At 69.2% G+C, this 56,373-nt stretch carries 50 protein-coding genes and 2 pseudogenes (2 of these 52 only partly in view); 20 read left to right on the top strand and 32 right to left on the bottom strand.

Annotation, left to right across the window (positions count from 1 at the left end):
- On the top strand, positions 1-1,218 hold the 3' portion of the coding sequence (locus ABT352_RS03795; protein ID WP_350942254.1) for a mannosyltransferase family protein. 69 nt of this gene lie to the left of the window's left edge; only the last 1,218 of its 1,287 coding nucleotides appear in the window; the start codon falls outside the window, past its left edge; its stop codon occupies positions 1,216-1,218.
- Between the two features lie 224 nt (positions 1,219-1,442).
- On the opposite strand, the gene ABT352_RS03800 is transcribed toward ABT352_RS03795, so the two are convergent.
- From ABT352_RS03800 to ABT352_RS03815, 4 genes are all read right to left on the bottom strand, one after another.
- Complete coding sequence (locus tag ABT352_RS03800) at positions 1,443-2,060, bottom strand: signal protein (RefSeq protein WP_350942255.1); 618 nt, start codon at positions 2,058-2,060, stop codon at positions 1,443-1,445.
- 217 nt (positions 2,061-2,277) lie between these two features.
- Positions 2,278-3,228 (bottom strand): endolytic transglycosylase MltG, encoded by a 951-nt coding sequence (gene mltG / locus ABT352_RS03805; RefSeq protein ID WP_350942256.1) that lies wholly within the window; start codon positions 3,226-3,228, stop codon positions 2,278-2,280.
- Positions 3,225-3,737: a SigE family RNA polymerase sigma factor gene (locus tag ABT352_RS03810; protein ID WP_350942257.1), complete on the bottom strand. Its 513-nt coding sequence runs from the start codon at positions 3,735-3,737 to the stop codon at positions 3,225-3,227. Before ABT352_RS03810 ends, mltG begins: the two co-directional genes overlap by 4 nt.
- Positions 3,738-3,854: 117 nt before the next feature.
- On the bottom strand, positions 3,855-4,625 hold the full coding sequence (locus ABT352_RS03815; protein WP_350942258.1) for a phosphotransferase: 771 nt from the start codon (positions 4,623-4,625) through the stop codon (positions 3,855-3,857).
- Between the two features lie 224 nt (positions 4,626-4,849).
- Between ABT352_RS03815 and ybiA the strand changes: the two genes are divergently transcribed.
- Entirely contained in the window at positions 4,850-5,416 is a 567-nt protein-coding gene (ybiA, locus tag ABT352_RS03820; RefSeq protein ID WP_502992770.1) for a riboflavin biosynthesis intermediates N-glycosidase, read from the top strand.
- Between the two features lie 60 nt (positions 5,417-5,476).
- Here the strand turns inward: ybiA and ABT352_RS03825 are convergent, their stop codons facing one another.
- Positions 5,477-6,040, bottom strand: coding sequence for a hypothetical protein (locus tag ABT352_RS03825; protein ID WP_350942259.1), 564 nt, complete (start codon positions 6,038-6,040; stop codon positions 5,477-5,479).
- A gap of 124 nt (positions 6,041-6,164) precedes the next feature.
- Here ABT352_RS03825 and ABT352_RS03830 point away from each other — a divergent pair, with 124 nt between their 5' ends.
- Entirely contained in the window at positions 6,165-6,296 is a 132-nt protein-coding gene (locus ABT352_RS03830; protein WP_350942260.1) for a hypothetical protein, read from the top strand.
- A 72-nt stretch (positions 6,297-6,368) separates the two neighbouring features.
- Positions 6,369-7,907, top strand: a complete 1,539-nt coding sequence (locus ABT352_RS03835) for an MDR family MFS transporter (RefSeq protein ID WP_350942262.1) — start codon at positions 6,369-6,371, stop codon at positions 7,905-7,907.
- A gap of 31 nt (positions 7,908-7,938) precedes the next feature.
- Here the strand turns inward: ABT352_RS03835 and abc-f are convergent, their stop codons facing one another.
- Positions 7,939-9,573, bottom strand: a complete 1,635-nt coding sequence (abc-f, locus tag ABT352_RS03840) for a ribosomal protection-like ABC-F family protein (RefSeq protein ID WP_350942263.1) — start codon at positions 9,571-9,573, stop codon at positions 7,939-7,941.
- A gap of 484 nt (positions 9,574-10,057) precedes the next feature.
- Between abc-f and ABT352_RS03845 the strand changes: the two genes are divergently transcribed.
- Positions 10,058-10,852, top strand: coding sequence for an IclR family transcriptional regulator domain-containing protein (locus tag ABT352_RS03845; RefSeq protein ID WP_350942265.1), 795 nt, complete (start codon positions 10,058-10,060; stop codon positions 10,850-10,852).
- Between the two features lie 143 nt (positions 10,853-10,995).
- On the opposite strand, the gene ABT352_RS03850 is transcribed toward ABT352_RS03845, so the two are convergent.
- The 5 genes from ABT352_RS03850 to ABT352_RS03870 all read right to left on the bottom strand — a co-directional run bounded on the left by ABT352_RS03850 (position 10,996) and on the right by ABT352_RS03870 (position 15,403).
- Positions 10,996-11,949, bottom strand: coding sequence for a quinone oxidoreductase family protein (locus ABT352_RS03850; RefSeq protein WP_350942266.1), 954 nt, complete (start codon positions 11,947-11,949; stop codon positions 10,996-10,998).
- A gap of 4 nt (positions 11,950-11,953) precedes the next feature.
- Entirely contained in the window at positions 11,954-12,316 is a 363-nt protein-coding gene (locus tag ABT352_RS03855; RefSeq protein WP_350942267.1) for a hypothetical protein, read from the bottom strand.
- A complete protein-coding gene (locus tag ABT352_RS03860; RefSeq protein ID WP_350942268.1) occupies positions 12,313-13,176 on the bottom strand; it encodes a DODA-type extradiol aromatic ring-opening family dioxygenase in 864 nt (287 codons plus the stop codon). The genes ABT352_RS03855 and ABT352_RS03860 overlap by 4 nt, the downstream gene beginning before the upstream one ends.
- Before the next feature lie 31 nt (positions 13,177-13,207).
- Positions 13,208-14,032 carry a citryl-CoA lyase gene (locus ABT352_RS03865; RefSeq protein WP_350942269.1) on the bottom strand — a complete coding sequence of 275 codons (825 nt, stop codon included), beginning with the start codon at positions 14,030-14,032 and terminating at the stop codon, positions 13,208-13,210.
- A 159-nt stretch (positions 14,033-14,191) separates the two neighbouring features.
- Positions 14,192-15,403 (bottom strand): CaiB/BaiF CoA transferase family protein, encoded by a 1,212-nt coding sequence (locus ABT352_RS03870; RefSeq protein WP_350942270.1) that lies wholly within the window; start codon positions 15,401-15,403, stop codon positions 14,192-14,194.
- 213 nt (positions 15,404-15,616) lie between these two features.
- Between ABT352_RS03870 and ABT352_RS03875 the strand changes: the two genes are divergently transcribed.
- Positions 15,617-17,077 carry an amidohydrolase family protein gene (locus ABT352_RS03875; protein ID WP_350942272.1) on the top strand — a complete coding sequence of 487 codons (1,461 nt, stop codon included), beginning with the start codon at positions 15,617-15,619 and terminating at the stop codon, positions 17,075-17,077.
- Between the two features lie 169 nt (positions 17,078-17,246).
- Here the strand turns inward: ABT352_RS03875 and ABT352_RS03880 are convergent, their stop codons facing one another.
- Positions 17,247-17,825 carry a YdeI/OmpD-associated family protein gene (locus tag ABT352_RS03880; RefSeq protein WP_350942273.1) on the bottom strand — a complete coding sequence of 193 codons (579 nt, stop codon included), beginning with the start codon at positions 17,823-17,825 and terminating at the stop codon, positions 17,247-17,249.
- A gap of 80 nt (positions 17,826-17,905) precedes the next feature.
- On the opposite strand from ABT352_RS03880, the gene ABT352_RS03885 reads away from it, so the two are divergent.
- Positions 17,906-18,787 carry a TIGR01777 family oxidoreductase gene (locus ABT352_RS03885; protein WP_350942274.1) on the top strand — a complete coding sequence of 294 codons (882 nt, stop codon included), beginning with the start codon at positions 17,906-17,908 and terminating at the stop codon, positions 18,785-18,787.
- 159 nt (positions 18,788-18,946) lie between these two features.
- Here the strand turns inward: ABT352_RS03885 and ABT352_RS03890 are convergent, their stop codons facing one another.
- On the bottom strand, positions 18,947-19,474 hold the full coding sequence (locus ABT352_RS03890) for a pyridoxamine 5'-phosphate oxidase family protein (protein ID WP_350942276.1): 528 nt from the start codon (positions 19,472-19,474) through the stop codon (positions 18,947-18,949).
- A gap of 422 nt (positions 19,475-19,896) precedes the next feature.
- On the opposite strand from ABT352_RS03890, the gene ABT352_RS03895 reads away from it, so the two are divergent.
- The gene (locus ABT352_RS03895) at positions 19,897-21,792 is read left to right on the top strand and encodes an NAD(P)-binding domain-containing protein (protein WP_350942278.1); all 1,896 of its coding nucleotides are present in this window, start codon (positions 19,897-19,899) and stop codon (positions 21,790-21,792) included.
- A complete protein-coding gene (locus ABT352_RS03900; RefSeq protein ID WP_350942279.1) occupies positions 21,789-22,379 on the top strand; it encodes a YdeI/OmpD-associated family protein in 591 nt (196 codons plus the stop codon). Before ABT352_RS03895 ends, ABT352_RS03900 begins: the two co-directional genes overlap by 4 nt.
- 121 nt (positions 22,380-22,500) lie before the next feature.
- Here ABT352_RS03900 and ABT352_RS03905 read toward each other — a convergent pair whose 3' ends face one another.
- The 4 genes from ABT352_RS03905 to ABT352_RS03925 all read right to left on the bottom strand — a co-directional run bounded on the left by ABT352_RS03905 (position 22,501) and on the right by ABT352_RS03925 (position 24,896).
- Positions 22,501-23,046, bottom strand: a complete 546-nt coding sequence (locus tag ABT352_RS03905; RefSeq protein WP_350942281.1) for an AAA family ATPase — start codon at positions 23,044-23,046, stop codon at positions 22,501-22,503.
- A gap of 73 nt (positions 23,047-23,119) precedes the next feature.
- Positions 23,120-23,317 (bottom strand): DUF397 domain-containing protein, encoded by a 198-nt coding sequence (locus ABT352_RS03910; RefSeq protein ID WP_350942283.1) that lies wholly within the window; start codon positions 23,315-23,317, stop codon positions 23,120-23,122.
- Positions 23,318-23,455: 138 nt separating this feature from the next.
- Complete coding sequence (locus ABT352_RS03920) at positions 23,456-24,118, bottom strand: YdcF family protein (RefSeq protein WP_350942285.1); 663 nt, start codon at positions 24,116-24,118, stop codon at positions 23,456-23,458.
- 7 nt (positions 24,119-24,125) lie between these two features.
- On the bottom strand, positions 24,126-24,896 hold the full coding sequence (locus ABT352_RS03925) for a GntR family transcriptional regulator (RefSeq protein ID WP_350942286.1): 771 nt from the start codon (positions 24,894-24,896) through the stop codon (positions 24,126-24,128).
- Between the two features lie 233 nt (positions 24,897-25,129).
- On the opposite strand from ABT352_RS03925, the gene ABT352_RS03930 reads away from it, so the two are divergent.
- Together ABT352_RS03930 and ABT352_RS03935 are read left to right on the top strand one after the other, a co-directional pair.
- Positions 25,130-25,357 carry a hypothetical protein gene (locus tag ABT352_RS03930; RefSeq protein ID WP_350942288.1) on the top strand — a complete coding sequence of 76 codons (228 nt, stop codon included), beginning with the start codon at positions 25,130-25,132 and terminating at the stop codon, positions 25,355-25,357.
- 106 nt (positions 25,358-25,463) lie between these two features.
- Positions 25,464-25,739 carry a hypothetical protein gene (locus tag ABT352_RS03935; RefSeq protein WP_350942290.1) on the top strand — a complete coding sequence of 92 codons (276 nt, stop codon included), beginning with the start codon at positions 25,464-25,466 and terminating at the stop codon, positions 25,737-25,739.
- A 29-nt stretch (positions 25,740-25,768) separates the two neighbouring features.
- Here ABT352_RS03935 and ABT352_RS03940 read toward each other — a convergent pair whose 3' ends face one another.
- Entirely contained in the window at positions 25,769-26,266 is a 498-nt protein-coding gene (locus ABT352_RS03940) for a recombinase family protein (protein WP_350943535.1), read from the bottom strand.
- Positions 26,260-26,391 carry a recombinase family protein gene (locus ABT352_RS03945; protein ID WP_350943576.1) on the bottom strand — a complete coding sequence of 44 codons (132 nt, stop codon included), beginning with the start codon at positions 26,389-26,391 and terminating at the stop codon, positions 26,260-26,262. The genes ABT352_RS03940 and ABT352_RS03945 overlap by 7 nt, the downstream gene beginning before the upstream one ends.
- A gap of 80 nt (positions 26,392-26,471) precedes the next feature.
- On the opposite strand from ABT352_RS03945, the pseudogene ABT352_RS03950 reads away from it, so the two are divergent.
- A pseudogene (locus tag ABT352_RS03950) lies at positions 26,472-27,650 on the top strand (IS3 family transposase).
- Here the strand turns inward: ABT352_RS03950 and ABT352_RS03955 are convergent.
- On the bottom strand, positions 27,635-28,120 hold the full coding sequence (locus ABT352_RS03955; RefSeq protein ID WP_350942291.1) for a polysaccharide deacetylase family protein: 486 nt from the start codon (positions 28,118-28,120) through the stop codon (positions 27,635-27,637). The pseudogene ABT352_RS03950 and the gene ABT352_RS03955 overlap by 16 nt on opposite strands.
- A gap of 52 nt (positions 28,121-28,172) precedes the next feature.
- Between ABT352_RS03955 and ABT352_RS03960 the strand changes: the two genes are divergently transcribed.
- The 3 genes from ABT352_RS03960 to ABT352_RS03970 all read left to right on the top strand — a co-directional run bounded on the left by ABT352_RS03960 (position 28,173) and on the right by ABT352_RS03970 (position 29,873).
- The gene (locus ABT352_RS03960) at positions 28,173-28,532 is read left to right on the top strand and encodes a MerR family transcriptional regulator (protein WP_350942293.1); all 360 of its coding nucleotides are present in this window, start codon (positions 28,173-28,175) and stop codon (positions 28,530-28,532) included.
- Entirely contained in the window at positions 28,525-28,956 is a 432-nt protein-coding gene (locus ABT352_RS03965; RefSeq protein ID WP_350942294.1) for an MmcQ/YjbR family DNA-binding protein, read from the top strand. The genes ABT352_RS03960 and ABT352_RS03965 overlap by 8 nt, the downstream gene beginning before the upstream one ends.
- Positions 28,957-29,147: 191 nt before the next feature.
- The gene (locus ABT352_RS03970) at positions 29,148-29,873 is read left to right on the top strand and encodes a DinB family protein (protein ID WP_350942295.1); all 726 of its coding nucleotides are present in this window, start codon (positions 29,148-29,150) and stop codon (positions 29,871-29,873) included.
- An 805-nt stretch (positions 29,874-30,678) separates the two neighbouring features.
- On the opposite strand, the pseudogene ABT352_RS03975 reads toward ABT352_RS03970, so the two are convergent.
- The 4 genes and pseudogenes from ABT352_RS03975 to ABT352_RS03990 form a co-directional block, all read right to left on the bottom strand.
- Positions 30,679-31,507 (bottom strand): annotated as a pseudogene (locus ABT352_RS03975) (transposase family protein).
- Positions 31,508-31,604: 97 nt separating this feature from the next.
- On the bottom strand, positions 31,605-31,739 hold the full coding sequence (locus ABT352_RS40750) for an IS3 family transposase (RefSeq protein ID WP_502992834.1): 135 nt from the start codon (positions 31,737-31,739) through the stop codon (positions 31,605-31,607).
- A 220-nt stretch (positions 31,740-31,959) separates the two neighbouring features.
- Complete coding sequence (locus ABT352_RS03985) at positions 31,960-32,253, bottom strand: hypothetical protein (RefSeq protein WP_350942297.1); 294 nt, start codon at positions 32,251-32,253, stop codon at positions 31,960-31,962.
- Positions 32,254-32,533: 280 nt separating this feature from the next.
- Positions 32,534-33,115, bottom strand: coding sequence for a putative glycolipid-binding domain-containing protein (locus tag ABT352_RS03990; protein WP_350942299.1), 582 nt, complete (start codon positions 33,113-33,115; stop codon positions 32,534-32,536).
- A gap of 159 nt (positions 33,116-33,274) precedes the next feature.
- On the opposite strand from ABT352_RS03990, the gene ABT352_RS03995 reads away from it, so the two are divergent.
- Positions 33,275-34,438 (top strand): acyltransferase family protein, encoded by a 1,164-nt coding sequence (locus tag ABT352_RS03995; RefSeq protein ID WP_350942300.1) that lies wholly within the window; start codon positions 33,275-33,277, stop codon positions 34,436-34,438.
- A gap of 1 nt (position 34,439) precedes the next feature.
- Here the strand turns inward: ABT352_RS03995 and ABT352_RS04000 are convergent, their stop codons facing one another.
- A complete protein-coding gene (locus ABT352_RS04000) occupies positions 34,440-34,856 on the bottom strand; it encodes a VOC family protein (protein ID WP_350943536.1) in 417 nt (138 codons plus the stop codon).
- Between the two features lie 80 nt (positions 34,857-34,936).
- On the opposite strand from ABT352_RS04000, the gene ABT352_RS04005 reads away from it, so the two are divergent.
- Positions 34,937-35,521: a TetR/AcrR family transcriptional regulator gene (locus tag ABT352_RS04005; protein WP_350942302.1), complete on the top strand. Its 585-nt coding sequence runs from the start codon at positions 34,937-34,939 to the stop codon at positions 35,519-35,521.
- Positions 35,522-35,693: 172 nt separating this feature from the next.
- On the opposite strand, the gene ABT352_RS04010 is transcribed toward ABT352_RS04005, so the two are convergent.
- The 4 genes from ABT352_RS04010 to ABT352_RS04025 all read right to left on the bottom strand — a co-directional run bounded on the left by ABT352_RS04010 (position 35,694) and on the right by ABT352_RS04025 (position 46,170).
- Positions 35,694-38,423, bottom strand: a complete 2,730-nt coding sequence (locus tag ABT352_RS04010; RefSeq protein ID WP_350942304.1) for a beta-L-arabinofuranosidase domain-containing protein — start codon at positions 38,421-38,423, stop codon at positions 35,694-35,696.
- Between the two features lie 411 nt (positions 38,424-38,834).
- Entirely contained in the window at positions 38,835-41,075 is a 2,241-nt protein-coding gene (locus tag ABT352_RS04015; RefSeq protein WP_350942306.1) for a DEAD/DEAH box helicase, read from the bottom strand.
- Between the two features lie 193 nt (positions 41,076-41,268).
- Entirely contained in the window at positions 41,269-44,652 is a 3,384-nt protein-coding gene (locus tag ABT352_RS04020; protein ID WP_350942308.1) for an AfsR/SARP family transcriptional regulator, read from the bottom strand.
- A 63-nt stretch (positions 44,653-44,715) separates the two neighbouring features.
- Positions 44,716-46,170 carry an MFS transporter gene (locus ABT352_RS04025; RefSeq protein ID WP_350942310.1) on the bottom strand — a complete coding sequence of 485 codons (1,455 nt, stop codon included), beginning with the start codon at positions 46,168-46,170 and terminating at the stop codon, positions 44,716-44,718.
- Between the two features lie 83 nt (positions 46,171-46,253).
- Here ABT352_RS04025 and ABT352_RS04030 point away from each other — a divergent pair, with 83 nt between their 5' ends.
- The 3 genes from ABT352_RS04030 (at position 46,254) to ABT352_RS04040 (ending at position 52,256) form a co-directional block, all read left to right on the top strand.
- On the top strand, positions 46,254-46,952 hold the full coding sequence (locus ABT352_RS04030; protein ID WP_350942312.1) for a winged helix-turn-helix transcriptional regulator: 699 nt from the start codon (positions 46,254-46,256) through the stop codon (positions 46,950-46,952).
- A gap of 246 nt (positions 46,953-47,198) precedes the next feature.
- Complete coding sequence (locus ABT352_RS04035) at positions 47,199-47,723, top strand: COG4315 family predicted lipoprotein (protein ID WP_350942314.1); 525 nt, start codon at positions 47,199-47,201, stop codon at positions 47,721-47,723.
- A 783-nt stretch (positions 47,724-48,506) separates the two neighbouring features.
- The gene (locus ABT352_RS04040) at positions 48,507-52,256 is read left to right on the top strand and encodes an nSTAND1 domain-containing NTPase (protein ID WP_350942316.1); all 3,750 of its coding nucleotides are present in this window, start codon (positions 48,507-48,509) and stop codon (positions 52,254-52,256) included.
- Positions 52,257-52,455: 199 nt separating this feature from the next.
- On the opposite strand, the gene ABT352_RS04045 is transcribed toward ABT352_RS04040, so the two are convergent.
- The 3 genes from ABT352_RS04045 to ABT352_RS04055 all read right to left on the bottom strand — a co-directional run.
- Positions 52,456-54,867 carry a GH1 family beta-glucosidase gene (locus ABT352_RS04045; RefSeq protein ID WP_350942318.1) on the bottom strand — a complete coding sequence of 804 codons (2,412 nt, stop codon included), beginning with the start codon at positions 54,865-54,867 and terminating at the stop codon, positions 52,456-52,458.
- Between the two features lie 355 nt (positions 54,868-55,222).
- The gene (locus ABT352_RS04050) at positions 55,223-56,026 is read right to left on the bottom strand and encodes a DUF4097 family beta strand repeat-containing protein (protein ID WP_350942320.1); all 804 of its coding nucleotides are present in this window, start codon (positions 56,024-56,026) and stop codon (positions 55,223-55,225) included.
- Between the two features lie 4 nt (positions 56,027-56,030).
- Positions 56,031-56,373 carry the 3' portion of a response regulator transcription factor gene (locus ABT352_RS04055; RefSeq protein ID WP_350942321.1) on the bottom strand. It continues 299 nt past the right edge of the window, so the window shows 343 of its 642 coding nt (coding positions 300-642); its start codon lies beyond the right edge, outside the window — the gene reads right to left on this strand; its stop codon occupies positions 56,031-56,033.

Here is a 56,373-nt window from a genome sequence, read left to right on the forward strand (position 1 = left end):
CCCGGCGCAGGTCCCGGCGAGACGACCGCCGAGACCTCCAGTGAGACGACCGCCGAGACTTCCGACGAGACGACCGGCGAGTCGACCGACGAGGTGGCCGGGCGGCGGTGGGTGCCCAGGTTCCTGACCGACCCCGGCGACCGGCTGGCCCTGCTCCTATGGGCGCTGTCGCACGTCGGTGTGCTGATCTACGCCTACCTGGCCGGCCCTGGCCGGACCACCGACCCCTTCCTCAACCGGTTCACCCGCTGGGACGCCGAGAACTTCATCGCCATCGCCCAGTTCGGCTACGACGGCCCCCCGGGCATGCAGGACGCCGAGAAGCTGCCGGCGTTCTTCCCCGGCATGGCGATACTGATCAGGATGATGCGGCCGGTCGTCGAGGACGGCCGGCTGGCCACGATGATCATCTCGCTGGTGGCCAGCGCGGTGCTCGCGGTGATGCTGTCGCGGCTCGCCGAGACGTACGCGGCAGGCAGCGGCCGGTACACGGTGGCGGCGCTGTTCCTCAGCCCGTTCGCCGTGTTCCTGTACTCCGGCTACTCGGAGGCGCTGTTCCTCGCCCTGGCCGTCTCGGCGTGGCTGTTCGCCAGGAACGGCCGCTGGGAGGACGCCGCGCTGTTGGCCACCGGAGCGGCCACGGTGCGCATCTCCGGCCTGTTCCTGGCCTTCGGTCTGCTCGTCATGTTCCTGGTGGCGGAGAACGGCCGCAAACGCCCGGGCGGGTGGCGCCTGCTGCCCTGGCTCGCGCTCCCCGGTGTGCCGCTCGCGCTGTACAGCTTTTACCAGTGGACCCGCACCGGCGACTGGCTGGCCTACAACTCGGTGCAGGACCGGTTCTGGGGCCGGCACGCCGTCTGGCCGTGGGAGGCGCTCGCCAACACCTGGAGCATGTCCGACGACGTCGCCTCGCTCACCACGTCCTACTACGAGGAGATCATCTCGGCCGCGGTGCTGCTGGTGCTGGCCGTCTGCCTCGCGGTACGGCGCAGGTGGCCGGAGCTCGCGTACATCGCCCCCCAGGTGCTGTCCTTCCTCACCCTGTCGTCGTTCTACATGTCGATCGGCCGGGGCTCGCTGACCTGGTTTCCCCTGTGGATCGCCATCGGCGTCGCGGGGGTGCGAAGGCCCTGGGTGTGGCTGGTGAGCATGGCCATCATGATCCCGGTCATGGCGATCAACACCGGGAACTTCACCACCGGCGCGTGGATCGGCTGACACCGCCCTCCGGGCCGGGACTTTTTCAAGTGCCGGCCACCATCGGAGAGCTGATCCGCATCTTGCGGCGCGGGTAGTGAGAACGCATCCCCTCCGTCGGCGGCCTCATCCAAGAATTCGGCATCGCCCTCCAGCCCGCACAATGCGGGCCGCGTTTCCTCGGTTGCGGACGAGGTGATGGTCGCTGGGCTTCATCGACCATTCGTTGAAATCTCAGAGTGCACTCATGCTCGTGGCTCGGTCTCGACGACGAGCGTGTAATCAACGCCTGTGTGGAAGTCGCCGGCGGATCCGCGAATGGTCAGTGTGTGACGACCGGGCCGCAGTGGCTGGAGCCGCGCCCAGATGCCGCAAGCGTAGGATCTGGTCTTTCCCTCCTCGCCCGTCAGAGGGTTGTCCGCCACCCCGGTCACGACAACGTCGTCGTCTTCCATCCGTTCAAGCGCGACCGGCTCGCCGTCGAGGGTGGCTCCGCCTTCCGCGATGGCCAGGAACTTTTTGCATTTCGCCTCGGAGCAGAGCCGATTCACCAGCGGGAACACCATCGGTCGTCCGGCGGGAACCCTGCATGTCCGCTGCGAGGTACCGCCGAAGGTTCCGGCGAGGAACCATACGTCCTCCGGCTGGTTCCGGTCGCAGAACTCCCCGGTCGTGTCCATCACGGGGTTCGTGCTCTCGCCTTCCGAGGCCGCCCAGGTCCACCAACGCCCCTGGATCGTTTCCGCCGACGAGGTCACCGGTTTCGGAGAGGCAATTCTGCCCGCGCCGCTCTCTTGAACCACCCCACAGCCGACGAGAAGACCAGCGGCCAGAAGAAACGGTAGGGCGGCTCTAAAAGACATCCGGGAATCATAGCCCCGAAGCCTTCATGGGATCAGGCGGAGAGCCGTCCCAGGATTCGTGGAAACCGATGGTGTTCGGGCAGAACTCGGCGTGTTCGGTGCCTTCAAAAGTCTCGAGACGAGACCGAGCAGCGACTCCGTCGTTGCGACCCGATGAAGGTACAAAGAGAGGCGGCTTGCCCGATCGGTGTGGCGAGGAGCGTGGCGCGCCGCTTCGTCACCCGGTCCCGAGGTTCTTGTTGTATTCCTCGACCAGCTTGAAGAACTCGGATTCGGTGGCGGCGAACTTCGTGATGCCCTTCTTCGGGTCGGTCGTCACGAAGAACAACCAGGGGCCGGCGGCCGGCTTCAGGGCGGCTTCGATGGCGTCGGCGCCCGGGTTGCCGATGGGGCCGGGCGGCAGGCCGCGGTGCGCGTAGGTGTTGTACGGCGACCGGCTCTTGAGATCCTCGTTCGAGGCCCTGATGCCGAGTTTGTCCAGGCCGTACAGGACCGTGCTGTCCAACTGCAGATTCATCTCGGGCGTGTGGTTCAGCCGGTTGTAGATGACCTGCGCGATCTTGGGCATGTCGCGCCTGCCGGCCGACTCGGCCTGGACGATGCTGGCGATGGTCAGGATCTCCAGTGGCGTACGGCCGACACGTCTGGCACCGTCCACCAGGTCGCCGTCCTCGGCGGCGCGATTGAAGCGTGTCACCATCGCGGCGAGGATCTCGTCGGCGCTCGACGTGGGCGAGATCTCATAGGTCGCGGGAAAGGCGAATCCTTCCAGCCTGCCCTTGGCGTAGGCGGGAAGGCCGAGCGCCTCACCGTCCTCGGCGGCCCGCTCGAACTCCTTCAGCGGCTTGCCGGTGGCGGTCGACAGATCCTTCAAGACACCGGAGAGCCGCTGTCCTTCGTTCACCGTCACGGTGATCCGGGTCTCCGCACGTGTCTCGCCGGAGCCCTGCCCGGTGAGAACCCCGGGGGTCGCCGTCCGTGAGGACAGACCCTGAACCGCGAGCGTGGATCCGATCGCCAGCACGGCGACGGCTGCTGCCGCCGCCGGCACGAGGCCGCGGCGACGGGATCGGCTCCCGTTGACGTGGAGGAACCGGCCAGGCGGGGGCGGCTGCTCCTCACGGGCCATGTCGGAAAGAGTCTCGCGCAGCAGATCCTCGATGTTCATCCGAACTCCCTTACGGTGCTCAGCTCAGGCGCCGCCTTCTTCAGGCGCTCCAACGACCGGTAAATCTGGCTGCGGACCGATCCCACCCTGAGGCCGAGCAGCCGGGCGATCTCGGTCTCGGACAGGTCCTCGAAGTAACGGAGCACGAGAATGGTCCGCTGCCGGGGTGTCAGCCGGGCGAGAGCCGTACGCATCACCAGGCGAAGGTTCACCATCTCGGCGTGCTCCTCGCCGATCTGGTCGGGCAGCCATCCGGTGGGCACTTCCGCGACACGGGAACGGCGCCGCCACCAGCTCACCTGCTCGTGGTACATGACGCGACGGACGTAGCCCTCGATGGCCGCGGTGTCGCGCAGGCCGCGCCACTTCGCGGCGGTCTTCGCCAGCGCCGACTGCACCAGGTCCTCGGCGGCGTGCCGGTCACCGGTCAGCAGATACGCGGTACGGAACAGCGCCCCTGAGCGATCGATGACGAACTTCCGGAAGTCCGCCTCAAATCCTGGATCCACCTGTCCTCCTCGCGATGTCACCAAGCAAGGACGAGGACAGGGCGTGGATCTATGCCGGCATGACCGAACCGATTCACATCAGAACCGCGACGTTCGGTGGCAGGGCATGCGGCGCCGTCACTCGTCGTCGAAGGCACCGAGCAGGGTGTCGCGGTTCACGTCGAGATAGCGGATGTCGGCCTCGTACAGGTCGGCGTGACCGTCTTCGATGTGGGACAGGAACGCCTCGTGGCCTTGTTCCGCCTGATCGTGCATGAGGTCGATGAGGGCGCGCAACCGGTCGGCGACGGCATCGAGGAGTGTCGTGTCGGCGGGAATGCCGTAGACGCGGCAGAAGCGGGCGGCGCGACGCCCCTGCTCCATGGGGCCGCCGTAGCCGTCGGGGTTGCCCGGTGCGTGCAGGGGGGCGAACCGGTAGGCCGCGTACGCCACGTCCCAGAGGCGCGGGCCCGGGTGCGCGGCGTCGAAGTCGATGAAGCCCACGGCCAGGCCGTCGCGCACCACGCAGTTGTAGGGTGCGACGTCGCCGTGGCAGACGACCTCGACGGGAGAGCGGGCGGGGAGCCACCACCGGTCGCCGGGAGCGGTCGCGAACGTGGCGCTGGCGTCGTGATAGCGGCGCAGCAGCGTGGCCGCCGAGTCGAGGAGTTCGAGGGTACGCAGTTCGGGCGGGAGCGCCTCGTGTACCTCCCCGTGCAGGAAGGTCAGCATCTCCGCGCCGTCGGCGTCGAAGCCCAGCGGCTGGGGGGCGCCGTCGAAGCCCTGCGCGCGTACGTGCCGCAGCAGCCGGTGGATCGTCGGTGATGCCGCCGAGGCCGGTCGGTGGACGACATCGCCGTGCCGGCGCACCACGTTCACGCCGCCGCGCAACTCTTTTCTCTCGGTCATCTCGCACGACCTATGACGAACACGTGGCCTTCCCGGCGCGTCCGGAGGCTGCTGCTCGACGTTTCAACGCCAGGTACGCAGACATTTGGGCAGGCTAGCACTCGTTATCACTTCCCATGGGCCGCGTCGGATCAGGGCGGCGCGCATCCCTGCCGCGGTCACCGGAGGGCTTCACTTTGGAAAGTGGTTGGCGCGGGACACGGGGGGTTTGGGAGGGTGCGTGCATGGCGAAGGCGGTGGAGGCGCGTGATGTGGCGGGGTTGGCCGAGGCGACCCGGGGCGGTGAGCGGATCAAGTATCTGATGTTCTGGGGGCATCGGCCGCCGCGTTCCGGAGGGGTAGGGGCCGGGTGCCTATCGCAGTGGTGGCCGGCGGACTTCGTGGTGGACGGCGTGGTCTACCGTACGGCGGAGCACTTCATGATGGCGGGCAAGGCGCGGCTGTTCGGTGACGAGGAGAGCGCGGCGGCGATCGTGGCGGCCGATCACCCCGGGCAGGTCAAGGATCTCGGACGACGTGTACGGGGCTTCGACGAGGAGAAGTGGACGGCGGCTCGCTTTGACCTGGTGGTTCGCGGCAACTTCGCGAAGTTCGGCCAGAACGCCGATCTGCGGGAGTTCCTGCTGGGCACCGGTGAGCGGGTGCTGGTGGAGGCGAGCCCCGTCGATCGTGTCTGGGGGATCGGACTGGCGGCCGACGACGAACGAGCCGATAAACCGGAGCTGTGGCCGGGGCTGAACCTGCTGGGGTTCGCCCTGATGGAGGTGAGGCAGGCCCTTCGGCGATCGTGACGGTGACGATGTGATCGATGCCGACGGTGTCGCTCATGCGGTGGGGAGCGCCGGTCGCCCTCACATATTCGCAGGAGCCAGCCGGGCAGCTCGTTTCGCCATGGAAGGTTGCACCTTCAACACGAGCCGGTAGAGGCCTCGCATTCGAGGCGGGTGCTCCTGCCAGTACGTGAGGGCCTGATGGAGCATCTCTTTTCCACAGACCTCCGCCACCCTGCGGTCCAGTGCGTAGATCTGCTGTCTCATCATGATCGGCATTCCGATCATGATGAAAAATATCAGCGCCACCACGGCGGCGGGGATGGGTGAGCTGAACAGGAAGATCAACGGGGCTGCAACGAGGCCGATCACAGCGCCGAGGCCGAGCGAGGTCGCAGCTGAGACACCTTCCTTACGGACGCGTGTGCGGTCGGATGCCGCGACGGCCCACGCGAGATCTGCGTCCTGTACCTGCCTGGGCAGAGTGTCGAAGCCGGCTCCGATGACGATCAGGGAGTTCTTGCCGCGTCTTTTCAGGATGCAGTCCGCTCCTTGGGGCGGTTCGCCGTGGACCACGTCAGGTGGGTTGATCCCGAACCGCTGGGACAACTCCTCAACGCGAAGACGCAGTTCATCCATGCTCACGGGGCCAGCTTCGCGTAAGGAGATCACATCTCAGTCGCGATCGACACGTCATCTGCGGGGCGTTGTTCGCCGGTGAAAATCGAGTGACATGTCGCACTGTTCGCGGGAATGCTGGGGGCGACCGATGAGTTTTGTCGGTGGTGTGCGTCAAACTCTGCATGACCGCAACGTCTTGCGAGACCTGAGGCTGGGACGCCAGCCCCATGACCGCGTCGTGTTCGACGCCACCGATCTCATCTTCGACAACCCCGATTGAGGAGCCGTGTCCAGCCTCCAGCTCGATTCACCAGCCAAGTCCGCGACCGCTGGTTCAGGTCGCACCCCGCCCGTGATCCGGCTGTTGGTGCTCGCCACATTCGTGGTCATCCTCAACGAAACGATCATGATTAACGCGATCCCGCAGTTGATGGACGCGTTGCACATCAACGAGCAGACCGCGCAGTGGCTCTCGACCGCCTTCATGCTGACCATGGCCGCGGTCATCCCGATCACCGGGTGGTTCCTGCAGCGGGTGTCCACCCGCAGCGCCTACACCGTCGCGATGGGTCTGTTCCTGCTCGGCACGGCGTTGGCCGCCGTCGCGCCGTCGTTCGAGGTGCTGCTGGGCGCCCGCATCGTCCAGGCGTCGGGGACGGCCGTGATGATGCCGCTGCTGATGACCACGTTGATGCAGGTGGTGCCCAGGTCGGAGCGGGGCCGGGTGATGGGCAACGTCAGCCTCGCCATCTCGGTCGCGCCGGCCATGGGTCCGGCGGTCTCGGGAGTGATCCTCAATTTCGGGTCCTGGCGGCTGCTGTTCGCCGTGGTGCTCCCCATCGCCGCCTTGATCACGTGGGGTGGCCTGAGGCAGCTCAAGAACGTCGGGGAGCCCGAGGTCAGCACCATCGACTGGTTGAGCGTGGTGACCGCGGCCGCCGGTTTCGGCGGCCTGGTCTACGGGCTCAGCAGGTTCGAGGGCGGTGACGTCGCCGTCGCCGTCACGACCGTGGCGGCGGGTCTGCTCGCCATTCTCGTCTTCGTCCTCCGCCAGGTGTCGCTGCAGAAGCGCGACATACCGCTGCTGGACCTGCGCACCCTGCGATACCGCACCTATACGGTCGCGCTGATCCTGATGTCGGTGTCCTTCATGGCGATGCTCGGCTCGATGATCCTGCTGCCGCTGTACCTCCAGAACGTCCGTGGGCTCAGCGCCCTGCAGACCGGGCTCCTCGTGATGCCGGGTGGTCTCGCGATGGGTCTGCTCGGTCCGGTCGTCGGCCGTCTGTTCGACCGGTTCGGCGGTCGGGTGCTGGTCGTCCCCGGCGCGATCGGGATCACGCTCGCGCTCACCGGCTTCACCCAGATCACGATGACGATGCCGTTCTGGCAGCTCCTCGGTCTGCACGCGCTGCTGATGGTGAGTCTGGCCCTGGCCTTCACACCGGTGTTCACCCTCGGGCTCGGGGCCGTTCCGCCGCCGCTCTACTCCCACGCCAGCTCGATTCTGAGCACGTTGCAGCAGGTCGCCGCAGCGATGGGTACCGCGCTTGTGATCACCGTGATGAGCGCGCGAGCCGGTGCCCTGAGATCTGAGGGAGCCACGGAGGTGCTCGCCACCCTCGGCGGTATGCGGTTGGCCTTCATCATCGGTGCGGCGCTGTCCGTGATCGTGATCATCACCGCCCTGCTCCTGCCCGCCCGAGCGGACGGTCCCGCCCACGCGGACGGCCACGAGGACAGCCACGCGGACGGTCCCGGCCACGCGGACGGTTTCGCTCAGGAGGGCACCTCCGCCAAGGGGGACGGCTCGGACCAGAAGGACGTCCCTGCCGGAGTGGGCGGCACCGCCGACGAGGTCGAGAAGGTCCGGTCGACGGAGCCGGTGTGACGACGTGGGGGCATGTGCGGGCAGGGACCGTTCAGTCCGTCGGTGGTCCCGTCTCCAGCAGTCGGCCCTCGGAGAGCCGCAGCCAGCGGTCGATCCTGATCTCGGCGAGGAAGCGTTCGTCGTGGCTGACCACGACGAACGCGCCCTCGTAGGCGCTGAGCGCGCTCTCCAGCTGGCCGACGCTGACCAGGTCGAGGTTGTTGGTCGGTTCGTCCAGCAGCAGTAGCTGCGGTGCCGGTTCCGCGTACAGCACGCAGGCCAGGGTGGCGCGCAGGCGCTCACCGCCGGACAGCACCCCGACCGGCAGGTGAGCGCGGGCGCCACGGAACAGGAAGCGGGCGAGCAGGTTCATCCGCTGGTCCTGCGGCATCACGGGGGCGAACGCGGCGAAGTTCTCCGCCACGGTGCGGCCGGGATCGAGCAGGTCCAGTCGTTGGGACAGGTAGGCGACCCGGCCGTCGGCCCGCCTGGCCTGACCGCCCTCCGGTTCGAGGTCACCGTTGATCAGACGCAGCAGGGTGGACTTGCCGGTGCCGTTGGAGCCGGTCAGTGCGATCCGCTCGGGTCCCCGGATCGTCAGGTCGGCGCCCTCTCCCGCGAACACCTCCCGCTCACCGTAGTGGACCCGCATCCCCCTCCCGAGGAAGACCGTGCGTCCCGCGGGGACGTTGGTGCCGGGCAGTTCCAGCGTGATCTTCTGCTCGTCGCGCAGTGCCCGGCCCGCCTCGTCGAGCCGGGCCTTGGCGTCGTTGACCCGCGCCGCGTGGGTCTCGTTCGCCTTTCCCGCCGACTCCTGGGCGTCGCGTTTCATCGTTCCCGCGAAGATCTTCGGCAGGCCGGCGTCCTTGAGGTTGCGGGCGGCGTTGCTCGCCCGGCGTGCCGCCCGCTCGCGGGCCTGCTGCATCTCCCTTTTCTCCCGCTTGACCTCCTGCTCGGCGTTGCGGACGTTCTTCTCCGCGACCTCCCTGGCGGCCCGGACGGACTCCTCGTAGGCGGTGAAGTCACCGCCGTAGGAGCGGACCTCGCCCCGGTCGAGTTCGGCGATGCGGTCCATGCGGTCCAGCAGCGCTCGGTCGTGACTGACGAGCAGCAGGCAGCCGTTCCAGTCTTCCAGCACGTCGTAGAGCTTGTGGCGCGCGTCCAGGTCGAGGTTGTTGGTCGGTTCGTCCAGCAGCAGGACGTCGGGCCGCTTCAGCAGCTGTGCCGCCAGGCCGAGAGAGATGATCTGGCCACCGCTGAGGGTGCGCAGGTGCCGGGTGAAGGGGATCTCCCCGAGGCCGAGCCGGTCCAACTGGGCACGGGTGCGCTCCTCGATGTCCCAGTCGTCGCCGATCGTGGTGAAGTGCTCCTCGTCGGTGTCTCCGGACTCGATGGCGTCCAGGGCCCTGATCACCGGAGCGATCTCCAGGACCTCGGCGACGGTGAGGTCGCCGGTGAGCGGCAGGGTCTGCGGGAGGTAGCCGAGCACGCCCTCGACGGACACACTTCCGCCGCCGGGCCGGTACTCCCCGGCGATCAGCTTGAGCAGCGTGCTCTTCCCCGCGCCGTTCGGTGCGACGAGGCCGGTACGGCCGGCACCCACGGTGAAGGACAGATCCTGGAAGACCGGGGTGTCGTCGGGCCAGGAGAAGGAAAGGTTCGAGCAGATGATGAACGCATCGGACATGCGAGAGACCTCGTATGGGAGGCGGGCGCGCGTCGGAGCCGCCCGGCGGGGATCGATGGGCTGACGACAGAGGTGGCCACGGCGTCGGCGCTCCTACGCGCCCGCCGGTGGCCGATCACTTCCGGTATCACCCGGAGATGTCGTCGTCGCCTATCACGTCTGGTCTCCCTGATTCCCTGTCACTCGTAGCCCAGCATATTGGACGTGAAAGGGTGCGGGCGCGATGCCGTCACCCCGGGTCCCGCGGTCGACGGACGCGCCGGAGAATGGCTACTTGTCCGCCCAGCGAGCGAAGAGGGATGCGGTCGTCGACCGCCGGTCGGGTCGGGGTCACGATACGGCGGGAAGTCGTCTTCGCGGTGCCGCGCTACGTGGACATATAAGCTAGGTGGCGAATATGCCAGGCACTCACATAAATTGTCCGTATGCCGGTCCCCCTGAAGGTGGATCGTCCGGTAACCACCCCATCGTGAGGAGTCCGTCAATGCCGCGGGAAGGCGTCGGACCGGATTTCATCGAGGCACTGGCCCGGGGGTTGGAGGTCGTCACCGCCTTCCAGCCCAACCGGCCGGTGATGTCACTGACCCAGGTGGCCACGGCGACCGGTCTGGCCAGGCCGACCACCCGCCGCATCCTGCTCACCCTCCAGGAGCTGGGTTACGTGCGTTCGTGCGAGGGAGGGTTCGCGCTCACCCCTCGGGTGCTGGACCTGGGGGTGGCCTACGTGCGTTCGATGGGGTTGTGGGACGTCGCCCGCCCGCACCTGGAAAGGCTCGTCGCCCGTACGGGTGAGTCGTGCTCGATCGCCCAGCTCGACGGCTCCGACATCGTCTACGTGGCACGGGTCGCGGTTCCCAAGATCGTGGGCCTGGCCGTGCAGATCGGCACCCGGTTTCCGGCGCAGGCGACGTCGCTGGGCAAGGTCTGCCTGGCCGCGCTCACCCCCGAGGAGGTGGAGCGCGTGCTGGCCGAGCCGTCCCGTTCCGGCATCGAACCGCGGCGGATCGGCCGCGAGGAGCTGGCCGCCGAGCTGCGCGAGGTCCGCGCGCGCGGCTGGGCGTTCACCGACGAGCAACTCGCGCCGGGGATCCGTTCGGTCGCCGCGCCGCTGCGTGACGGGTCAGGACGCGTGATCGCCGGGATCAACGTGAACAGCCACGCCGCGGAGACCTCGCTGGAACGGCTCCTGGAGGAGCACCTTCCTCCGCTGCTCCAGACCGCCGGTGAGATCAGCGCGGACTTCGCCCGGCTGGAGACGGTGCCTCACGTGACCCGGTGACCCGGTGGTGCCCCGCGTGACCCGGACCTGGACCTGGACCCGGATTCGGCCCCGGACGATCGTGTCCTGACCGTTCGTCCGGGGTTGTCGGGTCGATCAGGGCGTTCCGGAGTCGTCCGGGCTGTCTTGACCGTCCGGGGCGTTCAGGGGATGAGGACGATGCGGCCGGTCGCGGTGCCCTCGCGTTGGCGCCGCCACGCCTCCTCCGCCTCCCGCAGCGGCAGGCTCTCGTGGGTGACGGACAGGTTGCCGAGCAGGACCTGTTCGGAGATGAGCGTGAGCGAGGCGGCGCGCTGCTCCGGGGTCAGCTCGTTGTTGGTGTAGCCGAGCAGACGCAGTGATTTTCCGCGGAGGGTGGCCGAGTCGATCGGGCAGGTCTCGCTCGCCGAGCTGCCGAGGTTGACCAGCCTGCCGCCGGGACGCAGGGTGCGCGCGGCGGCCGCGGCCGGTACGCCGAACAGCGGGTCGAGCACCAGGTCGATTGGTCCGTCGGCGACGGCGGCGAAGCGCGCGGCCAGTTCGGCGACGTCCTCGGTGTCGAGCGTGACGACGGCGTCGGCACCGGCCAGCTCGGCCCGTTCCCTGGCGGCGGCGGACCGCGCGCCCGCGACGACCCTGCGGGCACCGGCGAGGCGGGCGAGCTGGACGGCCGCCTGGCCGACCACGCCACCGGCGCCGAGCACCAGGACCTGTTCTCCGGCGACCAGCTCACCGCGCCAGGTCAGCGCCTGGTGCGCGGCGATGGCCGACAGTCCCAGGGCGGCGATCGCCACCGGGTCGACTCCCGAGGGAAGTCTCACCAGACTGCCCTCGGGGACGCGGGCGACCTCGGCCATGCTCCCGTCCCCGGGGGCCATCCCCGCCGAGGTCGCGAACCACACCGGTTCGCCCTCGACGGTCCCGACCCCCTGCACACCCGGCACGTACGGGGTCCGTGGCCTGCCGAAGTAGGACGTGCCGCTCGCGCACAGCAGGTCGAGCGGGGTGACGGGGGCGGCCGTCACCTTGATCAGCGTCTCGCCCCGGACGGCCTCGGGCGCGTCCCGCTCGACCGGCACCGGGGGCCGGCCGGGTTCTTGGATCTCTATGGCGCGCATGGGCTCAGGTGGCGATGTCGGGATAGGGGAGCGCGAAGTGCGCGAGCCGTTGGGCGTACTGGAGCTGGAAACCGAGTGGCTCGTCGTGGTCGCGTTCGAACATCGCGATGAAGAGGGTGAGGGTGAGGAACGGGTGCGCCCCGAGTTCGAACAGCTTGGTGTAGTCGTGTTCGGTGAGCGCGGCGCGTTCGGTGTCGTCGAAGGAGAGCCAGGTGCTCGACTCGCCGTCGATGCAGTTGAGGATGCGGTTGGCCTGTTCTCTCTCCCACCACTCCACGGTGCCCCGGGGGTCCTCGCGGTAGCGTTCGACGAGTTCGGGGTCGCGGTCGACGGTGTAGAGGAACTTGTTCAGCAGGTACTTGCTCACTGGCCGACTCCGTTCGGGTACCAGGTGAAGTATGCCTCCATGGTGTGGAACAGGTCATAGGTGTCGACGTAGTCGGCCTTCTTGCCCTCGCCCGCGACGCCCATCATCAGCATGAAGTCCATGAAGCCGTGAGTGGCGTTGCCCGGCGCGTGCAGGCTGTCCAGCGTCACCTCCGACAGGCAGCCCTCAAGGTCACCGGTCGAGATCCATTCCACGGCGCGCCGGTCGAACTCCGGGTCGGGGCCGTGGGGGCCGAACTGCCGGGGCCCGCCCAGCTCCAGCGAGAGGTGCCCGGTGCCGATCACAGCGACCCTCATGTCCTGCGGCCAGGACTCCACCAGCTCGCGGATCGTCTTCCCGAGCTGTACGAAGCGCTTGGGCCTCGGCAGCGGCGGGGCGAAGATGTTGGTGTAGATCGGCACGATCGGCAGGTCGTTCTGCGGGCGCAGCGTGATGATCGGGCACGTGATCGAGTGGTCGATCCGCAGCTCGTTGGAGAACGCGAGGTCGAATCCCGCGTCCATACCCTCGCGCAGCAGGTAGGCCGAGAGGTCCTCCTGGCCTCTGAACAGCATGCGCGGCAGCCCGAACTCGCGTTCCTCGTTGTAGAAGTTGGCGTCGTAGAACGGTGCCTTGCCGATGAGGAACTGCGGCATGTTGTCCAGCCACAGCTGGTGGAAGTGGTCGGAGCCCACCATCACCAGCACGTCGGGACGCGCCTTGGTCAGGGTCTCGCGGAACGCCTCGACCTTGCGTACCCACTCGTCGGCGAACTCCGGGCGGTCGGCACCCGTCGCGGTGCTCGCCCGGTAGTAGAACGGGTGGTGCGTGGACGCGATCACCGCGACCAGCTCGGCCATGGGAACTCCTTGTCGTGCGGGGTGGGGGAGGTCAGGAAGGATCTTCCGGGGTGTACGGCACGGGCTCGACGGGCCGGTTGTTGAGGTCCACCGAGAGGAAGATGTCGTTGCCGACCGGGTTGCGTATCTCCTCGGCGAGCTGCCCGATCAGCCCGGCGGTCCTGGCGAGCAGGGCGAACCCGCGCAGCAGCTCCAGCGGCAGGCCCAGGTCGGCGAGCGCGGCGCCGCACACCCCGGCCCCGTTCAGCGGCAGCGTCCGGCCGAGCACCTGCGGATGCACCCGGCCGATCGCGGCGAACAGCGACAGGTGCGGCCCGAACAGATCCTCCTCGGTGGCGATCTCCATCAGCCGGGGGGTGCGCGGGTCGCCCTCCTTGTGGACGTGGTGGCCGAGCCCGGGGACGAACTTCCCGGCGGCGCGCCGCTCCTGGACGGTCTTCAGGGCGAGGGCGTCCCAGCCGTCGTCGCCCTCCGGGAGATCGCCGTCGACCGAGGTCAGCACGTCGTGCAGGAAGCGGCCGGTGTCCTCGGTGACGCCGAGGAACCTCGACCCGCCGCCCAGCAGGCCCGCCGCGAGCGCGCCCTGCACCGAGTCAGGCGCGGACAGGTAGGTGAGGCGGGTGACGATCGCGGTCGGGGTGAAGCCGTGGTCGGCGAGTGCGGCCAGGACGGCCTCGAACACCCGCACCTCACCGCGCTCCGGCCGCCGCTGGGTCGCCAGCCAGAAGGCCAGCTCGCCGAATCCGACCTCGCCCATGACGTCGGCCGCCAGGTCGTGGCCGAGCAGGGTGATCTTCTTGAGGCTGGAGGCGCCGAGCGCGGTCGGGTACTCGGGACGGTCGATCCGTTCGGTCACGGTCGTTCTCCTTGGCGTCTCGCGTGGTTCGGTGCCGTGCTCGTCCGATGCGGTCACGGGCGTTCTCCGTCGCGGGCGTCTCGCGTGGTTCGGCGCTGTGCCGGTCCGGTGCGGTCACGGTCGTCCTCCGTCGGGAACGTCTCGCGCGACTCGTCGGGCTCAGTCACGGTCGTTATCCTTCGCGAGCCATTCACGCAGCTCAGCGCCGTGCTCGTCCAGTTCGGGCGGTGGCAGCCGGTAGCCGGCCGGGGTCCGCGAGAACCTGATGGGATGCCGCGTCGTCGGCACCGCCCGATCGTCCTCGCCGACCTCCACGATCGGGTCGAGCCCGAAGCGCTCGGCCATCGCGAACCCGCCGTCGATGGTGTTGATCGGGCCGCTGGGCACCCCGGCCTCCACCAGCAGGTCGAACCACTCGACCGCGCCCCGCGCGGCGAGTCGCTCGACGAGGATCGGACGCAGCTCGTCACGGCGTTCGGTGCGGTCGGCGTTGCGGGCGAACCGGGGGTCGTCGGCGATCTCCGGGATGCCCAGGACCTCGCACAGTCTGCGGAACTGGCCGTCGTTGGCGGCGGTGACGATCAGGTCGTTGTCGGCGGTCGGCAGCGGCTCGTACGGGAACACGCTGGGGTGGGCGTTGCCCATCCTGAAGGGGATCTCCCCGCCGGCGACGTAGGCGGAGCTGTGGTTGACCAGCCCGGTCAGCGCCGACGACAGGAGGTTCACCTCGACGTGCTGTCCCTGGCCGGTCGCGTCCCGGTGGCGCAGCGCGGCGAGGATGCCGATCACCGCGTGGTTGCCGGCCATCACGTCGAACACGGAGATCCCCGCGCGGTAGGGCGGCCCGTCCGGGTCCCCGGTGAGGCTCATCAGGCCGGAGATCGCCTGCACCATCAGGTCGTATCCGGGCACGTGGCGTCCCTCGCCGGAGCCGAAGCCGCTGATCGAGCCGTAGATCACGCCCGGGTTGGCCGCGCGGACGCTGTCGTAGTCGAGGCCGTACTTGGCGAGCCCGCCGGGCTTGAAGTTCTCCACCACCACGTCCGCCCTGCGGGCCAGCTCGCGGGCGAGCCCGGCGTCGGTCTCGTCGCGCAGGTTCAGTGCGATCGAACGCTTGCCGCGGTTCACGCCCAGGTAGTAGGTGGACACGTCACCGCGTACCGGTGGCGTCCACGAGCGCGTGTCGTCGCCACCGGGGCCCTCGACCTTCACCACCTCGGCGCCCAGGTCGGCGAGCAGCATGGTGGCGTACGGCCCGGCCAGCACCCGCGAGAAGTCCGCGACCAGCACCCCCGACAGCGGCCCCGACGGCGCCGCCGACGGTGTCTCCGACGGTCCGCCGGCGCTCTCGTCCGGCGACGCAGCGCTCACTGACACCCAACCCCTCTCGTTGGTCCGCTCAATGGACATATGTCCGCTAGCTCGATTCTGGCCAATTTACGTCATCCGTCAAGCGAGCCGCGCACGGAAACGATCTGTTGACAGCCGCAGCGTGAGGCACGACAGTACGGAGAAACATATTGACCGTAAGACGGACACACGTCCGGTCAGGTGATCTGGTATGTGCGGTAAGGAGTTCTGGTCATGAGCGAGCGGATTCGGTTCGAGCCAGGCCGGCCGGTGGTGCTGCGCGGAGGCACGGTGCTGCCGATGGACGACGGGCGCCGGGTTCTCACCGGCACCGACGTCCTCGTCGTCGGCGACCGGATCGCGGCCGTCGGGCCCGAGCTGTCCGTCCCCGAGGGCACCGCCGAGATCGACGCGACCGACGGCATCGTGATGCCCGGAATGATCGACACCCACCGGCACATGTGGCAGACCGCGATGCGCGGCTACGGCGCCGACTGGACCCTGACCCAGTACTTCATCTGGTACTACCTCGAACACGGCAAACTCTTCAGGCCCGAGGACGTCCACGCCGGCAACGTGCTGGCCGCGATCGAGGCGATCGACGCGGGCGTCACGACCGTCGTCGACTGGTCACACGGCCTGCAGACGGTGGACCACGCCGACGCCGCCGTGGACGCGCTGCGCTCGGTGCCCGGCCGGTTCGTCCTGGCGTACGGCAACATCCAGCAGGCGCCGGCCGAATGGACCGCCGCGCCGGAGTTCCGGGACTTCGTCCGGCGGCGGATCACCGGGGACGACATGCTCGGCTTCCAGCTCGCCTTCGACGTCACCGGCGACCCGTCCTTCCCCGAGCGGCCCGCCTTCGAGGTCGCCCGCGAACTCGGCGTCGCGGTCACCACCCACGCCGGCGTGTGGGGCGCCACCAGCGACGACGGCATCCGGCTCATGTACGACCACGGCTTCATGGGGGCCGAGACGGTGTACGTCCACGCCGCCTCGCTCTCCGCGGACTCCTACCACCGCATCGCGGCCACCGGCGGCTCCATCTCGATCTCCACCGAGAGCGAGCAGAGCGCGGGCCAGGGCTATCCGCCCACCTGGGCCATCCGGGCGCACGGCATCCCGGTCTCGCTCTCGATGGACACCAGCGTCTGGTGGAGCGGCGATCTCTTCTCCGCGATGCGCACCACGCTCGGCGCCGACCGTTCCCGCGAGCACATGGAGGCCCACGCCAAGGGGGACACCGTCACGCACTGCAACCTGCGTGCCGACCAGGTCGTGGACTGGGCCACCCGAGGCGGTGCGCGCGCCCTCGGCCGCGACGACGAGCTCGGTGCCCTGGAGGTGGGCCGCAAGGCCGACATCGTCCTGATCAAGAACGAGCACTCACCGGTCTCGTTCCCGATGCTCAACCCCTACGGCCACGTCGCGTTCCAGGCGCAGCGCGGCGACGTGCACACCGTCCTCGTCGACGGCCGCGTCGTGAAGCACGAGCACCGCCTGCTCGGCATCGACCTGGCCGCCGCCCGCCGGCAGGTCGAGCGGACCGTCGACCACCTGCGGACGACGATGGGAGAGGAGGCGTGGCGGCAGGGCATGAACCCCGACGTCCCCCAGACCACCCTCCTCGACAATCCGTACACCTACACCGACTACCACAGCGACGTGACCCACTCCCTGCGGGAGTCCGAGTAGCGCCACCGCGATCCGGTCGGGTCACCGCGGGGTCCGGGAGTGACGGAGGGGGTCACTCCCGGAGGGGGCGTGTCGCTCAAGGGTGGGACGAATCCGGTGATTTCCCGCTACCCGAATATCGGCGAGAGGTGAATGGATTCGGACGGTGACCAGGGTTGATAACGATTATTTATCGCGATTTTTCGCTCTTTGCGAGAGTTTCGAGGATTTTGTCGAGACGGACCTTCCTGTTCTCCGGTGTGAGCGCCTGGAGCAACGGCAGGATCACCAGGTAACGCCCGGTCTTGTCGAGCGCCTCGAACGCCTTCCTGGCATCCGGATCCGCGTCCAGCGCCGCCGCGAGATCGGGGGGCACCGTCGCGGTCTTCTGTGACTCGTACGCCACCGCCCACCGCCCGTCCTCCTGCGCCTTGCGCACCTCGGCGAGGCCGGGCTCGCGCATCCGTCCCTCGGCGGTCAGCATCGCGACCTTGTCGACGTTCACCTGCGACCACAGGCTCCTGGGGCGGCGCGGCACGTACTTCTGCAGGTAGTACCGCTCGTCGAGAGACAGTCGCTGCCCCGATATCCAGCCGTAGCACAATCCGACATCGACCAGCTCGTCGGAAGTGACCGTTGGAATACCCGTTTTCTTCTTGGCCAATTTGACCCACAGGCCCTCGTGGCGTGTGTGATTCCCGGCAAGCCAGCTCTCGAACGCCTCGGCGTCCGGGAAGGCGATGATTTCCACTCCGTCGCGCTCATCCATATGGATCAGGTTATCGCCCCCGCTGTCGCTCTCGGTGCCGTATTGACGCGCGACAATGCGGGCGAAGTAATGTGGTTCATATGCTGATCGTCGTCGCGGGATCAACCGGTCTTATCGGCAGGGCAATCGTTTCCGAGCTTCGCGAAGCGGGCCACAAGGTGCGCAGACTCGTACGACGCGAACCGGCGGCGCAGGACGAGCACCGATGGGATCCACCGTCCGGCACGATTCCGCGAGACGCGTTCGACGGCGTCGACGCCGTGATCAACCTGTGTGGCTCGTCGGTCCAGGGGCGCTGGAACGCGGAGCGGAAGCGACGCATCCGTGCCAGCCGCATCGAGCCTGCCAGGACGCTCGCCGAAGCCGTCGCCGAGTACGGCATCCCCACCCTGCTCAACGCGTCCAGCCTGAGCTTCTACGGCAACACCGGAGACGACGTCGCCGACGAGACGTCGGGCCTGGGCCGCGGCTTCCTCGCCGAGATGGTCGTCGACTGGGAGGCGGCGACCACGGTGGCGCGCGACGCGGGCAGCCGGGTCGTGCTGCTGCGCACCGGCCTCGTACTGTCGTCCGACGGCGGCCTGCTCAGCCTGCTCAGGCCGCCGATCCGGCTCGGAGTGGGCGGGCGACTCGGCGACGGCAGGCAGTACGTGGCGTGGATCAGCCTGCCGGACGAGGTCGCCGCCATCCGCTTCCTCCTGGAGAACCCGGACATCTCCGGACCGGTGAATCTGTGCGCGCCGGAACCCGTCACCAACGGCGAGTTCACCAAGGCGCTGGGCCGGGCACTCCAGCGGCCCGTGTATCTGCCGGTACCGAAGGCGGTGGTGCGTGCCGTGCTCGGGGAGTCGGCCGACGAACTGGCGCTCATCAGCCTGCGCGCGGTTCCGCGGGTCCTGTGCGAGGCGGGCTTCACGTTCCGGCACGTCGATTTCGACGCCGCGCTCGCGGACGTCCTGTGAGACGCGGGGCGTCCGGCCTCCGGTGGGACGCCGGGCTTGTCGGCCTCCCGTGAGATGCCGGGCTTGCCGGCCTCCGGCGGGGCATCGGGCTCGCCGGCGTTCCGTGAGAGGCCGGGATCACGCCGTGGGCGCCGGCGTTCGGACGCGTAGCGGTCGCCGTCAGGCCGGGGAGACGGTGAAGCGGTAGCCGGTCTGCGCGTGCGGTTCCTTTCCGAACGCGAGCACCTTGGCCGGCTCGACGCGGAACACGATCGCGGGGTGGCCCGCGACCTGGGCGACATCGTCGATGAGCTCCAGGCTCCAGCTGTTGTGCGCGCCGTACTTCGCGTCGAAGGCGTCGACGATCCCCGGCAGGGCCTCGGGGGCGGTGATCTCGGTGGCCGTGCCCTCGACGACGATGTCGAGTCCCTTGGTCCAGAGGTTGTTCCCCGTCGTCAGCGCGACCTTTCCGCTGTGCTCAAGGTTGCGCATCTTCTGCTCGATCGAAGCGGTGGTGAAGTACATGGCGTCGTCGTGCCACACCGCGACCACCGGGGTCACGTGGGGGCGGCCGTCGACGCGGACGGTCGTCAGCCAGAAAAGCTCGGCCGTCTCCAGCACGCCCAGGGTCTCCTGCCACGACGTGGGCTCCACCCCCGGCTCGCTGTAACGCACGTCCAGTTTCGCCTCGGGATAAGTGACGGACATCGTTTTTCCTTTCTGCGACGCAGGGGCCGTCTCGATGAGGGGAGATTTTCCCGGTGCCGGATAGGTGATGGATGATGTTCCGATCACGAGGCTACGTCCGCGGTCGCGGGCGGGCAATGACGTCGCAATAAGGGGTCTCTCTCGCATCGATCAGGCTCCGTGGTGACCTTAATTCGCCACCCGTGATGAGCAGGGGCGTCGCGAGTCCAATAAGAGGCTGTTCTGTTATTCAATAAGCAACCCTTATGGGGTGTCCGTTGTCCGAAAGGTGTTACCGGCATAACCTGATCGCAGGTAAACGTAAACGCCGTGGACGGTTGAGCGAAAGGGTGACGCGAAACCAGGGGATATGGCCTCGTGTTTCGCAGCGGCACGGTGAGGTGGGTGCGACCGGGAAACCGATCCCAAGAAGGAAGGGAATCATGGAGGACGTCTGTATTATCGGAGCGGGATCATCAGGTATCGCCACCTGTCAGGTCCTGCACGAGCGCGGTATCGCCTTCGACTGTTACGAGGCCGGCTCCGAAATCGGGGGCAACTGGCGCTATCTCAACGACAACGGCCTGTCCTCGGGCTACCGGTCGCTGCACATCAACACCTCCCGACACCTGACGGAGTACCGCAGCTACCCCATGCCGGACCACTATCCGGCCTATCCCACCCACTACCAGATGGCGCGCTACTTCGACGACTTCGTCGACCACTTCGGCTTCCGTGACGCGATCATCTTCCGTACCGAGGTCACCCGCGTCGAACCGGCCGAGGGCGGCGGCTGGCACGTGACCGCGCGCAACCGCGACACCGGCGCCGAGACCACCCGCCACTACCGGGCGGTGGTGGTGGCGAACGGACACCACTCGACCCCCCGCTACCCCGAGCCGGCCTTCCCCGGCGCGGACACCTTCACGGGCATCCAGACCCACTCGCACTACTACAAGGTCCCCGACGAGTACGCCGGCAAGCGGGTGCTCGTGCTCGGCCTCGGCAACTCGGCGTCGGACATCGCGGTGGAGACCTCCACCGTCTCCGAGCGCACCTTCATGGCCATGCGCCGCGGGGGGTACGTCTTCCCCAAGTTCATGTTCGGCAAGCCCAGCGACGACCTCATCAGCCCCTTCCTCACCACGGTGCTGCCGAGGGAGATGCAGCGGTGGATCATGGCGGGCCTGCTGCGCCTCACGGTCGGCAAGGTCACCGACTACGGGCTGCCGGAGCCGGGCCACAAGCTGTTCAACTCCCACCCGACCGTCTCCGAGTCCCTGCTGCCCCGCCTCGGCCACGGCGACATCACGGTGAAGCCGAACATCGCCCGCTTCGACGGTGACACGGTGCACTTCGTCGACGGCAGCAGCGAGGTGATCGACGCGGTCATCTACAGCACCGGGTACAAGATCAACTTCCCGTTCCTGGACGAGAGCGTGATCGCCCCCACCGACAACGACGTCTCCCTGTTCCACCGCGTGGTCGACCCCAACCACCCCGGCCTGTACTTCATCGGCCTCTTCCAGCCCCTGGGCGCGACCACGGTGCTGTCCGAGGCGCAGTCCCACTGGGTGGCCGACCTGCTGGACGGCAGCGCCGCGCTGCCCTCGCCCGAGCGGATGCGCCGGGAGATCGACCAGTACAAGGAGAGGCTCGCCAAGCGCTACGTGACGTCCAAGCGGCACACCATGCAGGTGGACCACTATCCCTACCTGGCCGAACTGCGCCGCGCCCGGCGCGACGGGGCCCGGCGCGCACCGGCGGCGGCCAAGGCCGAGGCCAGGCTCAAGGCGAAGGCCGCCGCGAACGGGCTTCCCGAGGGCTACGAGCCCGAGGAGGCGTCGATCTGGATCGACGCCGATCCGCACGTGGTGTGGGACCTCATCAGCGACGTGACGCGGATGGGACAGTGGAGTCCCGAATGCCGTCGATGCTTCTGGATCGGTGGCAGGCGCGGGGTCGGCGCACGCTTCGTCGGGATCAACCGCCGCGGCTGGGTCACCTGGGTCACCACCAACGAGGTCGAGCAGGCGGAGCCGGGCAAGTCCTTCGCGTTCCGTACCGCCACCAACGGCGTGCGCTGGAGCTACCGGCTGGAGCAGGACGGCGGCGGCACCCTGCTCACCGAGCGGTGGGACGTCTCCGGGCAGAGCGCCGGGCAGCGCAAGCGCACCGCGTCCTTCGCCAACCTGGCGCTCGGCGGCTACGAGGGGCACACCGAAGAGCTGCGCGACGGCATCCACAAGACCCTGGAGCGGGTCAAGGCCGCCGCCGAGCAGCTGAGCCGATCCACCGAGGTCAAGGCCGGAGGTCTGCACGTCGAGGGTGTTCGATGACGGACGAGAACCTGCGCTTCGCCTCGGTCGAGGAGTTCGCCACCTGGCTGGAGGCGAACCACCGGACCGCGGACGAGGTCTGGGTCGCCCTGCCGAAGAAGGGGACGCCGGTGCCCTCGGTCACCAGGTCCCAGGCCCTGGACGTGGCCCTGTGCTACGGCTGGATCGACGGCAAGGCATTCTCCGGAAACTCGCCGGACGGCTGGTGGGCCCAGCGCTTCTCCCCGCGCAGGGCCCGCAGCTCGTGGTCGAAGATCAACTGTGCCAAGGTCGAGAAGCTCGTCGCGGCGGGCCGGATGCGACCCGCCGGGCTCGAACAGATCGAACTCGCCAAGGCCGACGGCCGCTGGGCCGCGGCCTACGCCCCGGCGAGCACGGCCGAGGTCCCACCCGACCTGCGGGCGGCGCTCGACGCCTCTCCCGCCGCGGCGGCCGCCTTCGCCGCCCTCAGCAGAAGCAACGGCTACCAGATCCTGCTCACCGTCGAGAAAGCGAGGAAGGCCGAGACCAGGGCACGCAGGATCGCCGACTACGTCGAACGCCTCGAAGCCGGGGAGCCGCTCCACGGCCCCCGAAGAAAACCGTGACGCCTCCCCACGCCGCGACCTTGCGGGTGGAGCGTCCGACCGACCACCGTGGGTGGAGGGTCCGCCCGATCACCGTGGGTGGAGCGTCTGACCGACCACCGTGGGTGGAGCGTCTGACCGATCACCGAACCTCGGCCTCGGCTCCCGCCCGCTCAACGATCTCGTCCACGGTCTCCTCGGGGGTCTGGTCGGAGGTGTCGAGCCAGAGGCCGAGGCGGGGGGTCGCGGTACGCAGGCCCTCGTCGAGGAGGTCGATGGTCCACCGGTCGTAGGCCTCCTTGCCCCGGGCCGCCTCGCGGGCGGCGACGGCCTCGGGGCGCGGGGCGAGCACGACGACGAACAACGGCCGCCGTCGGATGAGACCGGTCATCTCGGCGAGGTGGTCGCCGAGGACGACATCCTGGGCGACCACCGTGAACCCGTCCTCGGCGTACGCGTCGCAGGTGGCCGCCGTCAGCCGGTACCGCAACCGCAGTTGCCGCACCGCCTCGGCGGACGGGTCGGGCGTCATGTCGGCCCGGCCGTTGACCACCATGCGACGGAACAGGTCGCCCCGGACGTGCACCGAACGCGGCAACCGCTCGGCCAGCATCTGTGCGACGGTCGACTTCCCTGCGGCCTGGATCCCGGTGACGAGAACGACGGCCTGCGGGGGAATGGGGCTCATGAATGTCCTTTGTCGCGCTGTGGTGGTAGAAAACCTCGTACGTCCGCGGTCGTGTCCGCCGTACGGGGGCGAGTCAGAAATCGCCGTCGCGGACGCCCGCGAGGAAGTCGCGCCATGCCTTCGGGGTGAAGGTGAGCGCGGGGCCGGACGGGTCCTTGCTGTCGCGGACGGCGACAAGGCCCGGCAGGTTCGTCGCCACCTCGACGCATGCGTCGCCGCTGTTGCTGTAGCTGGACTTGCGGAACTCGGCGCCGAGCAGATCAGAGGACATGGCTACTCCTTCATGGCCGCGGCGATCATCGCTTGCGATGCGTCAGGGGCGAGCGCTGCATTACGAATACGATTAAAAGACATTTTATAGAGCGTTATGTGCTCTGATTTCTCAACATACACGTCCCCGGCGGTTCCCTTATGATCGGCTCGGTGTCAGCCTGCTCGTGTAGCCTGCCACGACAAGACGATCGTACGCGCTTCGTACTTCGTCAGACATTTCTTGCGGTATGGCAAACCCCAGTTCGGCATACTTGCTGATGCGCTGAGTGTCGCCGACGATCATATTGGCGACCCGATCGGCGTCCCCGATCGCGCCGATGTAATCCGCCAGCGGCAAGGATGCGGACGCGCACGTGACCTCCACCTCGGGCCACAGCTTCTTGCAGGTCGCGTACGCTCGTCTCTGCTGGTAGGGGCGCGAGACAAGAGTGACGGACGAGACGCCTATGCCGTGATCCGCAAGCAGCGTACGGGTGAACTCGATGTTCTGTCCCGTGTTGGTCGCTCTCGTCTCGACAAGGATCCTGTCTACGGGAACGCCCAGCCTGACGGCCTCTTCCCGATAGTGAACCGCTTCGCCGCGAGGGAATCGCTCGATCGTCGTCGGCGCGTTGGCGCCGGTAAAGACAATGCGTGGGAAAAATCCCTTCCCGAAGAGTTCGGCGGCGAAGACGGCCACTCCTATGTCGTGGCTCCCCAGGCCGATCCCGATATCGGAATGCCGTGGTTCGTGGTGCATGTTGTGGTAATCCCACAGGATTTCGAGATCTTCCAGAATGTTTTCAGGCAGAGATTCCATTTCCGGCCTATTCTGGGATCTTGAAGTTGTAAGACCATTCGAAGCGCGTGGCCGCATGGACACCGCGAGCGAATTCCACGACCTGTCCGTCCCGCGTGGTGGTCATGCGCCTGAGCACCACCACAGGTTCGCCTACGGGAAGCTGTAGTTCTCGCACCTCCTCAGGTGTCGGCATGCGAGCGTGAAGAGACTCGGTGATGGCGTCCGGCTCGAAACCCTGAATGGTCAGCACCGCGAAGCCGCCGCCGTGGCCTGCGGGTCCCGGAGCGGGGTTGACCAGAGGAGTGCCTTCCACGTGATCAGGGCGATAGAAGCTGGTAAGAGCGTGTGTGGGTACGCCCTCTTCTCTCACCAGGCGTGCTCGCTCGTAAACGGGTGCTCCGACGGGCAGTCCGAGCGCGGCGGCGACTTCGGGATCCGCCTCCACCAGACGAACACGATTGCTCTGATCACCGGGCGCCCAGGCGCGTCCTGAGGCTTCCCTGTCCGCTGCGAAAGCCACGAGACCGAACTTCCACTTGCTCTTGGCGTAGCGCTCCGCGCCCAGTCGTTTCATCGCGGGCTGACGGCGAATCACCGTCCCCCTGCGCCGTACCACCGTGACGAGCCCTTCGGCTTCGAGGAGGCGGACCGCTTGGCGGATCGTCTTGACGTTGACGGTGAACTCGTCCGCGAGTTCCTGATGCTTGGGCAAGGTGCCGGTTGTGTCCTGTGGATATGTGCCGTCTTCGATGCGAGTGCGCAGCACGTGGGCCAACTCGCGGTATCCGATGCTCATACGACTCCTCACCTCGGTCGCCGAACAAGGCCGACTCCGCCTCGGCAGCTCCGATCTCAACGAATAGTGCCATCTCTATTAACAGAAGACTACTCTCGTCCTTCGATAAGGGTGGCACTATTCGTTGACCAGTCGTAATGCACCATTTAGGTCTTTCCCATCCCATAAGGCGGACCCGTCCGACGCTGCACACGTCCGGACGGGTCCTAGAGCGGACTGCGGAGGTCCGATCCATGGAAGATGCTAGAACTACTAACCCCAAATCGACCATTCCCGGCTGGCGGGTGATTCTCAGTGACAAGGGACGGCTGTGGGCGTCCCGCGTCCTTCCGTTCACCGACGCCGAGACGGACGCGGGTGCGGACCGTACGGTCGACGCCGACACCCTCGACGAGCTGCGGGCCGAGGTCGATCGGCACGAGGCCATCGCCCGGGAGGCGGCAGGGCGGGTGACATCGTGATCGGGCGCCGATCCCGCGCTGCAGGGCAGCACCACGACGGCCCGGCCCTCGCTTCCGTCCTCAATCGCTCGTCTCACCCGTACCGGAACGTGCCGAGGTGATCGCGATGAGAGGAGCAGCGCAGGTCGCTGTTGTCGTGAGTGCGTCCGAGGAGCGCCAGCGCGCCGCGCTTGAGCAGACCTTCTCCGAGTGGCGCATCGTCCATGACCTCCTTCCCGACCGCTGGACGGCCCTTCGGCGTCGGCCGCTCACCGACCGGGAGGTGAAGGCGGGCATCAGATGCATGATCATTCGATCTTCGCCTGAACGGCTGGTCACGGCACTGGTCCGCCAGGTGCAGATCGCGCTCAGCCTGAACACCGGTCACTCACCCGGCGCCTGAGTCGGCGCGGCGGTACGAGAGCATCCTTCTCACCGGCGGGGGGCGAGCAGTAATGGAACGGTCAGTGGCGTTAGCGAGGCGTCGGGGCGCGGCTTACCGCCACTGGCCGTTCCGATCCGGCTGGTTGCTGGGGCGGCCTGCGAATCCTTGGTGTCTGGGAGGGTCTTGTGGACGACGCCGATGGAGACCTTGACGCCAGCGGCGATGGTGCGGATGGCGGCGCGTTTGTCGTCGTCAACCACGGGCCAGCGGCCGCTGACCCGATTGCGGCGGCGGGCCGCCTCCAAGCCGTCCTTGGTTTTGCGGACGATGTCGCGGCGCCGGTCCTCGGACAGGGCCAGATTGAGAATCAGGGAGCGCTCGGTGTGCTTGCCGGCCGCGATTCGCTTCAGCACCTTAACCGCGATGCCGCGCTGGAACAGGTTGTTGAGGGCGATGAGCCCTTCGAGGAGGTTGCGGCCGAGGCGGTCGACCTCCTGGACGCACAGCATGTCCCCATAACGGATGTAGGACAGCGTGTTCAGCAGCGCGGGCCGGTCTTGCCGCTGGCCTTCTCCTCGAAGACCTTCAGGTAAATCGGGTCGATGGCGTCGTGCTGGCGTTGGGTCTTCTGCTTGTCGGTGCTGACCCGGACCAGGCCGATGAGCGCCACGGTGACCGTCTTCCTGATGTTGCCCCGGTCTTGTGGACACCTGATCGCTTGGGACGATGTGTCCCGGGAGGAGTTCACAAGTGCCTATGTCACGCCCGCCGTACCCGCCGGAGTTCCGGCGGCAGATGGTGGAACTGGTCCGCGCCAGCCGGGCGCCGGAGGAACTGGCCAAGGAGTTCGAGCCGACCGCGCAGTCGATCCGTAACTGGGTGGCTCAGGCCGACCGCGATGAGGGCCGCCGCGAAGACGGACTGACCAGCGCTGAAAAGCAGGAGCTGGCCCGGCTGCGCCGGGAGGTCCGTCAGCTGCGAGAAGAGCGGGAGATCCTTAAGAAGGCCGCGGTTTTCTTCGCTCGGGAGACGGATCGGCCGAAATGAAATACCGGCTGATCGACGCGGAGAAAACACACCACGATGTCTCCCTTCTGGCCCGGGTGCTGGGTGTGTCACGCCAGGGCTACTACGCATGGAAGAACCGCCGACCCTCGTGGCGAGCCGAACAGGACCAGGTATTGACCGAGACCATCACTACGATCCACGCCGGGTCCCGGGGAACCTATGGATCCCCGCGTGTCCATGCCGAGCTGCGGGAGGAGTTCGGGGTGCGCATCGGGCGCAAGCGAGTGGCCCCGGCTGATGCGCGCCGCCCGGCTTGAAGGAGTGCATCGGCGCCGCAGGCGTGGGCTGACCCGCCGGGACCCCCAGGCGATACCACCGCAGGATCTGGTCAAGCGGGACTTCACCGCTTCGGCGCCGGATCGGACCTGGACGGCCGACATCACGTATGTGCCGACCGGTGAGGGATGGCTGTATCCGGCCGTCGTGCTGGATGTGTTCTCCCGGCGGATCGTGGGGTGGGCGATGGCCGATCACATGCGCACCGAGTTGGTCATCGACGCACTGGAGATGGCGATCTGGAACCGTCGGCCGGCACCCGGGCTGATTCATCACAGCGATCAAGGGGCGCAATATACGTCGCTGTTGTTCAGCCAGCGGTGCAGGTCAGAAGGCATCCAGACGTCCACGGGGACGGTCGCGGACTGTTTCGACAATTCGGTGACCGAGAGCTTCTTCGCGACCTTGGAGACCGAGTTGCTCGACCGGCATCACTTCGCCACCCGCGCGCAGGCCAAGGCCGCCTGCTTCGACTTCATCGAAGGGTTCTACAACCCCCGCCGGCGTCACTCGACCCTGGGCATGCTCAGCCCCGCCGAATACGAACGCCGACACGCCCAACAATCCCGCTACGCTGCCGCGTAGCCGCAAACCCCGACCTGTCCACACAACCGGGGCAACTTCACGCCTCTTCGTACGCACCTTGCAGGCGATGCCTGGCAGAAGCGATGACCGCTTTCCTGCCGACCCTTAAGGCCAGTATGGAGGACTGAGTTGGTGGAGCCATGCGCGAGCCATGCCCAGTCGCGCTCAAGGCCAGCCTTGATGCTCTGCGGATAGTGCCGCACGACCTCGGAGTTCAACAGCACGCTGGCCCGGACCCCGTGCCGGTCAAGGCTGGCCATCATCCGCCAGAAACCAACGCGCACACCGTAGTCACGCCAGCCGTAGTTGAGTGCGTCCGGCACCAGGTCGGCTGTGCCAGACCAGATGCTGGTGGACGGCTTGTCGAGGTGAAAGTGCTCGACGTTGAGACCGACATAGACGGCGACCTTGGCGCCGCCAGGCCACTGGATGGGAGGCCGCTCAGTGATGGGGCTGTAGTCGAAGATCATGCCGCCACGGTAGAGCTAACATCAATGTCAGGTTCAAGCCCGAGGAGGTGTGATGCGAATCGGCGAACTGGCACGCCGCACCGGGGTGAGCGAGCGATCACTGCGCTACTACGAGCAGCAGGACCTCCTGGCGGCCGACCGCACTCAGGGAGGCCAGCGGGACTACCCAGAGCAGGCAGTAGACCGAGTGATCCGCATCCAGGAGCTGTTCGCAGCCGGACTGCACAGCAAGAAGATCGCCCAGCTGCTCCCATGCATGTGGGACACCGACGGCGGCCCGTCACAAATCGCCGCGCCGCAACTGGTCGACGACCTCGTCGCGAAACGGGACCGCATCGATCGGATGATGGTCGAACTGGCCAACTCGCGGGACGTGCTCGACGAGGTGATCAAGGCGGCAGACCATGTCTGACAGCCCCGACGTCCCAGCCCACATCCTCGATCGGCTGCGCACGATCTGCCTCGTACTCCCCGAGGTTCACGAACAACAAGCCTGGGTGGGAAGACGCTGGCGGATCCGCACGAAGACGTTCGCGCACGTGCTCTGCATCACCGACGACTACCCACCTCTGCACAGCCGCGAAGCCCCACTGGTCGGCGACGCCACCGTCCTCACCTTCCGCGCCGCGGGCGAAGAACTACACGCACTGTCCAACAGCGGACTCCCGTTCTACAAGCCGCGCTGGCACCCCCAGGTAGTAGGCATGGTCATCGAGGACACCGCGGACTGGGGAGAGATAAGCGAGCTACTCACCGAGAGCTACTGCCTGCTGGCACCGCGGAAACTGGTGACACAGGTAGGTCGGCCAGGTCCCGCAACCGACGAACAGGACTGAAGAACACCAAGCTCGGCTACGCGGTGAAGGAAATGATCGGGGGCATCGAATACTGGACCCGCGAAGGCTTCGCCGTGGAAACGCCCGTCGACCTAGTCACCAAGCCCGCTGACCCCCTCACCGCCCCCTCCACGCCGTGACCTGCGAATGCTGACAGAGGCTTGTCGGTGCTCGGACCTATCATCCGGAGCATGAACATGAAGCGGTACGTCGAAGAGGATCTGCACGGTGCGGAGTTCCGCGAGTGCGACCTAACCGGGGCACGCCTGATCGGCGTCGTCATGCAGGATGCCGTGATCGACGGGCTCATCACCAACCTCGTGGTAAACGGCGTCGAGGTCACTGAGTACGTCGAGGCAGAGCTCGACCGGCGTCATCCGGTGCGGGTGCTGATCCGCTCCGAGGACCCCGCCGATCTGCGCGAGGCATCGCGTCAGCTCCGTGCCGCCTGGGCCGCCACGATCGAGCGGATCCGCCGCACGCCCGGCATCGAGCGCCGCAGCGTCAACGACGAGTGGTCGGCGGTGCAGACGATGCGCCACTTGGTCTTCGTCCACGACTCGTGGTTCCGCCGCTGCTGCCTGGGCTCCACGGAGCTGTTCACACCGATGGGCATCGGGCCGACCGTGGAGCCCTACCGTGAGGCGCACGGGCTTGACCTCTCGCTCGATCCGGCCCTCGACGAGATCGTGAGCGTGCGTGACGCACAGGCCGCCGAGCTCGAGGCCTGGCTCGACGAGGTCACCGCTGAGCGGCTCGCGGCGCGAGCGCCGGTGCCCGACGACGACGTCTGGCCGCCGTACGCGCGGGGCCGCTCGGTGCGCCAGTGCCTGGGCACGGTGCTCAACGAGACCTTTGAGCACCACGGCTTCTGCGTCCGCGACCTCGACCTGATCGAGGCACAGGACGCTGAGTAGGGCCGCTAGGGCCAGTCGTCGGGGGTGGGATTGGCTTGTTGCCCGTGAAGGTGTTGTCGGACCAGGTGACGGTGGCCGGGCGGGGGCCGGTCACGTGCACCGGCGCGTAGTCGGTCCCGTCCGGCACCCAGCGGTTGCCGGTGACCTTGACCGCGCCGGAGACGTCGTAGATCCGCAGCGGATAGTAGGACCCCGGCGCGTGGTAGAGCACGTTGCAGCTGACCGTGACGTCGGAGATCGCGCCCTGGTCCGGGGCGAAGAAGATTGCCGCGTTCACGGCTCCGGTCGGCGATCGCGGTTGGAACCGTCACCATCGGTGCAACCGAGGGGGTTCTCGAACGCATGGGCCGCTTCGATCCCGTCTGCAATGGCACTCAGCATCAGGAGACCGTACGAGCAGAGCTTCAAGCTGGCGTCTCGTTCCCAGACCACATTCTCCTCATCAGTAAGGACCGGCCCGTCTATGTGACCGTTAGTGTGGGTGGTCTTGCGGCTGTCACAAAGAAATTCGATCTGAGCTGACCGGCTAATCGCGAGCTGGCCATTGCCTCTTTTACACGTACCTGGCTGGTACCCCACTTCTGTCAGATGCGTGCAGGTGAGGAGCCCCGCGTTTTCCGGACACGTCCCAAATGAACTATATGGTGGACCCTATCACGCAACCGACCGATTATCGAACCATTCATCGAGGACTTCAAGCGGTGGTCGATAACCAAGCCCCGAATGAAGTCGACGTGGATTGTAGAATCCCTCGATGTACTTGATGAGCGCATGCCGCGCTTCAGCGAGGTGATCTCAGCGACTTTTATTTCAGGTAGCCGTGTTCGAAGTGCGTGAGGACGAGTGCGGCTTTGACGATGTCGCCGATTCGGCTGGGGCTGGCGTTGATGCGCTGGAGGGTGCGCCGGCGTTGGGTGAGTAGGGCGAAGCCGCGTTCTCCCAGGCAGCGCAGGGCGCGCAGGAGGGCGTTGCGGGTGCGGGTGTCGAGGTCGAGGGGTCGGCCGTCGCAGGGGTGTTTGACCGGGGTGAGGATGCCGATGCCGGCGCCGTCGTAGCCTCCAGGCGGCCAAGGTGGGAAGCCCGTCGGCGGCGGCCTTGTACAGCGCGCCCAGGACGTGTGTGCGAGCGGCGGTCAGGTCGTGGGCGGAGCCGGGTTCGACGTCGGAGACCCACAGCGGCAGGCCGCAGGGCGCGGACAGGGCCTGGATGTTGCCGCCGTGGTGGCGGGCCTTTCCGGAGTACCACAGGTCGATGGGCTCGCCTTTGACGCTGATGGTCTTTTCGGCGCAGCGGTCGGTGGCGATGACGGTGCCGTCCAAGATGAGGTGGGTGAGGCCCTCATCGGTAGCACGCTGCAGGGCGTGGTGCAGGTCGGGGGCTTGGTCGGCCAAGACGTTGATGACCTCGTCGAGGTAGCGGTAGGCGGTGGCGCGGGAGATGCCGTGGTCGCGGCCGAGGGCGGCCGGGGCGGTGCGGTCGCGAAACCAGCGCAATCCCATCACCGCCTGCTCAAAACAGGTCAGTGCCCGAGAACCCGAGCGGGTGCCCAGTCGGCGGCGCTCGGCCGACAGCAGCAGCGAGAGATGGCAAACCAGCTCCCGGGGGACATCGAGCGTGGCACGATAGGTGATCACGTGGGGCTTTCTGGACTGAAGAAGACTTGTGGTGAGACCTCTTCTACCGAAAGCTCCACGCCTATTTCAGGGGCATCGCGATCCATCCCGGTTCGTGTCAGCGGGCGCCGCTTTGAAGGCATCGAATCACAACCGCCCTTATTGATCTTGGTGAGATCACCTCAGCGCGTGTAGCGAACGCTTGATGGTGAACCATCTCGGTTTTCAGCTTCCCGAAGAAAGATTCGGCCATTGCGTTGTCGAAACAAATCCCCGTTCGGCCCACCGATCTGCGGATCTTGTACTTGTCGAGTGTCTCGCCAAACTCGATAGACGTGTATCCCGATGGCGGCACCGCCTATGGCTACCCGATCATGCACGCCGACGTAGACACCGCCGGCGTTTTCATCTGACCCCGCGAAGGCCAAGCCCCACTACTACGCTCAGATCCCGGCGACTCTCTGGACCACCGGCTACATCCAACTTATGACCGGCCCGAGCCTTGCCATGTACCTGATCCTGCTCGACCAGAACGCCCTCACCGGCAGCGCCCCCAACCAGTCTGGATCAGCCCTTCGGTGTTCAAGGCCCACTACGGACTCAGCCAAGACACCTGCGCTATCGGCATCAAGGACCTCACCGAACTCAGACTCGTCACCATCGGCCGCCAATCCATCAACCCCGACTATTTCGACCTCGAACGCATCCGCAACGTCCGCACCCTCAAGCCTGGCCAGCTCGACGCACCGGTCCGCCGCCTCCGGCACCCCGTCCGCAGCTCCCGTGACCCTATCTTCGACCTGGTCGAACCCGCTCAGCGTCCGCTGGTGTCAAGGTCTCCATCGGCGTCGTCCAGAAGACCCTCCCAGAGACCAAGGATTCGCAGGCCGCCCCGGCAACCAGCCGGATCGGAACGGCCAGTGGCGATAAGCCGCGCCCCGACACCTCGCTAACGCCACTGACCATTCCATCACTGCTCGCCCCCGGCCGCTGCGCCACTTCGGTGGAGTTCGGTTCGCCCGGTTTGACGGTTTGACGGTTTGACGGTCACGCCGCGCGTACGGCGATCTCGGGGTAGTCGAGCACGAGGCCTGACTCGTCGTAGACGAGGCGGCAGGCGAAGTCGAAGACCGGGGCGCTGTAGTCGTAGCGCTGTCGGGAGCCCTCGTCGGCGACGCGGACATAGTCCTGTTCAAGCCGTTCGACGGTGAGGTCGATGGCGCGTACGTAGGCGGCGGGGGCGGCCGACCGAGCGCCGACGCGCAGGCCCAGCCGGTGCGCGGGGAAGGTGTTGGTCATTGCCGAGGACTCCAGGTCGACGTCCAGGCAGCCGTCCAGGTGGGAGGCGGGTTCGCCGTCGACGCGCCAGTGGCCGGCGCCGTCGGCCTCCAGGACGGTCTGCCGGGCTCCCGAGGCCGACCGGCTCGTGATCCGTGCGCTTCGCGTGGTCCAGGCGGCGTCGAGGTCGATGGTATAGCCGACGATCCAGGTCTGGCCGTCCTCGACCGCCGTCGTGCAGCCCTCGACGCGCAGGCCGTCGTCCGAGGGCTGGAAGTAGGCGACCTCGAAGCCGTCGCGTGCGTCGAGATGCCGCCAGGCGGCGCTTCTCGGCGGTGTCGTGAAGGTCATCTTTTGATTCTGTCCGTCTGCCGATCTGCCCGCCTGCCTATCCGTCCACACCGGTCGACCCTCTCTTCGTCCCCCGGATCAACCCCTCCGACCCGGTACGCTGAGCACGCCGACCGGACAATAGCTGGGAAAGTACGCCTATCGCCTACAGTCGGGTGAATGGCCTCGATCCCCTCACGGCTGGCCTGGTTGGACGCCCTGCGGGGACCTGCCGCGCTCGCCGTCGCGCTGCACCACTCCGGCTGGACCTTCATCCCGGACCTCTGGGCCGAGGTGGACAGCAGGATCGACGTCGGCACCTGGGGCGTCTTCGTGTTCTTCCTGGTCAGCGGCTATATCATCCCGGCCTCCCTGGAACGGCGCGGTGACCTGCGGGTCTTCTGGATCGGCAGGGCCTTCCGCCTGCTGCCCCTGCTGCTCGTCGCGCTCGGCCTGGCCCTCCTGCTCGCCTACGCCGGGACGTTCGCCCTGCACGAAGGGCTGAGCACGCGTCCCCTCCCCCTCGTCGTCCTCGGGAACGTGACGATGCTGCAGGAGTTGCTCGGCGTGCCCGCCGTCATCGGCGTGATGTGGACGCTCTCGTACGAGATGGCGTTCTACCTGATGGCGGCCGGGCTGTTCAGCGCGGGGCGGGCGCACCGGTCGGCCGCGACCGCGATCGCCTTGGCGATCTCGGCGGTCCTCCTGGGGCTGCTGCTGCCTGGCCCGGTGATCGGTGGCCGCGCCGACCTGGTCGCCGCGATTCTCGGGGTGGCGGTGGTCGTGGTCATCCTGGTGTCGGCGCGGGCGGCGGGCGGTGTGCGTACGGCCGCCGCGGTGGCCGGTGGTCTCCTCGGGGTGGTGCTGGTGGTGCTGGGCAGCCGGATCGGCGCGTGGCAGGGCCTGATCGTGCCGGCCATGATGTTCGCCGGTACGGCCGTGTACCGCGCGGAACAGGGGGCGATCCGGTGGCGTACCGCCATCGTGACCGTGCTGACGGTGCTGGCCTGCGGGGTCCTCGCGAAGGACGACCCCGGCTGGGCGCCGGCGCTCCTGCTGGCGGCGGGTTTCTTCGCGGCCGCGTTCGCGCTGCGGCGCAGGTCGTTCCCCCGGTGGCTCGCCCACCTCGGGGTGATCAGCTTCTCCCTCTATCTGCTGCACCCGCTCCTGCTGGGGGTGAGCCCGAACCTTCCGCTGTTCTTCCTCGTCCTGGTGCCGCTCTGCTACCTGACCCACCGCCTGATCGAGGCCCCCGCTCAACGTCTCGGCAGGCGGTTGGCCAGGTCTTCCCCGAGGGAACCCGCGAGGGAGCCGACGGGGGAGTCCGCACCGGGCACGTCCTAGATCAGGGAAGGGCGTACTGCTCCGCGTAGGCGGAGGACGGCTCGGTCGGGGTGATCACGTCGATGAGCACGCCGTCGGGCGCGGCCACGATGAAGTGCCGCTGCCCGAACTCCTCGGTGCGCAGCGTCAGTTCCACCGGGAGCCCCGCCTGTCGTACGAGCCTGTCGTGCTCGGCGTCGACGTCGGTCACCTCGAAGTTGAGGATCAGCCCTCGCACCGCGGAACGGTATTTCTCCGGCACCGTCGGGTGGGTGCGATCGACGAGCGCGAGCTCGTAGTGCGGCGGTTCCGGCCGCCGCATGCTCACGTACCAGTCCGCCTCGAACGTCGTCTCGAAGCCGAGAAACCGCCGGTAGAAGTCGTGGGACTCGGCGATCCGATCGGTGCAGACGACCGGGTAGAAGCTCGTGAGGGTCATGCCGTTCCCTTCGGTCCATTTCACATACCAACGGTATGTGAAGCTAACATACCATCGGTACGTCAACAAGGGAGGCCACGGTGAACCGGGCACGGCAACGGCTGGAGACCAGGCGGGCGCTGGTGACCGAGGCGAGGGCGCTGTTCGCGCGGCACGGGTACGCCGCGGTGAGCCTGGCGCAGATCGTCGGGGCGGCGGCCGTGACGAAGGGCGCGCTCTACCACCACTTCGAGAGCAAGGCCGACCTCTTCCACGCGGTCGTCGAGCAGGTGCAGCAGGAGGTGGGCGAGCGGGTCGCCGCGGCGGCCGACGCGTACGACGACCCCTGGGAGCAACTGGTCGCGGGGTGCCGGGCCTTCCTCGCGGTGAGCCGCGACCCGGACGTGCAGCGGATCATGCTCGTCGACGGCCCCGCCGTGCTCGGCTGGAACGAGTGGCGGGCGATGGACGAGGCGTCCTCGGCGCGGCACCTCACCGAGGCGCTCGTCACGCTGATCGAGGCGGGGGTCATCGCCCGCAGGCCCGTGGAGCCGCTCGCCCACCTCCTGTCCGGCGCGATGAACGAGGCGGCTCTGTGGCTGGCCCGCTCGACCGACCCCGACGACCTCCCCGCCGTCACCGAGGAGCTGACGCGCCTCCTGGAGTCCCTGCGCGGCCCCCGGTGACCGAAAACCTCGCGCGACCCCCGGTGATCGGAGTCCTCGCCCGACCATCGGTGATTGGAATCCTCCTCGCGCGGTCCTCGGTGCGGCGATCGGGCGAAGCCTCGGTTCCGATCACCGAGGCTTCGCCCGGCGGGAATTCACTTACCTCCCGCTTGCCGGTCGAACACGTGCTTTACAGGAACCTCCAGAGGTTGTTGTTCGAGCCGTTGTCGTCGGCGATGACGACCTGCGCGCCCTGGGCCGTGCCGGAGAGGCCGAGGACCCGGCCGCCGTTGGCGCACTGGATGCGGAAGGCGGCGTTGGAGCCGTAGCGCAGCCGCCAGCGGTGGTCGTTGGCGCCGTTGTCGGCCCACTGCAGGACGCGGGACCCGGCGGCGGTGGCGGCGTTCTCCACGCCCAGCACCTTGTTGCTGTTGGAGTTGCGCAGGCGCAGGTAGCCGCCGGTGTCCACGACCGCCGTCCACAGGTGGTCGGCGGTGCCGGTGTCGCCCCACTGCACGACCAGCGCGCCGTCGGCGGTCGACATGTTGGTGACGCCGAGCACCATGCCGGTGCCCACGTTCTGGATGCGGCGCGCGCCGTTGGGCACGAAGCGCCACTGGTTGTCGGCGGTGCCGTTGTCGGAGTCCTGTACCGCCTGGGCGCCGTTGGCGGTGGAGTTGTTCTGGATGCCCAGCAGCTTGGAGCTGTTGGCGTTACGGATCTTGACCGAGCCGTCGCCGACGTCGACGATCGCCCAGCGGTGGTCGGCGGTGCCGGTGTCGCCCCACTGGAGCACCCGGGCGCCGTCGGCGGTCGACATGTTCTCGACGCCGAGCACCTTGCCGCTGTTGACGTTACGGAAGCGCAGATTCCCCCCGTCCACCACCGGCACCCAGTCGTGGTCGGCGGTGCCGTTGTCGGTCCACTGCAGGGCGAGACCGCCGTCGGCGGTCGACATGTTCTGGATGCCCAGCGCCAGTCCGCTGGCCACGTTGATCAGCCGGAAGCTCGCCGTACCGCCGCCGCTGGAGGAGCCGGTGGCGTTCCAGTAGACGACGTAGTTGTGGTTGTGGGCGTCGTAGAACGGCCCCAGGTTCACCGATGCCCCGTTGGCCGTGGCGGTGAAGGCGAGCGACGAGGTGCTCGTCCGGGTGATCGACGAAGGGGTGAGCGTCGGCGCCGACGACAGGGAGGTGTTGCCGTAGTTGCCCGACAACACGACCGGGCCGTAGGTGACGGCCTGGAGGTTGGGGTTGTCGTTGGCGGGCTTCAGGACGACCCGCATCGGCAGCTGCACGGTCACCGTGTCGCCCGAGATCCACGACCGGTTCAGGTCGGCGTAGGAGCCGGGGGTGGTGACGATGTTCTGCTGCACCCCGTTGACGCTGATCGTCGCGCCCTGGGTCCAGGCCGGGATGCGGATCCGCATCGACCACGTCCCGCTCACGTTCCCGGTGACCTGCAGCGACGTGGTGTCGCTCACCGGGAAGGAGGTGGTCTGGGTGACCGTGATGCCGCGCTGTGACCAGTTCAGGGTGGAGGGCGCGAACAGGTTCACGAAGAGTGTGTTGCCGTTGTGGAAGTAGATCGAGTCCATCAGCTTGGTGTGGATCTCGATGCCGGTGCCCTGGCAGCACCACATGCTGTTGTAGTCGGTGCTCCAGGTGCCGCCACCCCAGGCCGGGCCCACACCTCGGCGGCCACCGGGGTTGAGCGGCGTGAAGTAGGTGACGTGCCCGCGGCTGTCGGCCGGGTTCTGCTGGCCGAGGAGGTGGTTCAGCAGGGCGTTCTCGAAGTAGTCGAAGTAGTCGGCCCTGGTCGGCGCGAGCGTCCACAGCTCCCGGGTCAGCTTCAGCATGTTGTACGTGTTGCACGCCTCCCCGGTGTCCCTGGCCAGGTAGCCGGCGATGGCGTTCGGCGCGCGGAAGTGTTCGGCCTGGCTGTTCGAGCCGTTCACGTACGTGTGCGCGCCGACCGTGATGGCCCAGGCGTTGGTCGCGATGTCCCGGTAGCGGGTCGTGCCGGTGGCCTTGTACTCGCGGGCCGCCCCGATCCACTTGGGCACCTGCGTGTTGGCGTGCAGCCCGTTGAGCTGGTCCTGGTTGGAGGCGAGCGGGTTGAACACTGCGGCGTGGTCGAATCGCTGGGCCGTGGTCAGCCAGCGTGAGTCGCCGGTCATCTGGTAGATGTCGGTCAGCACGGCGTTCATGCCGCCGAACTCGGTGCCCAGCATCGACTGCATCTGGCTGGAGCTGAGCCGGGAGGTGCGCGTGTCCACCCAGCCGGCCAGGGCGAGCAGCACCGTCCTGGCCTGGGTGTTGCCGATGTGCCGCCACACGTCCAGCAGCCCGGCGAGGGTCTTGTGGATGCAGTAGTAGGGCACGTTGCCGTTGTTGAGCGTGCGGTTCTCCACGGCGGTGATGTCGGACTCGGGGAAACCCGACAGGTAGCCGGCGGTGAACCCGGCCGCGCCGTTGTTCGCCTGGCACTTGGCCAGCTCGGCGACCATGAGCTCGGCCTTGCTCCGGAAGGTGGTGTCACCGGTCACCATGTACGCCTGGGTCCACGCAGTCAGGAAGTGGCCCTGCATGTGGGAGCGGAACGGGAAGTTGGGAGCGTCCCAGCCGCCGTTGGCGGTCGCGCCGTTGGTGGACAGGCGGTGGTTGGCGCGGAAGACGTACAGCAACCGCTCGACGTCGACGAAGCGCAGGTAGGCCAGGGTGCGGTTCTGGTTGTCCAGCCAGCGGCCGGAGGTCAGGCGGACCTGGCCGAGGTCGAACTCGTAGGCGGACACGCCGATGTCGGCGCGCGCCCACGGGAGGGCGGCCCAGGCGGCGGACGTGCCCACCACCTGACTCGCGGCCGAGATCGCGACGGTGGCGCCCGCGGCCTGGAAGAGCTGGCGGCGACTCAAGGACATTGGGGGGTGCTCCTTTGAGAGAAGGGGGGATGTGACCTGCCGCGATCGCCGCGGTCGGCCACCGACTTTCAGCCGGTGAGCTGCCCTACGAAATTGTTAGCGCTAACATTTAACGTGGCAATTCTGTACGGACTCCTTTGGTGAGTGCTTTGCCGCGAAGTACATCCGACGACCCGATCCGGCGTCAACGAGTCACGACTCTCGCTGACGTGGCGTTGTCAGGGCGGCTGCCCCTGCCTGGAGGCTCGTCCGGAAACGGGTCGCGCCGCCCTGCCCGCGCCTGTGAAAGTTTCACAGAAGTTACCGCTTTGCAACAGGGGGGTTTGCGTGATTTAACGCGAACCTGCCGCACCGTGTCGCGGTCGGCTCCCCGCTCCTCGCGTCGACCGCCAAGGGCGGCGAGTGCCCTTCTCAGTCTTGCGACGGCCGCGTCGTCGCGAGGCGTCGCTGCTCCTCCTCGACGATCTGGCGGGCGAGTGCCTGTTCCGAGATGTCGACCGCGTCGGGGGTGGAGTCGGCCAGGTCGCTGCGGCGGGCGTAGGTGTCGAAGAGCCCGGCCTTGCCACGCAGGATGTCCAGCATGCGCTGGTCGACGCTGTCGGCCGTGAGGATGCGGTGCACCTGGACCTTGCGTACCTGTCCCATGCGGTGGGCGCGGGCCACGGCCTGGCTCTCCATGGTCGGCTTGACCTGGGGCTCGCAGATGATCACCACGGAGGCGGCCTGCAGGTTGAGGCCGACCCCGCCCGCCTGGATCTGGCTGAGCAGTACGGCGTGTCCCTGGGCCGCGGTGAACTCGTCGACGACCTGCTGACGGCGGTCGGCGCCGAGATCGCCCGAGATCGGCCCGTGCACCCGGCCGCCGGGGTCCCCGGGGGCCTGGGGGGTGCCGGAGCCGCCGAGGGCCTGGTGGACGGCGGCCATGACGTCGCGGAAGTAGGAGAAGACCACGACCTTGAGACCGTTGCCCGCCGCCTCGTCGACGAGTTCCAGCAGCCTCTGAAGCTTGGCCGACGTCTCCGGTACGGCGTAGGCGGCCCGGCGCATCGCCATGAAGTTCCCGTCGGCGACGGCCTTCCGGTAGGCGGCGAGGTCCGCCTCGCCGAACTCCTCCCACTCGTCCACGTGGACGAGGTCGGGCAACTCGGTGAGCACGTCCTCCTGGTTGCGGCGCAGGTAGACCGGTGCCACGGCCCTGCGGAAGGCCTGCGCCCCCGCCGCCCCCGCCGCCCCCGCCGTCGCGTCGCCGTTCCGGAGGGCGGGGATCAGATCGGGCCTGAGATAGCCGACGAGGTTGCGGAACTCCTCGACGCGGTTCTCCATCGGGGTCCCGGTCATGAAGAGCACCCGCTCGGTACGGTCGCACCACCGGGCGACGGCCTGGGAACGCCTCGCGGCCGGGTTCTTCACGTAGTGGGCCTCGTCGACCACGAGCATCCCGAGCGCGACGTCGTCGGGAATCTCCAGCCGGTGCAGGGTGTCGACGGTGGTCACGGCGACGCCGCCGGTGCGCACCCATTCCGCGAGGGCCGCGGCCCGGTCGCCGCCGCGCAGGGAGTAGGCCCGCAGCGTGCTGCGGGTCTCGACCTCGCGCACCCAGTTGATCAGGACGCTGGCCGGGCAGGCCACCAGGAAGTGGCTCTCGCCGCGCGCCCGGAGGTGCGCCAGGACGGCGATGGCCTCGATGGTCTTGCCCAGGCCCATCTCGTCCCCCAGGATCACCCGGCGCTGGGCGAGGGCGAAGCGGGCGCCGAACGACTGGTAGCCGCGCAGGGAGACCCTGCGGTGGGTGTCGTCGAGGTTCTGGGCCTTCACCCGCGAGGAGATGTCGTCGGGCAGGAAACCCTCGGAGGCGACCCTGTCGGGTTCCGTCGCCGCGATCTCGGCGAGCAGGTTGTAGTACTCGGACGCGCGGAACTCGAAGTCGACCCACGCCTCAAGGCCGGAGACCGGCGGGCGCAGCAGGTCCACGGAGACCTGGCCGAAGAGCAGCGCCGTGTCGGACGCGTTCGCCTCCGCGATCACGTCCTCGATCCGCGCGACGGCCTCCCGCGCCCGGCGACGGCCCTCCTGGCCCGCGAGCAGCATCCGCAACCATCCGCGAGCGGGTTGCGCGGCGGGCAGGAGCGAGGCGAGCCGCTCCGCGATCCTGCGCGCGGCGGCGCCCGCGCGCGGCAGGTCGGGGCCCGCGTTCACCAGCCGGTTCAGTGCGATCAGCAGGGCCGTGGTCTCGTCGTCCTGCCGGTCGACGTCGATCCGCAGCGCCACCGTCTCCTCCACCGCCTTGGCGATCTGCCCGGCGGCGGCGTGCGCCTGTCTCGCGTTCCACGCCCCGACCCCGGGGAGCAGTTGGAGCGCGTACGGCGTGGTGTCCAGGATGTCGAGGACCGTCTGGTGACCGGCCTGTTCGAGGGCGCTGACCCGGAGCCGTCCCACGGTGACGTCCTTCAGGCGTGCCAGGGGAATGGACCCGAGTTCCTCACGTGCCAGGCGCGTACGCACCAGGGAGAGCGCCCGCTGGACGTCGGCGCGCGCCTCGGCGTCGTCGGCGAGCAGGGTGCGCGCGTGGGACCCCAGGCGCCCCGCCCTCTGCAGGAGGGCCCTGACCTGCCCGGGGGTGGGTGCCGGATCTTCTCGCTCGACGTCGCCCAAGCCCTCGTCCCTCCCCTCACGGCCCGATCGCGGCAGTTCACCGTCGCCAACGGCCGGTCGGTTGTCAACGACCGGCGACGCCGGACACGGCATCACAGCCCTTTGCCCGGTAACGAGCCGTTCATGAGTTCCGGGACGAACCTGATGGGCCGGGTCCTCGGTCCCGCCGCTCGCCGGGTCCGTACCGCCGCCTTCATGGCCGGACGGCGAGCGATCCGGCCTCGTCGAGTGTCAGGCCGCCGCCGCGTTCGAACCGGGACGCGAAGCCGTCCTCGCCCAGTGCGGCGCGCGTTCTCGCCGTGATCCTGTCGATGTCGCCGCGCTCGGCGGGGGCCGTTGGCATCGCCGTCGACAGGCGGGCCGAGGCCGCCGCTCCCAGCAGCCGGGCGGCACGGTCGTGGTCCCCGGCGAGGGAGAGCGCCCCGGCCAGGCCCTCCAGGGCACGCATCACGTCACGGACGGCGTCGAGTTCGCGGGCGATCGTGAGGCTCTCCAGGTGCATGGTCCGCGCCGTCGCGGCGTCGCCGCGCTCCTCGAAGACGAAACCGAGCTCGACCAGGATCATCGGTAGGTGTACGAGATTGTCCGTCACCCCCTCCTCCTGCCTCGGAGTCCACCTCAGGACGGTGCGCAGGTGTGTCTCCGCGGCGTCCAGCCTGCCCTCCCTCCTGGAGGCGTAGGCGAGCACCGTCTCCGCGAAGATCTGCCCGCCCTGGTGGCTCTGCTCGGCGGCGAGTCGTGCCGCCCGCTCGCCGGACTCCCGCGCCCGGGTGTGGTCGCCGCGCTGGAGGGCGATCCAGCCGACCCAGGCGAGCCGTACGGCGACCTCGGGCCAGAGCCCGAGCTCCTCGGCCAAGTGCAGCCCGTCCCGGTGCAGCCGGTCGGCCCGCTCGTAGTCGCCGGTCATCTCCGCCAGCCCGCCGAGCCACTCCGTCGCCTGCAGCCGGCCCCAGCGGTCGCCGAGCTCGCCGAAGAGTTCCGCTCCCCGCTCGCTGTCGCGTTCGAGCGTGGCCATGTCGCTCCGGACGTGCGCGTGTTTGGCCCGGGTGACGAGGGCCGCGGCCGTGCCCCACCGGTCGCCGAGGGCGCCGAAGGCGGTCAGCGCCTCGTCCAGCAGTTTCTCGCCGGCCGACAGGTCGCCGGTGCCCATCCCGGTGAAGGCGATGAACCACTGGGCTCTGGCGCGCTCACCCGGGTCGTCGATGTCCTCGTACAGACGCATGGCCGCCTGATCGGCCACCTCGCCGTGCATGAACGCGATGCCCGCCTGCCAGGCGAGGGCTCTGGCACGGAGCGCGGGGATCCGCGCGGCGTCTGACATGTCAGCGGTGACGCCCGACGTGTGAGTGGTGACGCCTGGCGTCTCGGCGGTGACGTCCGGGACCTCGACGGCGGAATCCGGCGTCACGGACGTGAAGCCCGGCGCTCCGGCTGCGGAACCCGGCGTCTCGGTGACGGAGTCCGGTGCCGCGGTGGCGACGGCCAGCGCCGAGGCGAGGGAGCGCCGGGCTTCCGCCAGCCTGCCGCGCAGGAACCAGTACCAGGTCATCGCGTTCACCAGTCGCAGCCCGGCCTCCCGGTCCCGGCCGGTCACCGCGCCGTCGAGCGCGGTGCGCAGGTTGGCGGTCTCCGCGTCGAGGCGGCGCAGCCACAGCCTCTGGTCGTGCCCGTACAGGTGCCGTCCGGCCTCCTCGGCGAGATCGACGTAGTGGCGCCGGTGGCGCCGCCGCAGGGACTCGAACTCGCCCGCCTCGTGGACGCGTTCGACGCAGTAGGCGGCCACCGACTCCAGGAGACGGTAGCGGGGGCCGTCGGCGGTGTGGGTGACGGTGACCAGGGAGCGGTCGACCAGGCGTACCAGGAGATCGAGCACGTCGGAGGCCGGAAGGTCGTCGGCGCCGCAGACGGCCTCGGCGGCGGGCAGCGTACAGCCGCCGGTGTGCACGGCCAGACGGCGCAGGGTGAGGCGCTCCGGGTCGGTGAGGAGGTCCCAGCTCCAGCTGATCATCGTGTGCAGCGTCCGCTGGCGGGGCGGGGCACCGCGATACCCGGTGGACAGGAGACGGAAACGGTCGTCGAGGCGGGCGACGAGACCGTGCACGCCCAGCGCGCGGACCCTGGTGGCGGCCAGTTCCAGAGCGAGCGGGATGCCGTCCAGGCGGCGGCAGAGCGTGGCGACCGCCGGTGCGGTGTCCGCGTCGAGGGTGAATCCGGGGGCCGTCGCGCGGGCGCGGGCGACGAACAGCCGTACCGAACCGGTTCGCTCCAGCGCGTCGAGGTCGGCGGTGGCGTCCGGCGTCTCCAGGGGCGGTACGTTCCAGACCACCTCGCCGGTGAGGGCGAGGGGTTCCTGGCTGGTGGCGAGGACGCGCAGGCCGGGAACGGCTCGCAACAGGAGTTCCGTCAGCTCGGCGACGGGCTCGACGAGATGCTCGCAGTTGTCGAGCACCAGCAGCAGCCGCCGGGGGCGGAGCGCCCCGACGAGCAGGTCCAGGGGATCTCCTGAACCGGCGCTGTCATGGATGTCCAGCGCCGTGGTGACCGCGTCGATCAGCGAGCCCGCCGTCTCCAGGGCGCCGGGCCGGTCGAGCGCGGCCAGCTCGACCAGCCACACGCCGTCGGGGAAGGCGTCCGTCAGCCCACGGGCGGTTTCGACGGCGAGACGGGTCTTGCCCACCCCGCCGGGACCGGTGAGGGTGACCAGGCGGCCGGTGCGCAGCAGGGCGCCGATCTCGGCGGTCGCCTCGCCCCTGCCGATCAGGTCGGTGAGGGGCGCGGGCAGGTTCGTGGCGGGCCCGGCCGGGGGAGAGTCCGGTGGTGCGGGTGGGTCGAGTGCCGGATCCCGGGCGAGGATCGCCCGGTGCAGGGCGATCAGCTCGGCGCTCGGATCGAGACCGAGTTCGTCGGCGAGGTGGGCGCGGAGCTCCTCGTAGCTGTGGAGCGCCTCGGTCTGCCGTCCCGAACGGTAGAGGGCGCGCATGTGGGCGGCGCGCAGCCTTTCCCTGAGGGGGTGCCGGGTCAGCAGGTCGCCCAGCTCCGCCGCGAGCCCGGTGTGCTCGCCGAGGGCGAGGCGGGCCTCGGCGTGGTCCTCGTGGGCGGTGAGCCGTTGCTCGTGCAGACGGGCGATCACCGGCTGGGTGAAGGGCTCGTCGGTGAAGTCGGCCAGCGCGGGGCCGCGCCACAGGGCGAGCGCGTCGGCGAGCAGCGCAGCCCTGGCCCGGGGGTCGTCGGTCCGCGTCGCCTCCGCGGTGAGGGACAGGAACCGCCACGCGTCGACCGCGTCTGCGTCGATGCGCAGCACGTATCCCGGAGGTGGCGACACCACCAGCTTCCTGGCGCCGGGCTCCGCGTCCTCCAGTACCCGCCGCAGTTGCGAGACCTTGGCCGACAGGGCTCCCGCCGGATTGCCCGGCGGATCCTCGCCCCACAGGTCGTCGACCAGCCGGTCGGCGGGCACCGGGCGGCCCTCGTGGACGAGCAGGTCGGCGAGGAGGGCGCGGACCTTCAGCCCGGGGACGGCGACGGGCCGGCCGTCCGCCGTCCACACCGCCAACGGCCCAAGCACCCCGAATTTCATGGACGTCACCATAACGCGCACGATCTCGCGGGCCGGGCCGTCCGCGAACCCCGCGCGCGGGACCTACCGCGACTCGACGGTCACCGGGGTCTCCCGGCGAATTCCGGTGCCGGCCCTGCCGCGCCCGCGCAGGCCGAACGCGACGACGGCCGCCGCGGCGACGGCCATCGCGAACGGGATGACCAGGGCGGTGCGGAAGCCGTCGAGCTGGGTGAGGAGGGACCCGCCGGAGCCGGTGGCGGCGATGTTCACGGCGGTCACCGCCGACAGGCCGAGCGCCGCGCCGAACTGGAAGGAGGTGTACAGCAGGCCGCCGGCGAGTCCCTGCTCCTCCTCGGCCACGCCGTCGGTCGCGGCGATGGTGAGCGGTCCGTACGCCAGGGCGAAGCCGAGACCAAGAATGATCATGGTCGGGAACATCGCCGCGTACGTCCAGTCGAGACCGACCGGCAGGAACAGCGCGTAGGCCACCGCGGCGAGGCACAGCCCGCCGAAGATCACCCGGACGTTGCCGAAGCGGTTCACCAGCAGCGGGGTGAGAGTCGGCGCGAGGATGGCGTCGATGCTGACCGCCAGCAGGGCGAGGGCCGCCTGCAACGACGACCAGCCGCGCAGTTCCTGCAGGTAGAGCACGACGAGAAACTGGAACCCGAAGAAGGAGCCCCCGAACAGCAGCGCGCCGAGGTTGGCGCGCACCAGGGGGCCCGAGCGGAGGATGCCGAGGCGCACCAGCGGCGCCGCCGACCGCCGCTCGATCGCCACGAAGGCGACGATCAGCGCGACTCCGACGGCGAGCGCTCCGGCCGTCCAGGCCCATCCCCCGGCGGGGTCCTCCAGCCGGACGACCGCGAACACCAGCGTCATCATCGCCGCGGTCACGGTGACCGCTCCGGCCAGGTCGAAGCCCCGCGTGTGACGGTACGGACGCTCGCCGCCCGGGATGAGGAGAAGCGCGGCGACGAGGACCGCGGAGGCCATGATCACCGGGGCGAAGAACACCCACCGCCAGCTGATCTCGGCGAGCAGGCCGCCGACGACGAGGCCGAGCGAGAAGCCGGCCGCCGCCGTACCCGCGTAGACCAGCAGTGCCCGGTTGCGCTGCGGGCCCTCGGCGAAGTTCGTCGTGATGATGGACAGACCGGCGGGCGCCATGAACGCGGAGGCCACTCCCGTCACGAAACGGGCGACGATGAGGATCCATCCCTCGGTCGCGAACCCGCCCAGGCCGGAGAAGACGATGAACACGCCGAGCCAGGCCAGGAACATCCGCCGCCGGCCGAGCAGGTCGGCGGCCCGCCCGCCCAGCAGCATGAAACCGCCGTAGCCGAGCACGTACGAGCTCATCACCCAGCTCAGCGAGCCCGTGCTCAGGTCCAGGTCGGAGCGGATCGACGGCAGGGCCACGTTCAGCATCGCCACGTCGATCCCCTCCAGGAAGATCGCACCGCACAGCACGAGCAGCATGCCCCAGGCACGCCCGCTCATCCGGTCCGAGGGTGGGGACAGTGGTGTGGACACGAGACGACTCCTCGAAGAGGCGCGGGGAACCGCGATCGGTTCCCTCTTGTAAGTAGTCGCATCATGGGACACCATCGATGACCATGGAAGAAGGCACTTCGAAGTCACCGAGTCGCTGCCCCGATACCGACGGCGCCCACAGCGCCCACAGCGCCCACAGCGCCCACGATGCCTACGACGCCCGCCAGTGGGACACCCGGGAAGACTGCGAGGTCCGCCAGATCCTCGACCGGGTCGCGGACAAGTGGTCCCTGCTCGTCATCGCGCTCCTCGACAGCCGCACCCTGCGTTTCACCGAGCTGAGCCGCGAGATCGACGGCGTCAGCCAGCGCATGCTCACCGTCACCCTGCGCCATCTGGAGCGGGACGGCCTGGTGCGCCGCACCGTGCACCCCGTCGTGCCGCCCCGGGTGGACTACGAGCTCACCCCCCTCGGCGTGACCCTGCACGACACCATCCAGTCGCTCGTCAGCTGGACGGAGCGGCACCAGAACGAGATCGCCGCCGCCCGCGCGGCCTACGACGCCCGCGCGGACACCGCGCCGGCCGCGACACCGTTACGTAACGAAACTCACTCCCCGGTATCGTTACGTAACGAAACTCGGGCCGTGGCGGCATCGCGCGAGGAGGGCGTTCGCGGCGAGGCCCGCTCACGGTGCGAGGTGTGCGGCGAACCGATCCACGCCGCGCGCACGGGCCGCCCCGCCCGGTTCTGCAACGCGGCGTGCCGCCAGAAGGCGCACCGCCGCCGCTCGCGCGCGGCCCTGCGGACCTCCGGCTGACCTCGCCCCCTGGCCGTTCCCACGCGGCCCCGCGGCTGACCTCGCACCCCGCCGTTCCCCGCAGCCCTCGTGGCCTTCGCCTTTCCCCGCGTTTCGCACATGACCTCGGCGAGAGGCAGGGCGTGGGACGGATCTCGCAAGGGCGGGCAAAGGATTGCCAAGGGGGTCCGTGTCGCGCCCTCCAGTCGGGGTCGCAGCGTGTCTCCTGTCCAGGAGTAATGGCACTGCTTGCCTGGAGGGACGGAGATGAGGAAGTTACTTCATGCCGGCGTGCTCGCGCTCGGCGTGTTCACCGCGGGGTGCGGCGGCGCCGGCGACGGGAGTGCGACCGAGCCGATCGTCGCGGACCAGGTCAAAGCGTCACCCACCTCGCCGGAACCCTCCGACTCGCTCTCGCCCTCGGAGGCGACCAGGGCCAAGGTCGAACTGGGTGAGACGAAGATCGGAAAGGTTCTGGTCGGCGAGGAGGGGCGCACGCTCTACCTCTTCGACAAGGACAAGGACGGGAAGTCGTCGTGTTCCGACGCCTGCGCGCGGGCGTGGCCGCCGTACGTCACGGACGGGACGCCGGAGGCGGGTGAGGGCGTCAAGGCGGACCTGCTCGGCACCACCGAGCGGGAGGACGGTACGACGCAGGTGACCTACAACGGCCATCCCCTCTACTACTTCGCCAAGGACACCGAGGCCGGCGAGATCAAGGGACATGACGTCGACGGCTTCGGCGGCGAGTGGTACGCGGTCAACGCCAAGGGGAAGAAGGCTCACGACTGAGCCGACTCGGGAGGGGTACGGCCGAGCCGACCTGACAAAGGCGCGACTGGGCCGACCCGACGGAGACGCCACCGGGCCGACTCGGGAAGGGCACGGCCGAGCCGACCTGACAAAGGCGCGACCGAGCCGACAGAGGCATGACCGAGCCGATCCGGGCGGGGCGGCCGAGCCCGCCCGCGAGGCGGGGGACTCGCCCCGCCCGGGCCGTCGCACGCCCGCCGGGACGCTCATCGGGCCCGGACCGTCTCGTCCCGCAGGTGCGGACCGTCTCGTCGGCCCGGACCGTCTCGCCCCGCGGGTACACGTTGTTTGTCTAGTTCGCGAGATCTGTGCTGGACAAAGCCGGAAGCGCTAGAACAGGGGGAGTACGGCCCGGCCGCCGTGAGCGGCCCGTGATGGGGAACGTGCCAGGGCGACGCGCGTCACTCCCCAGAACCACCTGATTCCGCCCGGGGTGGCTCCGGTCCGCAGGCCGGAACCACCCCGGACGGTGCTCGGACGCCGAGCCTCCACGGGGAACGAAGAGGCCGGCGTTTCGCCGTCGGATCGCGCGTGAGCGATACCGAAAGGACGGCACGAGAACCCCCGCATCGTTTTCTCTGGGGCCGGTGCGGGGGTGTGCCTCCCGGCGGGGCCTCCTCGGCGACGTCGTTTTCGACGGGTGCCGATCCGGCGATTCGGCCCAACCCCTGGACCCGTAAGGCCGGGCATGGTTGCATCTCGACTTGTCCAGAATTGATCTGCTGGAGAAGACAACGACGATCGCATGCCGGCGGGGGCTGAATGGGGCGACCCGAAAGGGCACTCGATCCCGACGCGAGCCCACTTCAGCGGTTCGCGTCAGAACTACGGCAGTTGCGGGAGGCAGCGGGAAAGCCGAGCTACCGGGAGTTGTCCCGGCGCGCGCACTACTCGGTGACGGCACTGTCGGAGGCGGCCGGAGGGGAGATCTTCCCCACGCTCGCGGTCACCCTCGCCTACGTCGAGGCGTGCGGCGGCGACCCCGCGGCCTGGGAGAGGCGATGGCGGACGCTGGCCGCGGAGTTCGCCTCGGCGGACGCCGCCGAGCGGGCCAAGGAGGGCGAGGACGCCCCGTACCTGGGGCTGGTGACCTTCGACCCCGGTGACGCCGACCGGTTCTTCGGCAGGAAGGACCTGGTCGCCGAGCTGTGCGCGCGGCTGGAGAGCACCTCCCTGCTGGCGGTCTTCGGCCCGTCGGGGAGCGGGAAGTCGTCGCTGCTGCGCGCGGGGCTCCTGCCGACGCTGTGGGGCGGAGCGCTGCCGGGGAGCGAGGCGTGGCCGACGCTGCTGCTGACCCCGGGCGAGCATCCGCTGGAGGAGCTCGCGATCGGCCTGGCGAACGCGATGAGTGTGAGCGCCTCCTCACTCCACGCGGGGCTGACGGCAGGGCACGCGAACGCCCGCCTCGACGTCGGGCAGCTGCTGGAGGGACGGCCGAGGTCGGCGCGTGCCGTGATCGTGGTCGACCAGTTCGAGGAGGTCTTCACGCTCTGCGGCGACGAGCGGGAACGGGTTGCCTTCCTCGACTGGCTGCTCGCCGCGGCGGACGGCGGCGACCGGGCGCGGGTGGTGCTGGGGGTTCGCGCGGACTTCTACGCCAGGTGCGCGGAACATCCGCCGCTGGTGGCCGCGCTGCGCGACCGGCAGCTGCTGATCGGGCCCATGGACGACGACGATCTGCGGCAGGTGGTCACCGGACCGGCGACCCGCGCCGGGCTCAGGGTCGACCGGGCGCTCGTCGAGGCCATTCTCGGCGACTGCCGTACGGAGCCGGGGGCGTTGCCGCTGCTCTCGCACGCGCTGCTGGAGACGTGGAAGCGGCGCAAGGGCGACGCGATGACGCTCACCGGGTACCGCGCGGCCGGGGGCATCCAGGGGGCCATCGCGCAGAGCGCCGAGCGGGTCTACGGCGAGTTCGGCGACGGGGAGCGCCACCTGGTCAAGAACGTGTTCCTGCGCCTGACGGCGCTTGGCGAGGGCACCGAGGACACCCGCCGCCGCGTCGCCCCCGACGAGCTGCTCTCCGGCCCGAACGGTACGGCGGTGGCGACCGTGCTGAGCAGGCTCACCGAGGCCCGGTTGCTCACCGTCGACGAGGACAGCGTCCAGGTGGCGCACGAGGCGGTCATCCGCTCCTGGCCCAGGCTGCGGGGCTGGCTCGCCGAGGACCGGGAGTTCGTCCGTCTTCACCGGCGGCTCACCGAGGCCGCCGCGGAGTGGGGGCAGCACGGGCGCGAGGACGAGCTTCTCTACCGGGGGATGCGCCTGACCGCCTGGGAGGGCCGCGAACTCGACCGGCTCAACGACCTGGAGCGCGCCTTCCTGGAGGCCGCGCGGGCACGCGAGGCCCGTGAGCGCGCCGCGAGCGGCAGGCGGGTCCGGCTGGCGCTGATCGGCACGACGGTGGTCGGAGTGGTGGTCTGCGCGCTCGCCGTGATGGCCTTCGTCCTGGCGGACCGGGCACAGCACGGCCAGGAGCTCGCCTACTCCCGCCAGCTCGCCGCCGACGCCCGCGGCAGGCTCCAGCTCGATCCCCAGCTCGGCCTGCTGCTGGCCCGGCGGGCGTACGAGGTCAGCCACACCGTCGAGGCCGCCTCGGTCCTCAGGCAGGCCGTCGTCGACTCCCGGGTGGGTTTCGTCCTGCCCGTCGCCGGCGGCAAGGTCTGCGGTGCCTCCTTCTCCCCTGACGGGCGCCTCCTGGTCACGGGCAGCGGTGACGGGACCGTACGGGTGTGGAAGGTGAACGGTCGGGGCCTGTCACCGGACGATCCGGTCGTGCTGCGGGGACACGACGGCGAGGCGTGGAACCCGGTGTTCAGCCCCGACGGACGCTACGTGGCCGCCGGGGGCGTCGACGGGACGGTGCGGGTGTGGGACCTGACGGGTGCGGAGGCGCCCGAGGTTCTGCGAGGACACGAGGGAGCGGTGTGGAACGTGTCCTTCAGCCCCGACGGGCGGCGCCTGGCCGACGCCGGCAACGACGGCACGGTGCGGGTGTGGGACCTCGCCGACGGCGGGGCGCCGAAGGTCCTGCGCGGGCACGAGGGGCGGGTCCTGGGGGTGGCGTTCAGCCCTGACGGCAGGCGCCTGGTCACCGGGGGCGGCGACGGCACGGTACGGCTGTGGGACCCGGAGGGCGAAAAGCGGCCCACGGTGCTGCGCGGACACGAGAACTCGGTGGAGAGCGTGGCGTTCAGCTCGGACGGCGACCGCCTGGCGAGCGCGAGCACCGACGGTACCGTGCGGACGTGGGAGGTGCCCGGTGCGGGCGCGGGCGGGCACGACGGCACCTCCAAGGTCCTGCGCGGGCACGACGGCACCGTCGAGGGGGTGGCGTTCGGCCGTGACGGGCGGATCGCGAGCGTCGGCAACGACGGCACGGTCCACGTCTGGGGCGCGGGCGGCTCCATCGCCCCCCTGGTGCTGAGCGGGCACCGGGGCACCGTGTGGAGCGCCGCGTTCAGCCCGGACGGCCGCACGCTCGCGAGCGCGAGCGACGACGGCACCGTACGGATGTGGGACGTGACGGCGGCGGGTGACGCCGCGATCGTGCGCGGTCACACCGGGGAGGTGTGGAGCGCCGATCTCAGCCCGGACGGGCGGCGGGTGGCGAGCGCCGGCAGCGACGGTACGGTCCGCGTCGGGAACGTCACCGGCGAGGGCGACGCGGTCGTGCTGCGTCCGAAGGGCGGGGAGGTCCTCGACGTCGCGTTCGGCTCGGACGGGCGGCGGGTGGCGGGCGCGCTGGAGGACGGCGTGGTCCGCGTCTGGGACGCCTCGGGGCGCGGGGAGCCCGTGCTCCTGCGCGGTCACCTCGGGATGGTGTGGAGCGTCGCGTTCAGCCCGGACGGGCGGCGGGTCGTCAGCGGCGGCAACGACGGCACGGCCCGCGTCTGGGACGCCTCGGGAGCAGGGGAGCCGCTCGTGCTCCGCGGCCACCGGGGAGTGGTCAGGTACGTCGCGTTCAGCCCGGACGGGCGGCGGGTCGCGAGCGCGGGTGAGGACGGCACGGTCCGGGTGTGGGACGTCTCGGGACACGATGAGCCGGTGGTGTTGCGCGGGCATCAGGGTCTGGTGTGGAGCGTGTCCTTCAGTCCCGACGGGCTGCACGTGGCGAGCGGAGGCAACGACGGCACGGTCCGGGTGTGGGACGTCTCGGGACGCGGCGAGCCGGTGGTGTTGCGCGGGCATCAGGGTCTGGTGTGGAGCGTGTCCTTCAGTCCCGACGGGCTGCACGTGGCGAGCAGTGGCAACGACAACACCGTCAGGATCTGGACGGCCGCGGGCCGAGGCGAGCCCGTGGTCTTCCAGGGGTACGGCGCCTCCGTCGAGAGCGTGGGGTTCGGGCGCGACGGCCGCCACCTGGTCACCACGCACGGTGACGCCACCGTCCGGGTCTGGCGGTGCGACGTGTGCGGCCCGATGGAGGAGGTTCTGGAGCTCGCCCGCGACCGCACCGTCCGCGAGCTGACCGCGGACGAGCGCAAGGTCCTCCTCCAGACCCCCGGCTGACCGTCGGGCCTCCCGCCCGCGTCCCTGCGCCCCCGGTCCGCGAGGCGCCCCCGGTCCGCGAGGCGCCCCCGGTCCGCGAGGCGCGGCCGGGGCGCGTCCGGTCCGCGAGCCGCCCCGGTCCGCGAGGCGCGTCCGGGGCGCGGGCCGCCGGACGCGGCTCGCGGTCAGCGCGTCGGGTACGTCTGGCGTCTCGAACAGCTCAGGTGGACTCCCGGACGACCAGCTCCGTGGGCAGGATCGTCGACGACATGGGCCCGCCGTCGATCTGGCGGAGAAGCAGGCGCACCGCCACCCGTGTCTGGTCCTTCGTGGGCACGCGCACCGTGGTGAGCGCGGGCACGGTGTAGGAGGCGGCCTCGATGTCGTCGAACCCCACGATCGCGACGTCGTGCGGCACCCGCCGTCCCGACTCGCTCAGCACCCGCAGAGCGCCGATCGCCATCAGGTCGCCCACCGCGAAGACCGCGTCGAGCGCCGGATCGTCGCGCAGGAGCTGGCGCATCGCCTCCGCGCCCGAGGCGAGGGTGAGGTCGCCGACGGCGATGATCGACCGGTGCCCGGTGTCGCGCAGCGCCTTGCGGTATCCCTCAAGCCGCTCCCCCGCGCCGATCGCGTCCGGGGGCCCGGAGATCGCGGCGATCCGCCGCCGTCCCCGGTCGAGGAGGTGTCTCACCGCCGAGGCGGCACCGCCCACGTTGTCGATGTCGGCGTACGAGATCCGCGTCTCCATCGCGGACCTGCCCAGTGACACGACGGGGACGCCCGTGCGGGCCAGCGCGGCGGGCAGCGGGTCGCTGCCCCGGGTGGACACGAGCACCACCCCGTCGACGTGCCCCGAGGCGGCGTACCGCTCCACCCGGAGCCGACCGGCCGACGAGTCGGCGAGCATGAGGGTGACGCGCTTGCCCGAATCCTCCAGCTCCCCGGTGACCGAGCGGACGATCGCGGAGAACAGCGGGTCGTCGGCCCTGACCGAGGCGGGGGAGCCGGAGACGACGAGCGCGATCGAGTCGGTGCGCCGGGTCACCAGGCTGCGGGCCGCCGAGTTGGGGACGTAGCCCAGCTCGTTCACGGCGTTCATCACGATGGCGCGGAACTCGTCGCTGACCGTGCCCTCACCGTTGATCACCCGGGAGACGGTCGACCTCGACACGCCCGCGCGGGCCGCGACCGCCTCCAGGGTGGGACGCTTGGCGCGCTCGCGGTGCAGCCCGTTGTGCCGGATCACCTCGCGGTACCACAGCGCGCTGTCCTTGGGCAGCCGACGCTGCGTCTCGAAGTCGACGTGCACGATCCCGAAGCGCTTGTGGTAGCCCTCGGCCCACTCGAAGTTGTCCATCAGCGACCAGACCAGGAAACCGCGCAGGTCGGCGCCTGCCTCGATCGCGGCGTGCGCCGCTCTCAGATGGCTCTCGAAGAACGCGGTCCTGTCGGTGTCGTGCACGCGGTCGTCCTCCACCACGTCGTCGAAGGCGGCGCCGTTCTCGGTGACGAGCAGGCCGACCTCGGGGTAGTCGCGCGAGAGCCGGGTGAGCAGCTGGGAGAGTCCGGTCGGCACGATCGCCCAGCCCATCGCCGTCGTCGGGGCGTGGGCGCCGCTGAACAGGATGTCCTCGCTGCCGGGGTAGGCGGCGTTGGCGGGCTCGCCCGGCCGGGACCGTACGACGCAGGGGGTGTAGTAGTTGATCCCGAGCAGGTCGACGGGCTGGTTGATCGTTTCGAGGTCGCCGTCGCGGATGTGGTCGATCCCGCCCATGCGTTCCATGATGGCGAGCGCCGGGTCGGGATACTTCCCGCGCAGGGCGGGGTCGAGGAACTGCCGGTTGATGAGGCAGTCGACCCGCTCCACCGCCTCGGCGTCCTCGGCGGAGGGGACGAGGTCGGGGTCGTTCACCTGGCCGGGCGTCATCACCGGCGTGAGGTTCAGGGTGAGGGCGATCTCGCGGGCGCCCGCCTCGCGCAGCACCTGGGCGCCCAGCCCGTGGGCGAGCAGGAGGTGGTGGGAGGCGCGGAAGGCCTCCGCCGCCGATGCGCGGCCCGGCGCGTGGATGCCGATGCCGTACCCCAGCACCGCCGACACCCACGGCTCGTTCACCGTCATCCACGTCCCGACGCGGTCACCGAGCCGGTCGTGCATGATGCGCGCGAAGTCGGCGAAGCGGTAGGCGGTGTCGCGGTCGGTCCACCCACCCCGATCCTCCAGCGCCTGAGGGAGGTCCCAGTGGTAGAGCGTCACGTACGGCGCGATGTCGGCCGCGAGCAACTCGTCCACCAGCCGGTCGTAGAAGTCGAGCCCGTCGGCGACGGCGGGCCCGGAGCCCGACGGCTGGATCCTGGGCCACGCGACCGAGAAGCGGTAGGCGCCGAGGCCCAGCTCCGCCATCATCCGGACGTCGTCGGCGTAACGGTGGTAGTGGTCGCAGGCCACGTCGCCGGTGTGGCCGTCGGCGATCCTTCCGGGCGTGCGGGAGAACGTGTCCCAGATCGACGGTCCGCGCCCGCCCTCTCGCACGGCGCCCTCGATCTGGTAGGCGGCGGTCGCCGCCCCCCAGACGAAGCCCTGGGGAAAGGCCAGGGTCTCGCCCCGGGCCGAGATGGTCGTTACGGTCATGCTTCGAAAACCCCCCGTCGGTTCTCGCGACTGCCGGAACGCGCGGGGTGGCGGGTCGCCGTCGTCCCGGTCGGTGGAAGCGTTCCACCGCCATCATGAGCACGGTCGCGGCCCGGCGTCGAGAGGGTTCCCCCAATGCGTGGGAACGCTCCCACTCTAGGGGGAGAGGGTGGACCAGGACGGGAAGGGAGTACGGTTCGTCCCCTTCCGGCCAGGGGGGTGGATCGGAAGGGGAAGATGCGTGGCTCGTCCCCGCCGGTCAGGGGGATGGGACAGAAGGGGAGGATGAGTGGCTCGCCCCTACCCGTCAGGGCGGGAGGATGTACGGTTCGTCCTTTTCCGGCCAGGGGATGGGTCAGAACGGGAAGATGTGCAGCGCACCGCTCCCGGTCAGAGCGGTGATCCGACGAGGTGCGGCCGGGTCGCGCCGCACCTCGACGACCGCGTGCCCCGGGCCGGTCCGCACGTCGTAGCCCTCCCGGTACTCCTCTCCGTCCGGCACCCTCACCCTCACGTCGCCGGTCGTCCTCGCCACGGCGCCGACGTCGCCGGGCGGGACCGTGAACCCCAGGTCGACGTCTCCCGTACCGGTCTCGACGTCGGCCTTCGTGGACCCGAGGTCGATGCCGATCACGTTCCCCGTCCGCGTCCGTGCCCACAGATCGCCCTTCGTACCGTCCACGATCACGTCGCCCACGGTGGTGGAGAGGCGCAGGTCACCGTCGATGTCGCTCGCCATGAGGGTCCCGAAGCGGCGGGACTTCACCTCGACGTCGGTGGCGGCGGGTACGCGCAGGATGTAGTCGGCCTGGCAGGCGGGGTCGCCGGGACGGTCGACGCCGGGGCAGCGGACGTCGAGCCTGAGCGTCCGCCCGTCCCACTCCTCGGTGACCACGGGCCGGTCCCCGGCCCAGGAGAGCATCCGCTCCAGGTCCAGCCGCTTCACCGCTCCAGGCGCGACCGAGATATTGACGTGACTCGCGCTCTCCACGACGATCCCCGGCGCGGTGAGCGCCCAGGACCGCGCTGTGGTCTCGGTGGTCCGGCGGGGCGCCGTGATCTCGGCCCACGCCCCTATGGTGGTGAAGGCGACGGCGAGCGCGGTGAGCGCACCGCCCGCGACCAGCCAGGCGATCCGCACGTTGTTTCGTATCGGCATGCTTTCAAACCCTCAGAAATCGCAGGACGGCGAGTACCCGGCGGTGGTCCTTGTCGGCGCCGGAGAGATCGAGCTTGGTGAAGATGTTGTTGATGTGCTTGCCGACCGCGCTCTCCGAGACCACCAGGGCCTCGGCGATCCCGGTGTTGGAGCGGCCCTCGGCGATCAGTGAGAGCACCTCGTGCTCCCTGCGGGTGAGCCGGTCCAGCGGGTCGCTGTGCCTGCGCAGGAGCAGTTGGGCGACCACCTCGGGGTCGAGGGCGGTGCCTCCGGCGGCGACCCGGCGCAGCGCGTCGAGGAACTCCTCGACGTCGGCCACCCGGTCCTTGAGGAGGTAGCCGATCCCG

Origin of the sequence: Streptosporangium sp. NPDC000563 (assembly GCF_040299985.1) — a bacterium.
GTDB lineage: Bacteria > Actinomycetota > Actinomycetes > Streptosporangiales > Streptosporangiaceae > Streptosporangium.

Excerpts from the sequence above, each read along its gene's own strand:
- ABT352_RS03800 (WP_350942255.1), bottom strand. The coding sequence starts at position 2,060 with ATGTCTTTTAGAGCCGCCCTACCGTTTCTTCTGGCCGCTGGTCTTCTC.
- mltG (WP_350942256.1), bottom strand. The coding sequence starts at position 3,228 with ATGAACATCGAGGATCTGCTGCGCGAGACTCTTTCCGACATGGCCCGT.
- ABT352_RS03815 (WP_350942258.1), bottom strand. The coding sequence starts at position 4,625 with ATGACCGAGAGAAAAGAGTTGCGCGGCGGCGTGAACGTGGTGCGCCGG.
- ybiA (WP_502992770.1), top strand. The coding sequence starts at position 4,850 with ATGGCGAAGGCGGTGGAGGCGCGTGATGTGGCGGGGTTGGCCGAGGCG.
- ABT352_RS03830 (WP_350942260.1), top strand. The coding sequence starts at position 6,165 with ATGAGTTTTGTCGGTGGTGTGCGTCAAACTCTGCATGACCGCAACGTC.
- abc-f (WP_350942263.1), bottom strand. The coding sequence starts at position 9,573 with ATGTCCGATGCGTTCATCATCTGCTCGAACCTTTCCTTCTCCTGGCCC.
- ABT352_RS03845 (WP_350942265.1), top strand. The coding sequence starts at position 10,058 with ATGCCGCGGGAAGGCGTCGGACCGGATTTCATCGAGGCACTGGCCCGG.
- ABT352_RS03850 (WP_350942266.1), bottom strand. The coding sequence starts at position 11,949 with ATGCGCGCCATAGAGATCCAAGAACCCGGCCGGCCCCCGGTGCCGGTC.
- ABT352_RS03860 (WP_350942268.1), bottom strand. The coding sequence starts at position 13,176 with ATGGCCGAGCTGGTCGCGGTGATCGCGTCCACGCACCACCCGTTCTAC.
- ABT352_RS03875 (WP_350942272.1), top strand. The coding sequence starts at position 15,617 with ATGAGCGAGCGGATTCGGTTCGAGCCAGGCCGGCCGGTGGTGCTGCGC.
- ABT352_RS03880 (WP_350942273.1), bottom strand. The coding sequence starts at position 17,825 with ATGGATGAGCGCGACGGAGTGGAAATCATCGCCTTCCCGGACGCCGAG.
- ABT352_RS03885 (WP_350942274.1), top strand. The coding sequence starts at position 17,906 with ATGCTGATCGTCGTCGCGGGATCAACCGGTCTTATCGGCAGGGCAATC.
- ABT352_RS03890 (WP_350942276.1), bottom strand. The coding sequence starts at position 19,474 with ATGTCCGTCACTTATCCCGAGGCGAAACTGGACGTGCGTTACAGCGAG.
- ABT352_RS03895 (WP_350942278.1), top strand. The coding sequence starts at position 19,897 with ATGGAGGACGTCTGTATTATCGGAGCGGGATCATCAGGTATCGCCACC.
- ABT352_RS03900 (WP_350942279.1), top strand. The coding sequence starts at position 21,789 with ATGACGGACGAGAACCTGCGCTTCGCCTCGGTCGAGGAGTTCGCCACC.
- ABT352_RS03905 (WP_350942281.1), bottom strand. The coding sequence starts at position 23,046 with ATGAGCCCCATTCCCCCGCAGGCCGTCGTTCTCGTCACCGGGATCCAG.
- ABT352_RS03910 (WP_350942283.1), bottom strand. The coding sequence starts at position 23,317 with ATGTCCTCTGATCTGCTCGGCGCCGAGTTCCGCAAGTCCAGCTACAGC.
- ABT352_RS03920 (WP_350942285.1), bottom strand. The coding sequence starts at position 24,118 with ATGGAATCTCTGCCTGAAAACATTCTGGAAGATCTCGAAATCCTGTGG.
- ABT352_RS03925 (WP_350942286.1), bottom strand. The coding sequence starts at position 24,896 with ATGAGCATCGGATACCGCGAGTTGGCCCACGTGCTGCGCACTCGCATC.
- ABT352_RS03930 (WP_350942288.1), top strand. The coding sequence starts at position 25,130 with ATGGAAGATGCTAGAACTACTAACCCCAAATCGACCATTCCCGGCTGG.
- ABT352_RS03935 (WP_350942290.1), top strand. The coding sequence starts at position 25,464 with ATGAGAGGAGCAGCGCAGGTCGCTGTTGTCGTGAGTGCGTCCGAGGAG.
- ABT352_RS03955 (WP_350942291.1), bottom strand. The coding sequence starts at position 28,120 with ATGATCTTCGACTACAGCCCCATCACTGAGCGGCCTCCCATCCAGTGG.
- ABT352_RS03960 (WP_350942293.1), top strand. The coding sequence starts at position 28,173 with ATGCGAATCGGCGAACTGGCACGCCGCACCGGGGTGAGCGAGCGATCA.
- ABT352_RS03965 (WP_350942294.1), top strand. The coding sequence starts at position 28,525 with ATGTCTGACAGCCCCGACGTCCCAGCCCACATCCTCGATCGGCTGCGC.
- ABT352_RS03970 (WP_350942295.1), top strand. The coding sequence starts at position 29,148 with ATGAACATGAAGCGGTACGTCGAAGAGGATCTGCACGGTGCGGAGTTC.
- ABT352_RS40750 (WP_502992834.1), bottom strand. The coding sequence starts at position 31,739 with ATGGCCGAATCTTTCTTCGGGAAGCTGAAAACCGAGATGGTTCACCAT.
- ABT352_RS03990 (WP_350942299.1), bottom strand. The coding sequence starts at position 33,115 with ATGACCTTCACGACACCGCCGAGAAGCGCCGCCTGGCGGCATCTCGAC.
- ABT352_RS03995 (WP_350942300.1), top strand. The coding sequence starts at position 33,275 with ATGGCCTCGATCCCCTCACGGCTGGCCTGGTTGGACGCCCTGCGGGGA.
- ABT352_RS04000 (WP_350943536.1), bottom strand. The coding sequence starts at position 34,856 with ATGACCCTCACGAGCTTCTACCCGGTCGTCTGCACCGATCGGATCGCC.
- ABT352_RS04010 (WP_350942304.1), bottom strand. The coding sequence starts at position 38,423 with ATGTCCTTGAGTCGCCGCCAGCTCTTCCAGGCCGCGGGCGCCACCGTC.
- ABT352_RS04020 (WP_350942308.1), bottom strand. The coding sequence starts at position 44,652 with ATGAAATTCGGGGTGCTTGGGCCGTTGGCGGTGTGGACGGCGGACGGC.
- ABT352_RS04030 (WP_350942312.1), top strand. The coding sequence starts at position 46,254 with ATGGAAGAAGGCACTTCGAAGTCACCGAGTCGCTGCCCCGATACCGAC.
- ABT352_RS04035 (WP_350942314.1), top strand. The coding sequence starts at position 47,199 with ATGAGGAAGTTACTTCATGCCGGCGTGCTCGCGCTCGGCGTGTTCACC.
- ABT352_RS04040 (WP_350942316.1), top strand. The coding sequence starts at position 48,507 with ATGGGGCGACCCGAAAGGGCACTCGATCCCGACGCGAGCCCACTTCAG.
- ABT352_RS04045 (WP_350942318.1), bottom strand. The coding sequence starts at position 54,867 with ATGACCGTAACGACCATCTCGGCCCGGGGCGAGACCCTGGCCTTTCCC.
- ABT352_RS04050 (WP_350942320.1), bottom strand. The coding sequence starts at position 56,026 with ATGCCGATACGAAACAACGTGCGGATCGCCTGGCTGGTCGCGGGCGGT.